51 protein-coding genes and 2 pseudogenes (2 of these 53 cut by a window edge) are annotated in these 57,671 nt (G+C 52.4%); 39 read left to right on the top strand and 14 right to left on the bottom strand.

All coding sequences use genetic code 11. The features are described from left to right. A protein-coding gene (gene queG / locus BZG72_RS09270; RefSeq protein ID WP_158010030.1) for a tRNA epoxyqueuosine(34) reductase QueG crosses the window boundary here: on the bottom strand, positions 1–73 show its 5' portion. 1,055 nt of this gene lie to the left of the window's left edge; the window shows 73 of its 1,128 coding nt (coding positions 1–73); the start codon lies at positions 71–73; the stop codon falls past the left edge of the window. Between the two features lie 80 nt (positions 74–153). Here queG and BZG72_RS09265 point away from each other — a divergent pair, with 80 nt between their 5' ends. The 14 genes from BZG72_RS09265 (at position 154) to rlmB (ending at position 16,572) form a co-directional block, all read left to right on the top strand. Continuing rightward, positions 154–1,626 carry a bifunctional ADP-dependent NAD(P)H-hydrate dehydratase/NAD(P)H-hydrate epimerase gene (locus BZG72_RS09265; protein ID WP_077666613.1) on the top strand — a complete coding sequence of 491 codons (1,473 nt, stop codon included), beginning with the start codon at positions 154–156 and terminating at the stop codon, positions 1,624–1,626. Positions 1,627–1,693: 67 nt separating this feature from the next. Next, complete coding sequence (gene tsaE / locus BZG72_RS09260) at positions 1,694–2,164, top strand: tRNA (adenosine(37)-N6)-threonylcarbamoyltransferase complex ATPase subunit type 1 TsaE (protein ID WP_077666612.1); 471 nt, start codon at positions 1,694–1,696, stop codon at positions 2,162–2,164. A 1-nt stretch (position 2,165) separates the two neighbouring features. Then, positions 2,166–3,854, top strand: coding sequence for a LysM peptidoglycan-binding domain-containing protein (locus tag BZG72_RS09255; protein WP_077666611.1), 1,689 nt, complete (start codon positions 2,166–2,168; stop codon positions 3,852–3,854). A gap of 1 nt (position 3,855) precedes the next feature. Further along, entirely contained in the window at positions 3,856–5,874 is a 2,019-nt protein-coding gene (gene mutL, locus BZG72_RS09250) for a DNA mismatch repair endonuclease MutL (RefSeq protein ID WP_077666610.1), read from the top strand. After that, positions 5,867–6,808 (top strand): tRNA (adenosine(37)-N6)-dimethylallyltransferase MiaA, encoded by a 942-nt coding sequence (gene miaA / locus BZG72_RS09245; protein ID WP_077666609.1) that lies wholly within the window; start codon positions 5,867–5,869, stop codon positions 6,806–6,808. The genes mutL and miaA overlap by 8 nt, the downstream gene beginning before the upstream one ends. 77 nt (positions 6,809–6,885) lie before the next feature. Beyond that, positions 6,886–7,164, top strand: coding sequence for an RNA chaperone Hfq (hfq, locus tag BZG72_RS09240; RefSeq protein WP_077666608.1), 279 nt, complete (start codon positions 6,886–6,888; stop codon positions 7,162–7,164). Positions 7,165–7,192: 28 nt separating this feature from the next. Continuing rightward, positions 7,193–8,485, top strand: coding sequence for a ribosome rescue GTPase HflX (hflX, locus tag BZG72_RS09235; RefSeq protein WP_077666607.1), 1,293 nt, complete (start codon positions 7,193–7,195; stop codon positions 8,483–8,485). Between the two features lie 49 nt (positions 8,486–8,534). Then, positions 8,535–9,695 (top strand): FtsH protease activity modulator HflK, encoded by a 1,161-nt coding sequence (gene hflK / locus BZG72_RS09230; RefSeq protein WP_046074379.1) that lies wholly within the window; start codon positions 8,535–8,537, stop codon positions 9,693–9,695. 2 nt (positions 9,696–9,697) lie between these two features. Then, a complete protein-coding gene (gene hflC, locus BZG72_RS09225; protein WP_046074378.1) occupies positions 9,698–10,588 on the top strand; it encodes a protease modulator HflC in 891 nt (296 codons plus the stop codon). A 92-nt stretch (positions 10,589–10,680) separates the two neighbouring features. Next, positions 10,681–10,866 carry a DUF2065 domain-containing protein gene (locus BZG72_RS09220; RefSeq protein WP_046074377.1) on the top strand — a complete coding sequence of 62 codons (186 nt, stop codon included), beginning with the start codon at positions 10,681–10,683 and terminating at the stop codon, positions 10,864–10,866. A 117-nt stretch (positions 10,867–10,983) separates the two neighbouring features. Continuing rightward, complete coding sequence (locus BZG72_RS09215; RefSeq protein ID WP_046074376.1) at positions 10,984–12,282, top strand: adenylosuccinate synthase; 1,299 nt, start codon at positions 10,984–10,986, stop codon at positions 12,280–12,282. Positions 12,283–12,485: 203 nt separating this feature from the next. Next, positions 12,486–13,121, top strand: a complete 636-nt coding sequence (motX, locus tag BZG72_RS09205) for a flagellar protein MotX (RefSeq protein WP_046074374.1) — start codon at positions 12,486–12,488, stop codon at positions 13,119–13,121. A gap of 217 nt (positions 13,122–13,338) precedes the next feature. Beyond that, positions 13,339–15,834 carry a ribonuclease R gene (gene rnr / locus BZG72_RS09200; RefSeq protein ID WP_077666606.1) on the top strand — a complete coding sequence of 832 codons (2,496 nt, stop codon included), beginning with the start codon at positions 13,339–13,341 and terminating at the stop codon, positions 15,832–15,834. A 3-nt stretch (positions 15,835–15,837) separates the two neighbouring features. Continuing rightward, positions 15,838–16,572 (top strand): 23S rRNA (guanosine(2251)-2'-O)-methyltransferase RlmB, encoded by a 735-nt coding sequence (rlmB, locus tag BZG72_RS09195; RefSeq protein ID WP_077606416.1) that lies wholly within the window; start codon positions 15,838–15,840, stop codon positions 16,570–16,572. A 79-nt stretch (positions 16,573–16,651) separates the two neighbouring features. On the opposite strand, the gene BZG72_RS16610 is transcribed toward rlmB, so the two are convergent. From BZG72_RS16610 to BZG72_RS09180, 5 genes and pseudogenes are all read right to left on the bottom strand, one after another. Beyond that, entirely contained in the window at positions 16,652–16,951 is a 300-nt protein-coding gene (locus tag BZG72_RS16610; RefSeq protein ID WP_443508083.1) for a carbohydrate-binding protein, read from the bottom strand. A gap of 9 nt (positions 16,952–16,960) precedes the next feature. Next, a pseudogene (locus tag BZG72_RS16605) lies at positions 16,961–17,197 on the bottom strand (Ig-like domain-containing protein); the annotation flags it as partial. 96 nt (positions 17,198–17,293) lie between these two features. After that, a pseudogene (locus tag BZG72_RS09190) lies at positions 17,294–19,273 on the bottom strand (glycosyl hydrolase family 18 protein); the annotation flags it as partial. A gap of 18 nt (positions 19,274–19,291) precedes the next feature. After that, positions 19,292–20,464 (bottom strand): lytic polysaccharide monooxygenase, encoded by a 1,173-nt coding sequence (locus BZG72_RS09185; protein ID WP_077606414.1) that lies wholly within the window; start codon positions 20,462–20,464, stop codon positions 19,292–19,294. Between the two features lie 52 nt (positions 20,465–20,516). Next, on the bottom strand, positions 20,517–23,342 hold the full coding sequence (locus BZG72_RS09180) for a glycosyl hydrolase family 18 protein (RefSeq protein ID WP_077666604.1): 2,826 nt from the start codon (positions 23,340–23,342) through the stop codon (positions 20,517–20,519). A 610-nt stretch (positions 23,343–23,952) separates the two neighbouring features. Here BZG72_RS09180 and rpsF point away from each other — a divergent pair. From rpsF to rplI, 4 genes are read left to right on the top strand one after another with little or no spacing between them, the layout of a single operon-like run. Then, positions 23,953–24,363, top strand: coding sequence for a 30S ribosomal protein S6 (rpsF, locus tag BZG72_RS09175; protein ID WP_046074370.1), 411 nt, complete (start codon positions 23,953–23,955; stop codon positions 24,361–24,363). An 8-nt stretch (positions 24,364–24,371) separates the two neighbouring features. Continuing rightward, positions 24,372–24,674 carry a primosomal replication protein N gene (priB, locus tag BZG72_RS09170; protein ID WP_046074369.1) on the top strand — a complete coding sequence of 101 codons (303 nt, stop codon included), beginning with the start codon at positions 24,372–24,374 and terminating at the stop codon, positions 24,672–24,674. 16 nt (positions 24,675–24,690) lie between these two features. Then, positions 24,691–24,918, top strand: coding sequence for a 30S ribosomal protein S18 (rpsR, locus tag BZG72_RS09165; protein ID WP_021023493.1), 228 nt, complete (start codon positions 24,691–24,693; stop codon positions 24,916–24,918). 32 nt (positions 24,919–24,950) lie between these two features. Next, complete coding sequence (gene rplI / locus BZG72_RS09160; RefSeq protein WP_046074368.1) at positions 24,951–25,400, top strand: 50S ribosomal protein L9; 450 nt, start codon at positions 24,951–24,953, stop codon at positions 25,398–25,400. Between the two features lie 48 nt (positions 25,401–25,448). Here rplI and BZG72_RS09155 read toward each other — a convergent pair whose 3' ends face one another. Then, a complete protein-coding gene (locus BZG72_RS09155; RefSeq protein ID WP_077578834.1) occupies positions 25,449–26,195 on the bottom strand; it encodes a DUF481 domain-containing protein in 747 nt (248 codons plus the stop codon). A gap of 177 nt (positions 26,196–26,372) precedes the next feature. On the opposite strand from BZG72_RS09155, the gene BZG72_RS09150 reads away from it, so the two are divergent. Both BZG72_RS09150 and alr (BZG72_RS09145) read left to right on the top strand, forming a co-directional pair. Beyond that, complete coding sequence (locus tag BZG72_RS09150; RefSeq protein ID WP_077578833.1) at positions 26,373–27,764, top strand: replicative DNA helicase; 1,392 nt, start codon at positions 26,373–26,375, stop codon at positions 27,762–27,764. Then, positions 27,754–28,884 (top strand): alanine racemase, encoded by a 1,131-nt coding sequence (gene alr, locus BZG72_RS09145; RefSeq protein WP_046074365.1) that lies wholly within the window; start codon positions 27,754–27,756, stop codon positions 28,882–28,884. The genes BZG72_RS09150 and alr (BZG72_RS09145) overlap by 11 nt, the downstream gene beginning before the upstream one ends. Positions 28,885–28,923: 39 nt before the next feature. Here the strand turns inward: alr (BZG72_RS09145) and BZG72_RS09140 are convergent, their stop codons facing one another. Beyond that, positions 28,924–29,358 (bottom strand): secondary thiamine-phosphate synthase enzyme YjbQ, encoded by a 435-nt coding sequence (locus BZG72_RS09140; protein ID WP_077638681.1) that lies wholly within the window; start codon positions 29,356–29,358, stop codon positions 28,924–28,926. A gap of 229 nt (positions 29,359–29,587) precedes the next feature. On the opposite strand from BZG72_RS09140, the gene pgi reads away from it, so the two are divergent. After that, positions 29,588–31,243, top strand: a complete 1,656-nt coding sequence (pgi, locus tag BZG72_RS09135) for a glucose-6-phosphate isomerase (RefSeq protein WP_077666603.1) — start codon at positions 29,588–29,590, stop codon at positions 31,241–31,243. Between the two features lie 143 nt (positions 31,244–31,386). Here pgi and BZG72_RS09130 read toward each other — a convergent pair whose 3' ends face one another. Both BZG72_RS09130 and zur read right to left on the bottom strand, forming a co-directional pair. Further along, the gene (locus BZG72_RS09130) at positions 31,387–31,851 is read right to left on the bottom strand and encodes a chemotaxis protein CheX (protein WP_046074362.1); all 465 of its coding nucleotides are present in this window, start codon (positions 31,849–31,851) and stop codon (positions 31,387–31,389) included. A 29-nt stretch (positions 31,852–31,880) separates the two neighbouring features. After that, entirely contained in the window at positions 31,881–32,324 is a 444-nt protein-coding gene (gene zur, locus BZG72_RS09125; protein ID WP_046074361.1) for a zinc uptake transcriptional repressor Zur, read from the bottom strand. A gap of 282 nt (positions 32,325–32,606) precedes the next feature. Here zur and azu point away from each other — a divergent pair, with 282 nt between their 5' ends. The 11 genes from azu to alr (BZG72_RS09070) all read left to right on the top strand — a co-directional run bounded on the left by azu (position 32,607) and on the right by alr (BZG72_RS09070) (position 44,502). Further along, positions 32,607–33,053 (top strand): azurin, encoded by a 447-nt coding sequence (gene azu / locus BZG72_RS09120; protein WP_046074360.1) that lies wholly within the window; start codon positions 32,607–32,609, stop codon positions 33,051–33,053. A gap of 104 nt (positions 33,054–33,157) precedes the next feature. Then, a complete protein-coding gene (locus BZG72_RS09115) occupies positions 33,158–34,090 on the top strand; it encodes a glycosyl transferase family 90 (protein WP_077666602.1) in 933 nt (310 codons plus the stop codon). Positions 34,091–34,270: 180 nt separating this feature from the next. Continuing rightward, entirely contained in the window at positions 34,271–35,299 is a 1,029-nt protein-coding gene (dusA, locus tag BZG72_RS09110) for a tRNA dihydrouridine(20/20a) synthase DusA (RefSeq protein ID WP_074214095.1), read from the top strand. Positions 35,300–35,457: 158 nt separating this feature from the next. Next, positions 35,458–35,721, top strand: a complete 264-nt coding sequence (gene pspG, locus BZG72_RS09105; protein WP_046074320.1) for an envelope stress response protein PspG — start codon at positions 35,458–35,460, stop codon at positions 35,719–35,721. 161 nt (positions 35,722–35,882) lie between these two features. Beyond that, positions 35,883–36,527, top strand: a complete 645-nt coding sequence (locus tag BZG72_RS09100) for a TIGR04219 family outer membrane beta-barrel protein (RefSeq protein ID WP_046074319.1) — start codon at positions 35,883–35,885, stop codon at positions 36,525–36,527. Between the two features lie 216 nt (positions 36,528–36,743). After that, positions 36,744–38,252, top strand: coding sequence for an acetaldehyde dehydrogenase ExaC (gene exaC / locus BZG72_RS09095; protein WP_077666601.1), 1,509 nt, complete (start codon positions 36,744–36,746; stop codon positions 38,250–38,252). A 123-nt stretch (positions 38,253–38,375) separates the two neighbouring features. Beyond that, positions 38,376–38,603, top strand: a complete 228-nt coding sequence (locus tag BZG72_RS09090; protein ID WP_046074318.1) for a hypothetical protein — start codon at positions 38,376–38,378, stop codon at positions 38,601–38,603. Positions 38,604–38,743: 140 nt separating this feature from the next. Then, on the top strand, positions 38,744–40,552 hold the full coding sequence (locus tag BZG72_RS09085; protein ID WP_077578824.1) for an assimilatory sulfite reductase (NADPH) flavoprotein subunit: 1,809 nt from the start codon (positions 38,744–38,746) through the stop codon (positions 40,550–40,552). Beyond that, entirely contained in the window at positions 40,552–42,267 is a 1,716-nt protein-coding gene (cysI, locus tag BZG72_RS09080) for an assimilatory sulfite reductase (NADPH) hemoprotein subunit (protein WP_077666600.1), read from the top strand. The genes BZG72_RS09085 and cysI overlap by 1 nt, the downstream gene beginning before the upstream one ends. Next, positions 42,260–43,039 carry a phosphoadenylyl-sulfate reductase gene (locus BZG72_RS09075; RefSeq protein ID WP_077666599.1) on the top strand — a complete coding sequence of 260 codons (780 nt, stop codon included), beginning with the start codon at positions 42,260–42,262 and terminating at the stop codon, positions 43,037–43,039. Before cysI ends, BZG72_RS09075 begins: the two co-directional genes overlap by 8 nt. A gap of 227 nt (positions 43,040–43,266) precedes the next feature. Next, on the top strand, positions 43,267–44,502 hold the full coding sequence (gene alr, locus BZG72_RS09070) for an alanine racemase (protein WP_077606405.1): 1,236 nt from the start codon (positions 43,267–43,269) through the stop codon (positions 44,500–44,502). A 78-nt stretch (positions 44,503–44,580) separates the two neighbouring features. Here alr (BZG72_RS09070) and BZG72_RS09065 read toward each other — a convergent pair whose 3' ends face one another. Then, entirely contained in the window at positions 44,581–45,201 is a 621-nt protein-coding gene (locus tag BZG72_RS09065; protein WP_077606404.1) for an FKBP-type peptidyl-prolyl cis-trans isomerase, read from the bottom strand. Between the two features lie 125 nt (positions 45,202–45,326). On the opposite strand from BZG72_RS09065, the gene BZG72_RS09060 reads away from it, so the two are divergent. Continuing rightward, positions 45,327–45,947: a LysM-like peptidoglycan-binding domain-containing protein gene (locus BZG72_RS09060; RefSeq protein ID WP_158075458.1), complete on the top strand. Its 621-nt coding sequence runs from the start codon at positions 45,327–45,329 to the stop codon at positions 45,945–45,947. Between the two features lie 407 nt (positions 45,948–46,354). Continuing rightward, positions 46,355–47,986, top strand: a complete 1,632-nt coding sequence (locus BZG72_RS09055) for a methyl-accepting chemotaxis protein (RefSeq protein WP_077638675.1) — start codon at positions 46,355–46,357, stop codon at positions 47,984–47,986. Positions 47,987–48,050: 64 nt separating this feature from the next. Here BZG72_RS09055 and BZG72_RS09050 read toward each other — a convergent pair whose 3' ends face one another. Both BZG72_RS09050 and BZG72_RS09045 read right to left on the bottom strand, forming a co-directional pair. Beyond that, positions 48,051–48,518, bottom strand: coding sequence for a GNAT family N-acetyltransferase (locus BZG72_RS09050; protein ID WP_077666598.1), 468 nt, complete (start codon positions 48,516–48,518; stop codon positions 48,051–48,053). 79 nt (positions 48,519–48,597) lie between these two features. Next, entirely contained in the window at positions 48,598–50,553 is a 1,956-nt protein-coding gene (locus tag BZG72_RS09045) for a bifunctional 2',3'-cyclic-nucleotide 2'-phosphodiesterase/3'-nucleotidase (protein WP_443508082.1), read from the bottom strand. 291 nt (positions 50,554–50,844) lie between these two features. Between BZG72_RS09045 and cysG the strand changes: the two genes are divergently transcribed. From cysG to cysC, 5 genes are read left to right on the top strand one after another with little or no spacing between them, the layout of a single operon-like run. Next, the gene (gene cysG / locus BZG72_RS09040) at positions 50,845–52,272 is read left to right on the top strand and encodes a siroheme synthase CysG (RefSeq protein ID WP_077606400.1); all 1,428 of its coding nucleotides are present in this window, start codon (positions 50,845–50,847) and stop codon (positions 52,270–52,272) included. A 12-nt stretch (positions 52,273–52,284) separates the two neighbouring features. Beyond that, the gene (gene cysD, locus BZG72_RS09035; RefSeq protein ID WP_046074308.1) at positions 52,285–53,193 is read left to right on the top strand and encodes a sulfate adenylyltransferase subunit CysD; all 909 of its coding nucleotides are present in this window, start codon (positions 52,285–52,287) and stop codon (positions 53,191–53,193) included. Between the two features lie 9 nt (positions 53,194–53,202). Continuing rightward, a complete protein-coding gene (gene cysN / locus BZG72_RS09030) occupies positions 53,203–54,627 on the top strand; it encodes a sulfate adenylyltransferase subunit CysN (RefSeq protein WP_077606399.1) in 1,425 nt (474 codons plus the stop codon). Positions 54,628–54,630: 3 nt separating this feature from the next. Further along, positions 54,631–56,373, top strand: a complete 1,743-nt coding sequence (locus BZG72_RS09025) for an SLC13 family permease (RefSeq protein ID WP_077666596.1) — start codon at positions 54,631–54,633, stop codon at positions 56,371–56,373. Positions 56,374–56,407: 34 nt separating this feature from the next. After that, complete coding sequence (gene cysC, locus BZG72_RS09020; RefSeq protein WP_077666595.1) at positions 56,408–57,034, top strand: adenylyl-sulfate kinase; 627 nt, start codon at positions 56,408–56,410, stop codon at positions 57,032–57,034. Here the strand turns inward: cysC and BZG72_RS09015 are convergent. Next, a protein-coding gene (locus tag BZG72_RS09015; RefSeq protein WP_046074304.1) for a TIGR03899 family protein crosses the window boundary here: on the bottom strand, positions 57,031–57,671 show its 3' portion. It continues 262 nt past the right edge of the window; 641 of the gene's 903 nt are visible here — the last part of the coding sequence; its start codon lies off the right edge, out of view; it ends in the stop codon at positions 57,031–57,033. The genes cysC and BZG72_RS09015 overlap by 4 nt on opposite strands.

Genomic DNA, 57,671 nt, shown 5'->3' with positions numbered 1-57,671 from the left:
TGATCCCCACCTGCTGGAAGCCTAGCGCTTGCCCCCATTGCTTGATACGTTGGGCAAGTTGGTCGAAATCAATGGATGCATCGGGCTTGGGTTGCGACATAGCGGTAGATCCTGAGGCCTTGGGTGGTGCAGTACAATCAATGGAGGCACTTAATGGCGACAAGTTTACCACAGAGTTTCTATCGCGCAGAGCAAGTTCGTGAAGGCGAGCAAGCGGTCGCGCGTGCACTGTCGATTCCCATGTATCAGCTAATGCTACGTGCTGGGCAGTCAGTGTTTGACTGTATCAATCAACATTATCCCAATGCGGCTCGACTATTAATCGTATGTGGTGCCGGTAATAATGCGGGTGATGGTTATGTGATTGCGCGGCTTGCCAAATCCTCGGGGTTAAGCGTTACCGTGTGGTCGCTAGTGACACCAAGCAAACTGGAGGGTGATGCGGCGACCGCTTGGCAAGAGTGGCAAGATTGTGGTGGTAGCTATGTTGAACACCCACCAACGATCAGCCAGTTCGATGTGGTGGTCGATGCTATCTTGGGTACCGGATTATCGCGTGCCGTGGAGGGGGAGTTTGCTCAGGCGATCAGCGCCATCAACCTCGCGGCGGTACCTGTGGTTGCGGTAGATATTCCCTCTGGGCTTTGTGCCAATAGTGGCTGTGTGAAAGGCGTGGCTATTGACGCCGATGTGACCGTCACCTTGATTGCGTTAAAGCAAGGATTGCTCACCGGCCAAGCGGTTGCCCATCGCGGTGAGTTAATGTTTGCAGGCCTGAATGTCGCGACAGCATTCTCGCGTCAGTCCACCCCTGCGGGTTACCTTGTTCGTGATGACTGGGTCGAGCCGCATTTACCTAAACGCTCGCGTAGCGCACACAAGGGACAATTCGGTCGCGTCCTGTGTTTAGGGGGCGACCAGGGCATGGGGGGCGCAGTGGCCTTGTCAGCGCAAGCGGCGTTAAGAACCGGTGCCGGGCTTGTCAAAGTGGTGACGCAAAAAGCGCATACCCTGATGCTGGTAACACGTCAGCCAGAACTGATGACGCAAGGGTGGGAGCCCGGCCAATCACTCAGTGAGACGTTGGCATGGGCAACACATTTGGTCATTGGCCCGGGACTCGGCCAGAGTGCGTGGTCGGATGCGTTGTGGACGATCGCCATGAGTGCCCGGACGCCCAAGGTGATTGATGCGGATGGTCTCAATAAGTTAGCGCGGCAGCCACAACATCGCGATGACTGGATCCTCACCCCACATCCCGGTGAGGCCGCGCGCTTATTAGGTTGTGAAACCAAAGAAGTGGAACTTGACCGCTTTGCTGCCGTCAAAGCGATACACACGCGTTATGGTGGCGTTGTCGTACTTAAAGGAGCGGGAACAATCGTATATGATGGCACAAATTATGCTGTTGCTAATGTCGGTAACCCTGGCATGGCGTCTGGGGGAATGGGCGATGTGTTGTCGGGTGTCATAGGCAGTCTTCTGGCGCAAGGCGTAGACTTATTTCCTGCCGCGGCTCTGGGGTGCTATCTTCATGGCAAAGCGGGTGATAAGGCGGCCGAGGCAGGTGAACGGGGGTTATTGGCCAGCGATCTATTCCCCTATTTGCAACAATTAGTAGATTAGCGCACGGGTGGCGGTAGCCATGCAAGGTGCGACGAATACCCATATAAAGATGAGATCCCTTTGTAGTATGACCCAGACTTTTACCACCTCATTGACTGATGCCGATCGCACTGTGGCGTTTGGTGCCGCGTTGGCGCGTGCATGTACGCAAAATACCACTTGTTACTTGCACGGTGATCTTGGCGCCGGCAAAACCACCTTCTGCCGCGGTTTTGTGCAAGCAATGGGACATACCGGGAATGTGAAAAGCCCCACCTATACGCTCGTGGAACCTTACCTATTGCCACCCTGGCACATATACCATTTTGACCTTTATCGGTTGGGCGATCCGGAAGAGCTGGAGTTTATGGGGATCCGTGATTATTTTAATGATCAGGCGCTTTGCTTGATTGAATGGCCGGAAAAAGGCCAAGGCTGGTTACCGCGCGCCGATCTAGACATTACTCTGCGCTATGACGGTGAGCAACGTGAACTGGTTATTGACGCGAATACCCGCGTTGGGACCGCAATTATCGACCGTCTAGAATGGGAAGACTAGCATGATGTGGCAGCGGCTTTGCATCTTGATGATCGCCAGTTTGTTGAGTGCAACAAGTTGGGCCAATAAGATTGAAAATATTCGGGTATGGCCCGCCCCCAATGAGACACGGGTGGTGGTAGATCTTGAAGATAAACCGGATTTTAGCTATTTCTCACTGTCACGTCCCGATCGGCTGGTGGTTGATTTAAAGCAGAGCCAGCTGGCTACGCGCTTACCTAAGCCGGTCAAAGGCAGTGATATCTTGCGTAAAATCCGTAAGAGCAGTCCGCCCGAGGCATCGACGTATCGGTTAGTTTTTGAGTTAAAAGACGGTGCCAAGCCGCATATCTTCTCGCTCGCCCCCGGGGGAGAATATGGCCACCGGCTGGTGGTTGATTTACCCCATTCTAAGAAAGTAGATAAAAATAAACCCGCGTTGTCTGTTGCTGAAAAGAAGCGACGTGAGACGGTGGCTGCATTGCCTTTTGGCACCGAGGATATCGTGGTGGCAATTGATGCCGGGCATGGCGGTAATGATCCCGGTGCGGTGGGGCCTAGCCGTAAATTTGAAAAATATGTCACGCTCTCTATCGCTAAGCAAACGGCGGCACGCATTAACGCTGTTCCTGGCATGCGTGCGGTTTTAACGCGGACGGGGGATTACTTTGTCGATTTGAACCGTCGGTCTGAAATTGCGCGTCAACACAAAGCCCACTTATTGGTCTCGGTGCACGCAGATGGTTTCCATAAACCACAACCTCGTGGCGCATCGGTATGGGTCCTTTCTCGTCGCCGTGCGAACAGTGAAATTGGTCGTTGGATAGAAAAACATGAAGAGCAATCTAACTTGTTGGGTGGGGGCTCTTTGCTGGCACAGAATAATGAGGACGAATACTTAAGTCGTGCGGTATTGGACTTGCAGTTTAGTAACTCGCAAAAGGAAGGCTTTAATGTTGCGAAACGCGTACTAAAGGAGCTCGGCAAAGTCACCAAATTACATAAATCGAGTCCAGAGCACGCCAGCCTCGCGGTATTAAAGTCACCAGACATACCGTCTTTGCTCGTCGAAGTTGGCTTTATCTCTAATCCACAAGAAGAACGCCTGCTATTTCAGCGGGATCATCAGCGCCGGCTCGCGGATGCGGTCTATCATGGTATTCGCAATTATTTTGAGCGCTTCCCGCCGGATGGCACCTTGTTTGCTGCGCGCAAAAACGGGGTAAAACACAAAGTCAGTGCCGGCCAGTCACTGTCGGTCATTGCCAAAAAATATAAGAGTTCCGTCGCCGCGATAAAATCGGCGAATGGATTAAACTCCAATACCTTGCGGGTTGGCCAAGTGTTATCGATCCCCAATGTTGATGTCGCTAAATTAGCAGGCAAGACCAGCAAAACGACGTCAACGCGTACGCTGACGCACACCGTGAATCGCGGAGAGTTTCTTGGCAAAATTGCCGAGCATTATCAGGTCTCGGTGGCGACCCTGCGCCGCGCGAATAACTTGAAGTCTGACACGCTCTGGGTGGGGCAAAAGCTAAGCGTGCCGGGCGCGACATCGCCAGCGGTCAAACACAAAGTCAAACGCGGTGAATACCTTGGCAAAATTGCCAGCAATTACGGAGTGACCATTGAGAGCCTCCGCCGCGCCAATGAATTACGCTCTGATACGCTGGCGGTCGGGCAAACCTTGATCATCCCAGGAAGCTGATATGGCGATTGAGATTTTACCCGCGCGCCTTGCTAACCAGATTGCTGCTGGGGAGGTGGTCGAACGTCCCGCCTCGGTGGTGAAAGAGCTGGTAGAAAACAGCATTGATGCGGGGGCAACCCGTATTGATGTGGATATTGAAAAAGGGGGAAGCAAGCTGATCCGCGTGCGTGATAATGGGTGTGGGATCAGCAAAGCGGATCTGCAACTTGCCCTCAGTCGACACGCCACGTCTAAGATCCACAGCTTGGATGATCTTGAGGCGATCATGAGCCTCGGATTTCGCGGTGAGGCGCTAGCGAGTGTAAGCTCGGTATCACGTCTTACTATCACCTCGCGTCCTGCTGACCAGCAAGAAGCATGGTCGGCGTTTGCTGAGGGGCGAGAGATGGCGGTGAATGTAAAGCCCGCCGCCCACCCGGTTGGCTGTACCGTTGAAGTGGTGGACTTATTCTTTAACACCCCAGCGCGGCGCAAATTTTTACGCACTGAGAAAACCGAGTTTGGCCACATTGATGAGTTACTGCGGCGCATTGCATTGAGCCGGTTTGATATCACCATCAACCTGCGCCATAACGGTACCCAAGTGCGCCAGTATCGACGTGTGCCAGAAAACGGCGATCCATTACGCCGCGTGAAAGCGATTTGTGGGCAAAAGTTTGTTGAGCATGCGTTGCGGATTGACCTGCATCATCACGACATGGCACTGACAGGCTGGATTTGCACACCAGAAGGTGCTCGTCAGCAAAATGATATGCAGCATTGCTTTGTTAATCAGCGCATGATGAAAGATAAGCTGATTAATCACGCGATTCGCCAAGGTTATGAACAAAGCCTTACACGGGATCAATACGCCGCTTTCGTACTGTATATTGATGTCGATCCGCATCAAGTGGATGTCAATGTGCACCCAGCGAAACATGAAGTCCGTTTTCATCAGGCGCGCTTGGTGCATGATTTTATCTATCAAGCCATTTATGACGGCTTACAACAAGCGTCGTTACCTGAAGACCACAGTGTGAACCCTGAGACGGGCGAAGTGAGAGAAGCGGTCACTTATCAGCCGCGTGCCTCTGCGACCGCCAACCCCACCCCCAACCCTTACCAACAAGCGGTTGACGCGTTCCCTGATTACCCTGGTAAACGGCAGGAAGACGGGGCATCACCGGCTTCCTGGTCGCGTGATACAGCGTATAAGCACCACGCCGATGATGGCCCAACGCGTGGCCGACCTTCTCACGGTTCAGACTGGCCGGGGAGAGCGGATGCTCCTTCTCGTTCACCCTCAAAGCAAGCGACGCAAGCGTATCAAGCATTGATGACCCCCCAACCGGATGCCGGGACTGACCTAGGTGGTGCCACGCCAACGCGTGCGACGAATTTGTCGCCATTCGACAGCGTCCCGGCAGCGCTTGATACCGTTTCAACAACCACGAGCACGGGTCAGCCTGGATTAGGGAAGGTGCTTTCGGTGGTTGAGCAGCACTATGTGCTGATGGCATGGGGTGAGGGGTTATGGCTGGCCGATCATCACCGGTTAGAATGCTGGCGCCATCAAGGTGCGCTACAACCCGCTCTGGGTGAGGGGCTAGTCACGCAACCTCTATTGATCCCACAACGGTTATCTGCCTCTACAGAAGAGTGCCAGTGCGTGATCCAGTATCAGGCGTTACTTGGCCAGTTTGGTATTCATATTCGCCCTAAAGGGCAGCAATTAATGGTGATGTCAGTCTGTCAGCCACTAAGACAGCATAACTTACAGGCTTTTATCCCCGCGTTATTGGCGTTTTTAGCGCAATTAGATCCTGAGCAATCCCACATGGATCACAGCGCGAGTATGTGCTGTTGGCTGGCAAAGCAGTTGACAGTAGCATCGGATCCAGTCAGCCTTGCGCAAGCGGTACAAACCGTATCGGACGTTGAACAATATTGGCAGGGGGACGCGTTAGAAAAGGGCCGCCAGCGCTACTTTAAACGCATCGACCTGACCTCAGTGATAGAAGCACTACAGCATGACTAATCCGCTGCCTAAAGCGATTTTTTTGATGGGACCGACCGCGTCCGGGAAAACGGATCTGGCCATTGCGCTGCGCCAGACCTTGCCGGTAGAAATCATTAGTGTCGACTCGGCACTGATTTATCGCGGGATGGATATTGGCACCGCCAAGCCGACAGCGGAGGAATTAGCGCAAGCGCCGCATCGTTTGATCGACATTCGTGATCCGTCTCAAGCCTACTCGGCGGCAGATTTTCGTGAAGATGCGCTCACAGAAATGGCGACGATTGTCGCCGATGGTAAGATCCCACTGTTGGTGGGAGGCACCATGCTGTATTTTAAAGCATTGTTAGAAGGGCTATCGCCGTTGCCGAGTGCGGATCCTGATATCCGTGAGGGGTTAGAAAGCGAGGCGCAACAGCATGGTTGGGAAGCATTACATGCTCAGTTATGCGAGGTTGATCCCGTGTCGGGCGCTCGGATCCACCCTAACGATCCGCAAAGAATCATGCGGGCGTTAGAAGTCTATCGGATCAGTGGGCAGACCCTAACAGCATTAACAGAAAAAAAAGGTGAACCTTTGCCGTATCAGGTACACCAATTTGCAATAGCGCCTCAGGATCGAGGCGAATTGCATCGCCGCATCGAGCTTCGTTTCGATAAAATGATCGACGCGGGGTTTGAAAAAGAGGTACGCACATTATACGAACGCGATGATCTGCATGTCGATCTGCCATCGATTCGTTGTGTCGGGTACCGTCAGATGTGGGACTATTTGGCCGGACGTTGCACCCATGATGAAGCCGTTTACCGTGGGATTTGCGCGACGCGCCAGTTAGCCAAGCGTCAAATAACCTGGCTAAGAGGCTGGGATAATGTGACTTGGCTTGATAGCGACACGCCGTCGCTGTCTTTACAAACGGTGACAAAAGCGTTGACGGCAGGGACGGAAACTTGATGTATACTGTCACTGACAAGGACGCTGCTTAACCGCGACAATTGACTACAATTACAAACAAATAAGGAAAAGAAATAATGGCTAAGGGGCAATCATTACAAGACCCATTCCTGAACGCGTTACGTCGTGAGCGCATTCCTGTTTCCATTTACCTAGTAAATGGTATTAAGTTGCAAGGCCAAATCGAATCGTTTGATCAGTTCGTGATCCTGCTAAAAAATACGGTTAATCAAATGGTGTACAAGCACGCGATTTCAACCGTTGTGCCGGCACGTGCTGTGAGCCACCACAACAATAATCAAGGGTCTGGTGAGCGTCCACAGGGCGAACGTCAGCAAGAAAAACCTGAGGAATAAAGCATTCTATTGCTAAGGAGTCTATCGCTTGTTTGACCGTTACGAGGCCGGTGAACAGGCTGTACTCGTTCATATAAACTTTACCCATGATGGCGAGTGGGATGATCTCAGCGAATTTCAAATGCTGGTGTCATCCTCGGGTGTCGATGCCTTGCAAGTTGTTGTCGGCAGCCGTCAGTCCCCTCATCCCAAATATTTTGTTGGCGAGGGAAAAGCCCAAGAAATAGCAGATACTGTGCAACAAGTCGGCGCGGACATTGTGATTTTTAATCACACTTTATCCGCGGCCCAAGAGCGCAATCTAGAGCAGCGATTTAAATGCCGAGTGTTAGACCGAACCGGATTGATCCTCGATATTTTTGCCCAGCGTGCGCGTACCCATGAGGGTAAGTTGCAAGTTGAGCTGGCTCAGTTACGCCACTTATCTACCCGGCTTGTGCGAGGCTGGACTCACCTTGAGCGTCAAAAAGGCGGGATTGGCTTGCGTGGCCCGGGTGAAACACAGTTAGAAACAGACCGTCGCTTAGTGCGTGATCGGGTGAAAGCGATTTTAAAGCGACTGGATAAGGTTGCGAAGCAGCGTGAGCAAGGGCGACGTGCGCGCGCGCGGGCGGAAGTGCCGACTGTGTCATTGGTCGGGTATACCAATGCGGGCAAATCGACCTTGTTTAATCGGATCACCGAAGCGGGGGTGTATTCGGCCGATCAGCTGTTTGCCACCTTGGATCCGACATTGCGCCGTATTGAAGTGGACGACGTGGGTACCGCGATATTGGCGGATACCGTCGGCTTTATTCGTCACTTACCGCATGACTTAGTCGCGGCATTTAAAGCAACGCTTCAAGAAACGCAAGAAGCGAGCTTGCTACTACACGTGGTCGATGCCAGTGATGAACGCTTTGGTGACAACATTGAAGCGGTCAACAGTGTGTTGGATGAAATCGATGCGGCGGATGTGCCTCATCTTATCATTATGAACAAAATAGATAGTCTGGATCAGGCTGAGCCTCGTATTGAACGGGACGAAGAGGGCGTTCCGAAAGCAGTATGGGTGTCAGCGTTGTCTGGTCAAGGTATCGCGCTCATATTTGAAGCCCTTACCGAGCGTTTATCTGGCACCATGGTGCGGCATCAATTACGGCTGCCACCAAATATGGCTGGGCGAATGCAAAGTAAATTTCACCAGATGCGATGCGTTATCAGTGAAGAGTACCAAGATGATGGGCATCTACTCGTCGATGTCAGGCTGCCGCAAACGGACTGGTATCGGTTAGAAAAAAGAGAAGGCAACCAACTCGGCGACTTTATCGTCAGTGATTAGGCTGCTAGAGTAAAAAATTATCGTCAGATCAATTTGATGGAGTGCGCGAATGGCGTGGAATGAGCCAGGAAACAATGGCGGTCCCGACAAAGACCCCTGGGGGAATCGTGGAGGCCGTAATCAAGGGCCACCGGATCTTGATGAATTGTTTAACAAACTAAGCCGCAAATTGGGCGGCTTAGGTGGCCGCAAAGGTAAAGGACCATCGTTCGGCGGTGGAATGGCAGGGCTAGGCGTTCTCGCGCTGGTAGGTATCATTGTCTGGGGTATTTCCGGGTTCTATACCATCGGGGAAGCTCAGCGTGGTGTGGTTCTGCGGTTTGGTCAGTATGATCGTATCGTTCAACCGGGCCTGAACTGGAAGCCAACCTTTGTGGATACGGTCAGCACGGTAGATGTAGAGTCGATTCGTTCGCTCAATAGCTCTGGCCTGATGCTGACCAAAGATGAAAACGTGGTCAACGTGGAGATGGACGTCCAGTACCGCGTGATGGATCCACAGCAATATCTTTATAGCGTGACCAATGCAGATGACAGCTTGCGTCAAGCAACCGATTCAGCATTGCGTGCGGTCGTCGGTGACTCTTTGATGGATGACATCATCACTCGTGGTCGTCAAGAAGTGCGTGAGCGCACTCAGGTTGAGCTGAACGAAATCATCGACAAGTACGACATGGGCTTGTTGGTGGTGGATGTCAACTTCCAGTATGCGCGCCCACCGGAGCAGGTCAAAGACGCCTTTGATGATGCGATTGCAGCGCGAGAGGATGAGGCCCGCTTTATCCGTGAAGCCGAAGCGTATCGTAATGATGTGTTGCCGAAAGCAACGGGTCGTGCTGAAACGCTGAAAAAAGCGGCATTGGGTTACAAAGAGCGTACCGTTAACGAGGCAGAGGGTGAAGTCTCTCAATTTGAGAAACTCTTGCCTGAGTATCGTGATGCACCTCGTGTGACGCGTAACCGGCTATACATCCAGACCATGGAAGAAGTGTACAGCAATACGAGTAAGGTGATGGTGGATTCGCAAAGCGGAAACAGCAACCTCATGTATCTCCCACTGGATAAGCTAATGGGAGGCGCAGCCGTTGGCGCTAACCAGCGTAAAGAAACGTCGAGCAGCCAATATGGTATTGAGCTTGAGCAAAGCTCTCAGCCTCAACAGCAAGAGTCGGCGCCGCGTTCTGGTTCATCACGAGAAGGGAGATACTAAGCATGCGTAAGATGATGATCCCAGTTGTCGTCCTAGCGGCAGTGGTCTTTTTGATGTCGATCTTCGTGGTGAGTGAAGGTGAGCGTAGCATTGTGATCCGTTTTGGACGTGTACTTAAAGCGGATAACGACGTGGCGAAAATCTACCAGCCCGGTCTGCACTTCAAACTGCCGTTGTTTGATCGCGTTAAGACCTTGGATGCGCGTATTCAAACCATGGATGATCGCGCTGACCGCTTCGTTACCGCGGAGAAAAAAGACGTTATTATCGACTCTTACGTCAAATGGCGTATTAAAGACTTTGGCCAGTACTATCTGTCCACAGGGGGCGGTAATAAATTGACGGCTGAATCTCTGTTGCAACGTCGTGTTGCCGATGGCCTGCGTGCCGAAATTGGTAACAAGACCATCAAAGAGATTGTGTCTGAAAAACGTGATCAAGTGATGAAAAGTGTCCTTGAGCGGGCGGCCAGCGAGGGCTCGCGTGATTTAGGGATTGAGTTGATTGACTTGCGTATCAAGCGTATCAACCTACCGAGTGAAATCAGTGAGTCGATTTATGCGCGTATGCGTGCTGAGCGTGAGGCGGTTGCCCGTCGCCATCGTGCACAAGGTCGCGAGCAAGCGGAAATTATTCGAGCGCAAGCGGAGCTCGAAGTGGCGACAATTCTGTCCAAAGCAGAACGTCAAGCGCGGATCACTCGTGGTGAAGCTGACGCAGAAGTGGCGAAGCTATTTGCCAGCGCTTTCAAAAAAGAGCCTGAGTTCTATAGCTTTGTTCGCTCGCTACAAGCGTATCGTAAGAGCTTTAACAGCAAGAGCGATATGCTCGTCGTGGATCCGAAGAGTGATTTCTTCAAATACATGAAGCAACCTGAAGCGATAGAAAAGTAAATCGTTAGATGGGTAGCGACGCATAAAAGACAAGGCTCTGGCCTTGTCTTTTTTTATGTCGTCATCCCCTATTTTCGACGTAGGAGGTAAGAATGACTAGCTTGTGGGGCGCGCTAGCGCTGGTATTAGTGGTTGAGGGGTTAGGGCCGATGTTACTGCCGAAACAGTGGCGACAAATGGTCATGGCTTTAGGTGAACAATCTGACACCCAGTTGCGGCGTATTGGTGGTTGCTTAGTGGTGATTGGGAGTGTGCTGGCTTACCAGCTTTTAACCTAGCATTCAGCCACCTGGCACCGAGCAGACAAGTGAAAATGTCAATACGGTTAAAAAATGACTGCAACCGAGTTTTTAAGGTGCTAGAATCCATTTTTAACTAGCTGCATATCGAAGAAGATGGGTAATAACGTAGTCGTTCTCGGCACCCAATGGGGTGACGAAGGTAAGGGAAAGATCGTTGATCTTTTGACTGAAGATGCAAAATACGTGGTTCGCTACCAAGGCGGTCACAACGCAGGTCATACTCTTGTCATTGACGGTGAAAAGACCGTCCTACACTTGATTCCTTCTGGTATCCTCCGCAACAACGTTAAATGCATTATCGGCAATGGTGTGGTGCTGTCCCCGGACGCCTTGCTGAAAGAAATGGGTGAGCTGGAAGCACGTGGCGTGCCTGTGCGTGAGCGCCTATTCCTGTCAGAAGCGTGTCCACTGATCCTGCCTTATCACATTGCGCTTGACGCAGCACGTGAGCAAGCACGCGGTAAGAAAGCTATCGGTACCACAGGCCGTGGTATTGGTCCTGCGTACGAAGACAAGGTCGCCCGTCGTGGCCTACGCGTTGGCGATTTGTTCGACAAAGAAGCCTTTGCTGAAAAGCTTAAAGAAGTGATGGAGTTCCATAACTTCCAGCTTGAGCATTTCTACAAAACCGAGCCAGTAAGCTACGAAGAGACCTTGGCGAAAGTCATGGAGCAAGCGGACATCCTCACCGGCATGGTGATGGACGTGACTCAAGAGCTGGATGATGCCCGCAAGCGTGGTGACAAAATCATGTTTGAAGGCGCGCAAGGCACTTTGCTTGATATCGACCACGGCACCTATCCGTATGTGACTTCATCGAACACTACCGCTGGCGGTGTAGCAGCGGGCTCAGGTTTTGGTCCTCGTCATCTTGGCTATGTGTTGGGGATTGCTAAAGCTTACTGCACCCGTGTAGGGGCAGGCCCATTCCCAACTGAGCTGGATGATGAGATTGGCATGCACCTCGGTACCAAGGGCGCTGAATTCGGTGCCACCACTGGCCGTAAGCGTCGTTGTGGTTGGTTTGATGCGGTGGCCATGCGTCGTGCGGTACAGATTAACTCGGTATCAGGCTTCTGTTTAACCAAGCTTGACGTGATGGACGGCTTGGAAGAAATCAAAATCTGTACCGGTTACAAGATGGCAGACGGTTCAACCGTTGAGGTGTCTCCACTAGCAGCTGACGCGTATGAGAACATTGAGCCTATCTATGAAAGCATGCCGGGGTGGAGTGAAAACACCTTTGGGGTGAAGTCTCTGGATGAGCTTCCACAAGCTGCACTGAACTACATCAAGCGTATCGAAGAGCTGACTGGTGTGCCTATCGATGTGGTCTCGACCGGTCCAGACCGTAACGAAACCATTATCAAAGTGCATCCTTTTAATAGTTAAGCACGTAAGACGGTTCGATACCAAAAGCCAGCGTTGATCGCTGGCTTTTTTCATATTTTAGTGTGGCGTAGGAAGCCAAATCGCGTGAAAGCGGAAAAAACTTGCCGCCTTTGCTAAAGTCAGTATGCAAGGTGCCGATACAAAAAAGCACACGGCGAGCGTGCGCGTTGCTGTTGGGTTTCTTGGTTGAATAGCGAGTAGGCATGAAGTTTCGAACGCTGATTTTTTCACTTTCTTTGACGACAGCGACGCTGACGACAGCAACGGCCCATGCGGACGTCGGGGCGGCTGTGCCTTTATACGAAGAAAGTGAGCTTATCACGCTGTTTGAAACCAACTCTCACCTTGAGCGCGTCAAACAAGACGAATGCCAGCTCGTACAAGATATTGAAGCCCGTGCCACCCGTGTGGGATCCCCTGCCTATGAATTTTTATATGGCGATATGCTGGCGTGGGGGGTGTGTGTTGAGCAAGACGCGGATCTCGGTGTTTACTACATGAAGCAAGCGGCTCAGCAAGGGCTACCCGCCGCATTGGAGCAAATTGGCCGTTACTACGCCAATGGCACACTGGTGCAGCAAGATCAGCACCGTGCGATCCCTTATTTACGTGAAGCTGCCTCGTTGGGGGATACGCGTGCCCGGATCCAGCTGGCAGAGTTGTTGGTGGACGATGTCGGTTCGCCGCTTGATTATGAAGACGCTTACCGCTGGTTATATCAAACCATCACCGCGGATTCTCGCACCCGTAATCGTATCGCACAGTTACGTTCAGCACTTGAGGCGCGGATGCCGCAAAACATTATCGCCCGTGCTAAACGGCGCACCAGCTACTGGTAGCCGTCGGTCTTGTCAGTAGGCGACTTTGCGCGCAAAATCCGTTACACTCTCTATACACATCTGTTCCCAATCTGATTTGATATGGCCAATGCGCCATGCTCCTCTCGTTGCCTGCAAGCAAGGCGCTGAAACAAAACGTCAAACTGCGATCATCGCGGCGCAATAGCGACAGTTTACAGATATAATGAAATCAACATACGCCAATAGGAAAAGGTCTATGTCGCAAGACACAGGTTCGACAAATAATACCCCGAGCAGCCTCGCAGCCGATCCTCATCAGGCACGCGAAGCGGAGAAATACGAGAATCCGGTCCCCAGCCGCGAGCATTTGCTGGAAGTTATCCGCAGCTTCAAGGCACCAGTGAGTCGCGATAATCTGTTTTCACATCTGGGCCTAGCTGGTGATGAGCAGTATGAAGGGCTACGTCGACGCCTGCGCGCCATGGAGCGTGATGGACAATTGGTGTTCACCCGTCGCCAATGCTATGCCTTACCCGAGCGGTTGGACTTGGTCAAAGGGACCGTGATTGGTCATCGTGACGGTTTTGGTTTTCTGCGTCCAGAAGGCAAAGGCAACCACGATGATTGGATGCTGCCGCATCATCAAATGCGGAGCGTGATGCATGGTGACGTGATTTTAGCCCAGGGTGTTGGCACCGATAAGCGTGGGCGCAAAGAAGCCCGTGTGGTTCGCGTGCTCGAAGCGCGCCAAGGCCAGATTGTAGGCCGTTACTTTGTGGAAGACGGTATGGGCTTTGTGGTGCCCGATGATAGCCGTCTTGGTCAAGATATTGTGATCGACAAAGAACAAACCCAAGGTGCGCGTATGGGCAATGTGGTGGTGGTCGAGATCATGCAGCGCCCAACCCGCCAAACCAATCCTGTCGGTAAGATTGTCGAAGTGCTGGGCGAGAACATGGCGCCGGGCATGGAAATCGAGATTGCACTGCGCACCCATGATATTCCCCATCAATGGCCGGATGCCGTGCTCAAGCAAGTCAAAAACTTGAGTGAAGAGGTGCCAGAAAAAGCCAAAGAGGGGCGTGTCGATCTGCGTGATTTACCACTGGTGACCATCGATGGTGAAGATGCCCGCGACTTTGATGATGCGGTGTATTGTGAGCGTAAACGCTCTGGCGGCTGGCGCTTATGGGTGGCGATTGCCGATGTCAGTTACTATGTGCGTCCTGACTCGGCGCTGGATAAAGAAGCGCAAAACCGCGGCAACTCGGTGTATTTCCCTAACCAAGTCGTGCCTATGTTGCCGGAAGTGCTTTCTAATGGCTTATGCTCGCTGAATCCGCAAGTCGACCGCCTGTGTATGGTGTGTGAGATGACGATTTCAGAATCAGGGGCGTTATCTGGTTACAAACATTACGAAGCGGTGATGAACTCCCACGCGCGTCTGACCTATACCAAGGTGTCCCATATCTTGGAAGGCGACGAGGAGCTGCGTGAGCGCTACCGTTCTCTGGTCCCGCACTTAGAAACCTTACACGATATGTATAAGGTGCTGAGCGATGCACGTCAGCAACGTGGGGCGATTGAATTCGAGACGGTGGAAACCCAGTTTATTTTCAACGCACAGCGTAAAATCGACCGCATTGTGCCGGTGGAGCGTAATGATGCACACAAGATCATCGAAGAGTGTATGATCCTGGCCAACGTCGCGTCTGCCCGTTTTGTGGAAAAACATAAAGAGCCGGCGCTCTATCGTGTCCACGAAGCGCCGGGCGAAGAGCGCCTCAGCGGCTTTAAAGATTTCTTAGGCGAGTTAGGCTTGAGTCTCAGCGGCGGCCTTGAGCCGACGCCGAAAGATTACGCGGCGCTGATGCATGTGGTGCATGGTCGTGCTGACAGTGAACTGATTCAAACCATGCTGCTACGCTCGATGAAGCAAGCGGTGTATCAAGCGGATAACCAAGGCCACTTTGGTTTGGCGCTCAAGCAATACGCGCACTTTACCTCGCCTATTCGTCGTTATCCGGATTTGCTGTTGCACCGTGCACTCAAATACTTGATTGCCAAGCAAGCGGGTAAAAACCAAGACCGTTGGACACCCACTGGCGGCTATCACTACTCGTTTGATGATATGGATGTGCTGGGTGAGCAATGCTCGAAAACAGAGCGACGTGCCGATGATGCCACCCGAGATGTATCGGACTGGCTCAAATGTGAGTACATGCAAGATCACGTTGGTGATGAGCTGGAAGGCGTGATTGCTAATGTCACTGGTTTTGGCTTCTTTGTTCGCCTTAATGAGCTACATATCGATGGTTTAGTCCATATTTCCAACCTCGATAATGATTACTATCGCTTTGATATGGTAGGGCAACGCTTGGTGGGCGAAGGGTCTGGCCGTGTGTTCCGACTCGGCGATCAGGTGACAGTGAAAGTCTTGGCGGTGAACTTGGATGAGCGACAAATCGACTTTGAGCTGGTAGGCTCTGAACGCAAAGCTCGTCGCCCGGGTAAAACGGCTCGTGACAAACGTAAAAAAGGCCGAGCGGAGTCGAATAAAGACCCGCAAGCCCGTCGTGAGCGAACCTCGGTTCGCCAACAGCTTAAACGTGGTGCGGTGCCAAGTGTTGAAGAAGACAAGGCGCCTGCAGATAAAAACGGCAAAAAGCGTAAAGTGAAATCGCCTGCGGAAAAAGCGCGTAAGAAAAAGGCGAAGAAACAAAAAGCCAAAGCGGGTCAGAAAAAGAAGTAAATCATGAGTAATGAAGTAATTTACGGTATTCATGCCGTTAAAGCGATTTTAGCGACCGACCCTTCCCGCTTTATCGAAGTGATGGTGTTAAAAGGGCGCCAGGATGAACGTCTGGTACCTGTGCTAAATGAGATTGCGATGTTGGGGGTCAGCATCCAACAAGTGGGTCGCAAGGCCTTAGACGACAAAACCCAAGGTGCGTCGCACCAAGGGATAGTGGCACGTGTCAAAGCGGGCCGTCAGTACAACGAAAATGACTTGGAGGCGATCCTCGCCAATACCGAGAACCCTTTGTTGCTGGTTCTTGATGGTGTCACCGACCCCCACAATTTGGGGGCGTGCTTACGTACCGCGGATGCGGCGGGAGTCAGTGCGGTGATTGTCCCGAAAGACAAGTCCGCTCAGCTCAATGCCACGGCGCGAAAAGTGGCCTGTGGCGCCGCTGAAGTGGTGCCTTTGGTGCGCGTGACCAACTTAGCGCGAACCATGCGTGCGCTCAAAGAGCAGGGCGTGTGGTTTGTGGGCACGGCGGGTGAAGCCGATCATGATGTTTACGACACCAAATTAGTGGGGCCGCTCGCCTTAGTGATGGGCGCAGAAGGAGATGGTATGCGCCGTTTGACCCGTGAAACCTGTGATGAGCTGATCCGGATCCCGATGGCGGGTAGCGTGTCGAGCTTGAACGTGTCCGTGGCGACCGGCGTCTGTTTGTATGAAGCAGTGCGTCAGCGTCGTTAAGCACAGCGCCTCTTGCTCAACGTTGAAGAAAAACGCCCCAGCTTGGGGCGTTTTTTTATTTGGGAGGAAAAGCAGTTCGTTACAGCAATTGCCAGACTGCGGCGCTGCCCGGCTTGTCGCCTTGCGTCCACCACTTGGCTTGGTAGCGTTGGTTGTTATATTCAACTTCAGCGCCGCCCGAATAAGCGACGGTTGCTTGCCATTCACTGCTTTGGTTGGCTTGGCTATCCCCGACGCGCTCCCATGGGCCGCCTTGGTCTGGGCGCTGGCCTTTGGTCCACCACTTGGCGCGATACTCAACCCCTTGATACAGGACACGATCGCCGCCCACATACACAGTGTTTTCATCCCACGTTGGTAAGCCACTGGCCGGCGTCACGGTTACCGTGAATTGCGCTTGCGTGGTGTTGTCGCCATCGCTGACCTCGACCGTGACCACATAGTCACGATTCTCCGTCACGGTGGGCGCGGTCAGGGTCACCTGATCACCGGAGCCAGAAACGGCCAGATCGCCGGATGCACGGTAGGTGTAGCTAAGTGGATCGCCATCTGGATCGTTTGCCTCAATCGTCACGCGGGTTTGCTCACCGCTTTTCAGGCTAACTGGGGCGATAGGCGCCACGGTGGGGGCTTGGTTTTCACCCGGTACCACCACCTTAATGATGGCGCTGGCCTCGGCATTGGCTTGGCCGTCCGATACCGTCACCGACAGGGAATAGTCGGTGCTGGTGCTCACATCGGGAGCGGTCACTGTGACCGAATCCGTGTCGCTATTGGTCAGAGCCAACGCCGCATCGCCTTGCCAGCGATAGGTCAGTGGATCGCCATCCCGATCACGCCCATTGGCGGCAATGGTTAACGACGCTCCGGGCGCCAGCGTATAGCTTTGCTGCGCAAGGGTAACGGTTGGAGCACTATTGACTGGCGGCTGACTATCCTGTGCTAGGCCTTCGTGCATCGCATTAAGGATATCGCCATTGTCGGCATCGATTTCCCAAGCAAACAAACCGGCAAAGTTATGATTACGCACATACTGGCCTTTGGCTTTGACCGAGCGCTGGTTGTCATAAGTGACGAGCTTACCGTTGTCTGGGTTCCAAACATAAGCCGCTTCGGCTTGCTCATCATAACCGGGTTGGAAGCCATTGATACCGTTCCCAGCACTGCCGAGCATGGATTTGACGATGCCTTTGTAGTCAATCACACCGGCTTCCCAAATACCGTCTGCGGTGCTGCCTTTGATCGGGCCATTTCCGGGTGCGGTCATCGGGTTGCTAGGATCGGTCGCATTGGCAGGGAAAACGCCTTCCCAACCACGGCCGTACATCGCGGTACCAATCACCATTTTTTCCGGTGGTACGCCGCTTTCTAGCAGTAATTGCACGCCATTATCGAGCGTGTAGGCCGGGCCTTTGCGGGGCTCGCCGTTATCATCGACGCCAGTACCATCACACTCATCGGCGCTCATATGGCTGCCGCAGTAAATGGCGGTTTGGTGACCGGTGACATTATTCCACGCGCCGAAAAAGTCGTAGGTCATGGCAAAGATGTAATCCATGTACGGCGCGCTGGCGCTGTAATCGACGTTGGCGATTTTGTCATAACCGGCACCGACGGCCGAGGTGAGTTGGTACTCACGGCCTGTATCGGCCTCGAGCTCATCCAACATCGCGCGCAGCTCACGCATTAAGGCCGCGTAGGCTTGGCTGTCTTTATCTGGGTTGCCTAGATCTGGGTTGGCACCGCCACCGCCTGGGTATTCCCAGTCAATGTCGACCCCATCATAGAATTTCCAGGTTTGTAGGAACTCTTTCATCGACGCAACAAAGACGTCACGGTTGGCTTTGTCGGTGAAATCATAGAAGGGGTCTGACAGGGTCCAGCCGCCAACAGATGGGAGAATTTTCAGATCCGGGTAGCGCTGCTTGAGCGCCATCATTTGCGCGTAAGTGCCACCAATCGGATCTTTAGCTGGTGTGCCGGGCAGTTTTTTCTGAATCGCCGCCCAAGGATCGTGGATCACCACTTCATAGTCGTTTGAGCCTTGGCAGGCGAGCTCAAGCGCGCGCAAGCTGTTGCCATTTTCGATGTCGCCCAATGACTCATTGGGGCCACAAATGGGGATAAAGCCATATAAGATGTGGGTGAGATTCCCCGCGGGCACCTGACTGACATCGAAGTTACGGCCATAAATGCCCCATTCGACAAAGTATGCCCCCACCACGGTATCAGGCTGTTTGGGGTAGTCATTGTTATTGGGGTCGACATTCATCGGCAGTGGGTCAAGGTGCACGCCGTCGGTGTCTGCGATCACGATGGGTTTGGCGGCACTGGTCGCACACTGGCCATCCACGCCACCTTCACACAAGGCGAGTTTAAGCTGGTGGCGGCCTCCTTTGTCATAGGGGAAAGTGACAACGCCAGATTTGGTTCCTGCCGGTAAGGTGCCTTGATTAACGACTTGATCGTCAAAGTACACCTTGTAGCTATCACCGCCATCACCGGACCAAGCATTCCATTTAATCTCAATTTGGACTTCGTCCACGCGTTGCACCAGATCTTTGTACGATCCGCGGCCATATTCGTCGACTTCAACAAAAGAATAGTTTTGTGGCTTCCAGTCCAAACTTGGGGTTGAGGGGGCCGCCACGGCGTGGCTGGCACCCAGTGCCCCAGCAATCGCCAGAGAGAGTAGGGTCATTGGCTTCATGTTTGCTCCTTATTGTGTCACGCGTTGCCAAACAAGGGCAGCGCCGGGTTGCTCGTTTCGTGTCCACCATTTTGCTTGGTAGATGTTATCGCCGTAGCGCACGCGATCCTTGGCCACATAGACCTCAGAAGCGCGCCACGCGGGCAGGTCGCTGGTGGGTTCGTCGGTAGCCGGGATCACCGACAGGTTGAAGCTATAGCTATCGTGATGGCTAAAGACTTGGTTTTGCACCACGTCATCGGCATTAAACTGGATCTCATCGTTGCGCATCACCCCGATACGTAAGGGCTCGTTAGCTTGTTGTTCGATAAGGCTGGCCAGCGCGTGTGGCCAATCCGCCACATTTTGGTCCGTCAGAGTGAGTGTGACATCTACCACTTCTTGGCCTTGGCGGTTGTGCAAGCGGGCACGCACGCGATCGCCCAAAGCTGCCATTTGTGGATGTGGGACAAAGTAGCCCAGCTCGTGCCATTGGGCTGGCGCTGTCTGACTGGGGGTGATGGTGATGTCGGCACAGTTGTAGAAGCCTTCACCGGCCGGATCAATGCGTTGCCAACGGCTATAGAGAATGGCGTCACCTTGACGATCGGCGGGTAGGGTCACGGTCATCTCGTAATACCGGTTACCGTCATCGCCGATCACAATGGGCAGGTCGCCAAAGGTGTCGATCTTCTCGAGATCATCCCACGTCAGCGCATCGGTCGCGCCGTTGTAATCTGGCTTGGTGAGATAAATTTCCCAAAAGCTTGGGTTATGAGGCGTGGTGGCGCGAAAGCGTACATCAATTTGGCCGTTGCCATCTGGGGTGACCTCGGTGCGTTGCCAATCCGGTGAGGGCAAACTGATCCCGGCTTTATTGGGATCGCCGGCACCACATAAGTTGCCATCGGTAACGGCCGCTTTCACCGCATCCATATTGCGATAATCCGCCACCAATTGCGCTGATTCGTGGTGTTGTACAAACGGGTAGTGCCCCGACTCTAAGAACGCAGCGCGACAGGCGGCATTGGGAATACGTGACCCATCTGAAGGCCACCAGTAGCCCCCTTGCTCATGGCAAATCGCTTGGCGCGCTTTGGGGCTGTCTAAATAGCCATGTGCCATCACCTGTGAACTGCTTGCGACCAACGCAAGGGCCACGGCGGTACGGCAGGAAAACTGTGTGAACGAAGACTTGAACATAACGACTCCTTAACGGGGGCACGCAGCCCCCGCATTCAAGACCAGAAATGGATTAGAGGCTGCAGACTTGGCGCCAAGCTTGACCACCGGGTGCCGCTTGGGTCCACCACTTGGCTTCCCATACCGCCTCTTGGTAGATAAGTTGGTCGCCACCGCTGGCATGGTTGCCCCCGTTAGGCCAGTTGGGATAGGTACTCAGGCTGGCAACATCGACGCCGGGACACTGAGACTCTCCGCCACTTTGGCTGGTGCTACCGGGTAGCGCAGGCGGAAGGCTTGGATACTCCTGCTTCACCGCATAGCGCTGGCCATCTTTTTCGATGGTGATATTGGTCGGGTTGGTGATCGGCATGTAGTACATCACCTGAGCATCCAAGGTTTCACCGGGCTTAAAGCTTTGCTCAATGCCGCCCCATTCGTTAATCAGGGTGATGGCAAAGCGATGATGCGTAGCATCAAACCCGCCGATGTTGTTGCCACTGGCGTTGCTGCTATCACGAACCACTTCCATGCGTAGCTTTTTCTGAGCGTTCCAGTCAGATTTAAAAATGGCCGAGGTGGAAACTGGCACATCAAAGCTGATGGTGGCGCCCGATAAGTCCAGATCGGAGTGGTTGGTAAAGCGGAACGTGGGGCGAATAGGATAGTTGTCATCGCCCACTGGGAAGTTCAGCGCGTCAAAGGTGACATCCACTTGCTCGCTTGGCACTTGGAAGTTGGCATCGCCACGTTGCAGTGAGTAGTCGCTGCCAGCTTGCTTAAAGGTTTGGTACGCCAGCGAAGTCAGGGTATCGCCCATAAAGTAGGCTTGACGCTGATCATCATAGCGATAATCCCCCGCCAGCTCCCAGAACATCACCCCGCCTAGACCTTTATTGATCACGTAGTCGACCTTTTCGGCCATTGAGGTTTCGTCTTCCATCGACAGGAATACGCCTTTTTCCTCGTTCCAAACCCATGGCGCTTTGGCGATATCATCGTAATAACGTTGATAATTACCGGTGAGGCGATCGCTAGGATCTTGCTCTGGGTCGAGCCCGTACTTCGCGGCATAGGCCGGTAGTTTGCCGTCGAGCACGTTTTTCACATGCCACAAAGGGTTAGAGCCAGCAGGCACTTCGTTGCCGAGCTCGTCCACATCATGCCAAAGGTTATCTATCCCGATTGCACCGTTGCCGCATTTGTTTTTCTCACCGACACCAGTGCCGGCTGGGCACTCGCTTTGGTTTGGCAGTGGTGCGCGTCCCCAAAGGCCTTTATCGCCGCCTTGTACGTCTTTAAAGCCGCGGGTGTAATACGGGATACCGATATTGATACGGCCGGGTGACATACCGCCCATAAAATAGGTTGCTGCCCAGTCGGTATTTAAATAACCAATCCCCTCAAATTCAGGCGTTTGGTAGACATTCCACTGTTTAAGCTCTGAGTCTTCGCCGGTGTCATACAGTGGCGCTTGATGGCCAACATGATCATTCCATGCCCCATGTAGGTCATAGCTCATGATGTTGACGTAATCTAAGTATTGGGTGGTTTGGAAGGTTTCCATCCCGCGCAATAAGTAACCCGATGACGGTGCGGCGATGGTCAGCATATAGTGCTTGTCATCTTGCGCACTGGCTTTATCGAGCGCTTCACGTAGCGATTTCATCAGCACTTGGTAGGATTTATTCAAGTGCGCCCGACGTGGGTTAGAGTATTCGAAATCGTCCGGATGTCCCGAGTCTTTCATTGACGATGGGTATTCATAATCAATGTCTAGACCATCAAAGCCATACTGGCGCAAGAAGGCGACGGCACTGTCGGTGAAAGCTTTAATGCCTGCTTGGTTGACACTGCCATCGGCATTGGTGGTCATGGTGTAGAAACCGCCACTGTCGATACGCTCGCCGTTTTCACCGAAGTAGCCCCCAGTTTCGGCCCAACCACCCACGGAGATCAGTGTTTTCACGTCGGGGTGCTGCTTTTTATACTTGTTGAGCAAGTTAAAGTGGCCTTTGTACGGCAGGGTTGGATCCATCTCTGCGCCGGCCACGCCCGGCCAGGTCATCTGGGTCGCTGGATTATCGGGTGCATTGGGATCGCCGATAGACAATTGGTTGTCCGCGTTGACGTGAGCAAAGGCGTAGTTAATGTGGGTAATCTTTTCCCAAGGAATATCGCTGACTAAATAAGCGGGCTGGCCGTTAGCACCGTTTCGCCAGCTGGTGAAATAGCCGATAACACGGCGAGGGTGATCGGCGCCCATGTCTTCAAGGCCGTTCTCGTCATACACCGAACAATATGGCACGTCGACATCTGGGGTGGTGTATAAACCAGCCGGACGACAGGCATACTCATCGCCGCCGGTTTGGTCATCCCTCACTACCTGTTGCAATGTTAGGGTATCGGTCGCGCCTTTGTCGTCGGTCACGGTGAGAGTAAAGGTAAAACGACCCGTTTGTTCGGCTTGCCAGTCAATGGTGGTCGCTTCTGCACCTTCATATAAGACAGTGTCGCCTTGTGAGAGCACTAATGAGGTCACTGTGCCATCCGTATCGGCCCCGGCGAGGGTGAAGGTGAGTGTGTCGCCAACCTCAACGGGTCCAGACGGTGACACGGTTAAGGTTGCGGTAGGGGCTTGGTTAACGCTGCCCGCGCACTGGCCGAGGATTTTCCATGCTTTCCACTCGCCAGACTGAGTGGCAGGATCGGCTTGCGTCCACCACCTTGCCTCATAGGCGGTATTGTCCGCTTTAACTTGATCCCCTTTGGTGTAGGTATTGCCATTCTGCCAACCAGGCAGGGGCTGGCAATCAACCGCAGCGTGCACACTGGGGCTACTTAACGCGAGCCCCGCCAAACCTAGCGCGACGGCACGTGATGGCGTCATTAGTTTCATATTTTGCTCCCAAAATTTTTGAAGCGAATTTCATCAATGCAGTCAGTGATTGATGCGTCCTTCCCTACGCTTTTTGCACTAAAAAACCGACTTCCAGGTCAAGTCTAGGCAACAATGTGGTTATATTGGGCAATGAATGCCAAGAAATGGAGGCGAAGGTGTAATAATTTGAGCGCGGGTTCAGAAATTAATTATCGATAAAAAAGAAGTGCATCAATAGCGTGATGTCGGTTGAAAATTAAACAAACTTGACAGTTTGCAGGCTTGATTTCTTGATTTTTTTGCGATTTGTCATGCTTTTTCGGTCTATGTCACGGAGAATGTTATCAGTATGTTGTTGTTTTGAGCGAGTTAAGTGGTGCGCACATTCTATGTTGTAAAGGGGGAGGATAAGGCGCGTGTTCCGATAAGTAACGCAGAGAGGGCCTTTTGACGTTGTGGTGACACGGTGACAGAAAGATAAGCGGATAAAGAGAAAATCTGTTTGCTTATGGCGCTGCAATTCTGTACTATCTCGCGCCTGATTCTCGGTCTTTTACTTTTCGTTCCTTGCTTCCGCTGGACGACCGAGCCAATTGTGGAAGCTGATTAATCCGTAAGGAGCAACTCAATGCGTCATTACGAAATCGTATTCATGGTGCACCCTGATCAAAGCGAGCAAGTTGCTGGCATGATCGAGCGTTACACTGCGTCTATCAAAGATGCAGGCGGTCAAATCCACCGTCTAGAAGACTGGGGCCGTCGTCAACTGGCTTACCCAATCAACAAGCTGCACAAAGCACACTATGTTCTGATGAACGTAGAAGCTGAGCAGGCTGTGATTGACGAGCTGGAAAGCATGTTCCGCTTCAACGACGCGGTGATCCGTAACATGATCATGCGTACCAAAGACGCTATCACTGAGCCATCTGTCATGATGAAGGCTAAAGAAGAGCGTACCGCTAAGCGTGAAGAGCGCCCAGAAGCGAAACCAGAAGCAAAAGCTGAAGCGCAAGCTGAAGGCGAAAACGCAGCTGAGTAATTGCTGTGATGACCAATCGGTTGGAGCTTGCTGGTGTTATCAGTAAAGGTCCGGTCCGTCGCCAAAGTCCTGCAGGAATTCCGCACTGTCACTTTGTGTTAGAGCACCGTTCCACGCAGGTTGAAGCTGACCTACCTCGACAAGTGTTTTGTCGCTTATCTGTGGTAGCCAGTGGGCAAGTGTCAACACAACAAACGCAAAATTTAGTTTTAGGCAGCCATATCAAGGTAAGCGGGTTTCTCGCCTACCAAACCAGCCGACAAGGCGAGGGTAAATGGGTATTGCATGCCGACAACATCATAGACATTTAGATCAGGAGATAAGCCCATGGCACGTTTCTTCCGTCGTCGTAAATTCTGCCGTTTCACTGCAGAAGGCGTTACAGAGATCGACTACAAAGATGTAGCGACTCTAAAAAATTACATTACCGAATCAGGTAAAATCGTACCTAGCCGTATCACTGGTACTCGTGCTAAGTATCAGCGTCAACTGGCTCGTGCTATTAAGCGCGCTCGTTACCTGGCCCTGCTGCCGTACACTGACAAGCATCAGTAATCGGAACTGTCCAAGTTAGAGAGGATTGAAGAATGCAAGTTATTCTACTTGATAAAATCGGTAACCTGGGTGGCCTAGGTGATCAGGTAACTGTTAAATCTGGTTATGCGCGTAACTTCCTTATCCCTCAGGGTAAAGCAGTTATGGCAACCAAAGCCAACATCGAACACTTTGAAGCACGTCGTGCTGAGCTAGAAGCGAAAGTTGCTGAGCAACTGGCAGCCGCTCAAGCGCGTGCAGAAAAAGTTGAAGCACTAGAAGCGGTTGAAATCGCCTCTAAAGCGGGTGATGAAGGTAAACTATTTGGTTCTATCGGTACCCGTGACATCGCTGATGCTGTGACTGCAGCAGGCGTTGAAATTGCGAAAAACGAAGTGCGTCTACCAGAGGGCGCATTGCGTCACACTGGTGAGTACGAAATCAGCGTACAGCTGCACTATGACGTGTTCGCAACCGTAAAAGTAAACGTTGTTGCTGCTTAATCGCGCATCAAAACGTTGATAAAAAGCCAGCCCTCGGGCTGGTTTTTTTTATAGCCACTGATAGCGGAGGCCGACGGTTAGCACGCTGTCGTGGTGCTTCAATCCTGGTGGCACATCCGTCATATAGTTGTGTTTGCTGGTTATTTTTATCGAAAGCTTTTCGGTAATGGTAGAAGCCAGAGTGACGGCAGCTTCCACGCTGGTATTACTGGCGCCCGAGATTACAATGCTTCTCCCCTCTAAGCTGACACTGTCGACCAGTTGCCACTCTCCTTTAGCCTGTGCACGAATCACCGGCTCGCGAACCGAGTAAGGCATGATGAGATCGTCATCGTCGATTTCATCAAGATTGGGACGCTGGTAGCGATACCCTGGCCCCACTTCCGTGCTGAGTTGGAAGGTGTCACTTTGCCACCATTGGTGGCCAAGCCCTGTGGCCAACATAAAGTCATCGTAATAGGGACCGTAGCGGTCAGCGACATAGGTAGCGTTCAGTAAGACATAGCTGCGCGCGCTAATACCACGGTTTGCTTGGGCTTCTAATTCTGTTTTACGTTTATCTTCCTCGCCATCTTTTTCCACTTGTAGCACGCTCGCGCTGGCTTGATAACGTGTTTGTTCGCCATCATATTGGCCATTCACTTCCCCGTTGACTGTTTGTGAATCGGCATTGCCGCTTAACTGTTGCAGTCCTAACGACAAATCACTTTGCCAAGGGGATGACGTGGTCTCCGTGGCGTGGCTAAAAGGGATATATAATGTGGACATCACAAGGAAGAGGGACGGCACTTTCATCGTGAATCACCTGTTGACAATATCGCGCCTTATCCTAGGTGTCCTGGCCTCCTAGGCGGTCAAATTTAAGTTAAAATCTCGGGGACTTATTCAGCGTTTGGAAAAAAATGCTGTATGGGGCAGCGTCCTGCGAGGACAGCGGGTATAATGACCCCCAGTAGCAATAGGTGAGTTTTTATGGCAGACAATCGTAAACCCGCAAAAGATCAGCAAGTCGCTAACCTCAAAGTGCCTCCACACTCTATCGAAGCCGAGCAGTCTGTGTTGGGTGGTTTGATGTTGGATAACGAACGTTGGGACGCGGTTGCGGAAAAAGTGGTCGGCCATGACTTTTATAGTCGTCCGCACCGATTGATTTATGAGTCCACCAAGTCTTTGCTTGATGAAGGCAAGCCGCTTGACTTAATCACCTTATCTGAACACCTAGAAAAAACCGGTCATTTGGATGATGTGGGCGGTTTTGCCTATCTGGCTGAGTTGGCTAAAAATACGCCAAGTGCGGCGAATATTGTCGCTTATGCGGATATTGTCCGCGAACGAGCCATGGTTCGTAACCTGATCGGGGTAGCCAATGAAATTGCGGATGCCGGCTATGACACCCAAGGACGCACGTCAGAAGATCTGCTCGATATGGCGGAGAGCAAGGTGTTTGCGATTGCTGAGTCACGTACCAGTGAGACCGAAGGGCCGCAACATATCGACTCGGTGCTCAGTAAAACCCTTGAGCGTATCGAAGAGCTTTTCAAAACCCCACAAGATGGGGTCACGGGCGTATCGACCGGCTTTACTGATCTGAACAAGAAAACGGCAGGTTTGCAGCCTTCTGATCTTGTGATCGTGGCGGCTCGTCCTTCAATGGGTAAAACCACCTTTGCGATGAACCTGTGTGAAAACGCGGCGATGGATCAAGAAAAGCCGGTACTCATTTTCTCGCTCGAGATGCCAGCTGAACAGCTGATGATGCGTATGTTGGCCTCGCTCTCACGGGTTGACCAAACCAAGATCCGTACCGGTCAGCTTGATGATGAAGACTGGGCGCGTATCTCGTCATCGATGGGGATCTTAATGCAGAAAAAGAACATGTACATCGATGACAGCTCCGGCCTGACGCCGACGGATGTGCGTTCACGCGCGCGCCGTGTTGCCCGTGAGCATGGTGGGGTGAGCATGATCATGGTCGACTATCTGCAGCTAATGCGTGTTCCTGGCTTGCAAGAGAATCGAACCCTTGAGATTGCCGAGATCTCCCGCTCCCTCAAAGCGCTCGCGAAAGAGCTGAATGTGCCTGTGGTGGCGCTATCACAGCTTAACCGTTCGTTGGAGCAACGGGCCGATAAACGCCCGGTTAACTCGGATTTGCGTGAATCGGGTGCCATTGAGCAGGATGCTGACTTGATCATGTTTATTTACCGCGACGAAGTCTATAACCCGGAAAGTGCGATGAAAGGGATTGCAGAAATCCTGATTGGTAAACAGCGTAACGGCCCGATTGGCTCGGTACGACTGACTTTCCAAGGGCAGTATTCGCGATTTGATAATTATGCAGGGCCGGCGTTTGATGACGAGTAATCCTTTTATCATGACGAATGCGGCCAAAGCCGTTATCGATCCGGAGGCGATGATACACAACATCCAGGTGATGCGTCGCCAAGCGCCCAATAGCAAAGTGATGACAGTGGTTAAATCGGATGGTTACGGCCATGGTTTGGTCTCAGTGGCCTCCACACTTGCGCCTTATAGCGATGCTTTTGGGGTGGCACGGATTGAAGAAGCACTGACGTTACGACAGGCCGGTATACGCTTGCCTATTGTTTTGTTGGAAGGTTTTTATGAAGCCGACGAGCTGCCGCTATTGGTTGAACACCAACTGACCGCCACGGTGCACTGTGATGAGCAAGTCACCATGCTGACTAACGCGGCACTGAGTGAGCCTTTACCCGTGTGGTTAAAGGTCGACTCAGGGATGCATCGCTTAGGCTTCGAGCCGGACCAAGTACCAGACGCGCTCTCTGCCTTGACAGCGTGTGACAATGTGGCGCCTGACATCGGCTTTCTCAGTCATTTTGGTTGTGCCGATGAAATGGATAACCCCATTACGCAAGCGCAAGTAGACACCTTCACACAGGTGACAGAAGGACTGCCGGGTGAACGCTCACTGGCGGCGTCGTCGGGAACCTTGTTTTGGCCGCAAAGTCACTTTGATTGGGTGCGACCCGGCATTTGCCTATATGGTATTTCGTCGCGGATTGAACTGACGGGTGAACAGCTGGGCTTAAAACCGGCGATGCGCTTAACCTCAAGGGTGATGGCCGTTCGCAAGCTAAAAGCCGGTGAGCCGGTAGGGTATGGCGCGCGCTGGCGTAGCGAGCGCGATACGCTGATTGGTGTGATAGCCATCGGTTATGGCGATGGCTACCCACGACTGGCGCCCGATGGCACCCCTGTTTGGTTGAATGGCCGCGAAGTGCCACTTGCTGGGCGGGTATCGATGGATATGATCACGGTCGATTTAGGGCCAGATGCCACTGACAAAGTGGGGGATGAGGCGGTGTTATGGGGGCCCGAGCTTCCCGTCGAGCGCATTGCCCGCTTGGTCGATACCATCGGCTATGAGCTCGTGTGCCAAGTGACCGGCCGAGTGCCGCGCCAATACCTGACCACCACCTCTGAGCGGCGGGCGGCGGGTTAGGCCCCGCCCCCTTATCGAAACGCATGCTGGCCAGCGAGACTAGACGTTGGCTTGTGGTGCGCCTTGCAGGGTCACTACCAAGGTACGCATGCCGCCCTCATCGCGATGCTCGCCCAGATAAATCCCTTGCCACGTGCCTAAATTCAGCCGACCTTGGCTGATGGGCACCGTGACGCTTGCGCCTAACAATGACGCTTTGATATGCGCTGGCATGTCATCGTCCCCTTCGTAGGTGTGGCGATAATAAGGCGCTCGCTCAGGTACTGAGTGATTAAAGTGCGCCTCCATATCTTGGCGCACGGTCGGGTCGGCGTTTTCATTGAGGGTTAAGCTCGCCGAGGTGTGCTTGATAAACACTTGCACTATACCCACATCCATGTCGCCCAACATGGGGAGCGCGTGCACGATCTCGTCGGTGATCAGGTGAAACCCGCGCGGCCGAGCACGCAGACGAATCTCAGTTTGATACCACATAAGCAATCCTTGTTGTGATCTTTATCGTATGCTGTTGGCTCACAGGCGATCCAACTATTCTATGATTGATCGCAACCTACTCACAGCGATTAGATGTGAGAATCGAGCCATGATTATGTAATATTACACCAGTGACCGCTGCGTACAGCGTGGTGGTGCTGACGTTATACAGGATCCTTGCCTGCTGTGATACCCACAGCAGCACTCACAACGCGATTTGGATGACATGATGCTAAAGACAACGAATCCCACTCAGACCGTGGCGTGGCAATCACTGACCGCCCATTTTGAAGAAGCGCAGGACTACACACTGGCTGATCTGTTTGCTGATAACCCAGAGCGATTTGCCCACTTCTCAACGCAATTCGAAGACAGCATTCTGTTGGATTATTCCAAAAACTTGATCAGCGAAGAAACGCTGACCAAGTTATTGGCACTCGCCGACGAAACCGGGGTGGCTGAAGCGATTGAGTCAATGTTTAGCGGTGAGAAAATCAACCGTACAGAAGATCGCGCGGTTCTCCACACAGCACTACGTAATCGTAGCAACACGCCTGTGATGGTTGACGGCGAAGATGTGATGCCTAAGGTTAATGCGGTACTGACGCAGATGCAGTCTTTTTCCGAGCGCGTGATCAGTGGCGAATGGAAAGGTTATACTGGTAAAGCGATCACCGATGTGGTGAATATTGGTATCGGTGGATCAGACTTGGGTCCTTATATGGTCACTGAAGCGTTGGCGCCGTATAAGAATCACCTTAACCTGCACTTTGTCTCTAATGTCGACGGCACCCATATGGCTGAGACGTTAAAAGATCTTAACCCGGAAACCACCTTGTTCTTGGTGGCGTCAAAAACCTTTACCACCCAAGAAACCATGACCAACGCACACACGGCGCGTGACTGGTTTATGAATGCAGCAGGGGATGAGAGCCAGGTGGCGAAGCATTTTGCCGCGCTATCAACCAATGCCGATGCCGTGGCGAATTTTGGTATTGATACCGCCAACATGTTCGAGTTCTGGGATTGGGTTGGCGGCCGCTACTCACTGTGGTCGGCGATTGGTCTGTCTATCTGCTTGGGGGTAGGTTACGACAACTTTGTCGCGCTGCTTGATGGTGCGCACCAAATGGATAACCACTTCAAAACCGCGCCGATGGCACAGAACATGCCGGTTTTATTGGCACTGATTGGTCTTTGGTACAACAATTTTCACGGGGCGGAATCAGAAGCGATTTTACCGTATGACCAATACATGCACCGTTTTGCGGCTTACTTCCAGCAAGGCAATATGGAATCAAACGGTAAGTATGTCGACCGCAATGGTCGCCCGGTTGACTACCAAACAGGGCCTATCATCTGGGGCGAGCCAGGCACGAATGGTCAGCACGCTTTCTACCAGCTGATCCACCAAGGCACCAAGTTGATCCCATGTGACTTCATTGCTCCTGTGCACAGTCATAATGCGATTGGCGACCATCACGCCAAATTGATGGCGAACTTCTTCGCCCAGACGGAAGCGCTAGCCTTTGGTAAGAGCCGTGAGCAAGTCGAAGCTGAGTTGACGCAAGCGGGCAAATCAGCCGAAGACGTGGCTGCGATTGCGCCATTTAAAGTGTTTGAAGGCAACCGTCCAACCAACTCGATTTTGGTGGAGAAAATTACCCCTTATACACTCGGCGCGCTGATTGCCATGTATGAGCACAAGATTTTCACCCAAGGGGTGATTTGGAATATCTTCAGCTTTGATCAGTGGGGCGTTGAGCTCGGTAAACAGCTGGCGAGTAACATTCTGCCTGAGCTCGGTGATGCGCAGCAGGTCGAAAGCCACGATAGCTCAACCAATGGCCTGATCAACGCGTTTAAACAGTGGCGCCAAGCCTAAACTGAGCGGAACCGTGATTGAGAAAGTCAAACGCCGCGATGGTTATCGCGGCGTTTTTATATTTTTTGGGGCCAACCATTGGAGGCCACCTAGTGAGCTATCGCCTTTGGCACAACGCGTGACCGTCTGCGACGTATGTCCGTTTAGTGATCGAAGCAGATCTCAATAAAGGCAGTGCCGTGCGGGGATTTAAATGGCATGATGATCACAGGCCCATCGCTTTTGTGGTTGATGGTATGGCCTTTGCCGGATACGACCACAGGGGTCGCCATCTCAAATTCGAAGCCCTTTTCTGACAAAATACGCTTCGCACCACCTGTCACCATATTGGTGATCTCACCGACCATATCCGTCACTTCTTCATCAATCGACTCGGACCGCTCTCCAAGCATACGCTGCATGATTTCAAGCGCCATATCTTCATCAAAGGTGACGGAAAAGGAGCCCTTAGTCTGTGGGCCGACCATGCCAATTAACCCAGAAACGTCCCCTTTGGCGATCTCTGACTTTTTCAAGTGAGGCTTCTCTGGCTGGATTTCCAGCTGTGCCATCGTCTGTAGCACATTGATCAGTGAAGTAAGAAACGGGTTGACGAATTGTGCTTCCATAAAGAATGTCCGTCCTAATCAATTCAGTATTAGTGAGCTAGGCATTGTGCGCAGGTACCATGGGTTTCAATCACGTGATGTTGGACCTCAAACCCCATTGTTTGCGCCTTTTCACGCAACGCCTCAGAAAGCTCCTCAGTGTGACACTCTTCCACGGTGCCGCATTGATCACAGATGAGCAGTTGGGAGCAGTGCCCCTGGTGGCCAAGATGACAACAAGCGATATAGCTATTGGTTGACTCCACCTTATGCACAAACCCCTGCGCTAACAGAAAGTCTAGCGCACGATAAACCGTTGGTGGTTTGGCTTGTGGCTCTGTTTCACGCAGCTCGTCTAGCAGCTCATAGGCGGTGATCGCACGTGAATAGTTGGCGATAATCTCGTAAACGCGCGTCCGCTGCGGCGTTAATCGCACGCCGCGTTGCTCGCAAAGCTGCTGTGCGCGGTGCAGTAACCCAGTGGTGTTGGTCATAGCGCCTCAAAGTGCTAACAGTCAGTCAGTTATCTTACCATAGCTGTATAACATCGCACCCCACCTATCGTCATCCTATGCGCTTTGCCACAAGTGTAAATAGGTAGTCCAATATCACTTGATCGCGATCAGTTACCCTACAGTAATGATAGAAGTAAAAATAAAAACCAATCAGTCGATTTTTGAATCGGCTAACTGTTTTGCGCTGTCATGTCAGTATGATGACAGCGTGCCACAGGCATTAAAAACATACCTTTACATCCATAATAGGAGTATGTACCGATGAAAAAACTGTTAGCCCTCGCCGCCCTGGCGTTCGCGTCTGTTTCAACGCAAGCGGCTGCCAATGAGTGTGAGTTAACTGTCACCACCGGCGATAAAATGGCCTACGACCAGTCATCGTTGTCCGTACCAGCAAGCTGCAGCGAAGTTACGCTAACGCTGGAGCATCAAGGCTCAATGCCTGTGACCTCTATGGGCCACAACTGGGTGCTGTCGGAAACGTCTAACCTGCAAGATATCGCCATGAAAGGCGCCGGTGCCGGCGCAGATAACGACTATCTGCCACAAGGCGACGATCGCATCTTGGCACACACTAAGCTGATTGGCGGCGGCGAAAGCACCACCATCACCTTCTCAACCGAAGGTTTGCAAGGCAAAGACTTAACCTATTTCTGCTCATTCCCAGGCCACTGGACTGTGATGAAAGGCAAATTCACCATCGAATAAGTCTTGTCGCGAGAGAGCACATCGTTCGGCTCTCTCGCCCATTTCATACCCTCGTCATCTTGCTCAACTAGGCTTTCCTGCATATGGATTGACGGAGCAAGGCCGTGAATAAACTCCGCTACTATAGTTATAACTTGGCACTCAATGCGATCCCTAATGATTGGTATCGCACTTGGATGCGCAGGCAACTTTTCCCCACTTATCAGCAACATCAATCCGATATCGACCAGCGCGTCAGCTACTATAACCGTTTGAATGCGCCATTTTGTTTGTCTGAGCAATATTGCGATCATCAGACGGGCCGTGTGAGACAAGATCAAGGCTCGGTATATTTTCTCGATATATTGCGGGTAATGCGCTGGTTCCCAAATGGTTTGTTTCTGCATTACTTAGGCGGCGATGTGACACAACCGCCGCCCACGCCAGCATTCGTGAAAAGCCGACCGATTCATGGCGACAATCAAAACGCCGTCCTGCTCAAGCTCAACGCGGTGCGTCACTTCCAATTTATTAATGATCCTGTGCCGTTTGGGCAAAAACGCGATAGCGCGGTATGGCGTGGGCGCTGCTTCAATCACAAGCGCCGCCAGCTTCTTCAGCGCTTTTACACGCATCCAACTATTGATGTCGGGGATACACGCCCCGCGAATGATACTGACCAAGCCTATCGAAAAGCCCCGCTGACACCGCAAGCGCAGCTACAGCATAAGTTTATTCTCAGTGTGGAAGGGAAAGACGTTGCCACCAACTTAAAATGGATCATGTCCTCTAACTCGCTTTGCTTGTCACCCCCAATGGAATATGAAACTTGGTTTATGGAGGGCCAATTAATCCCTGGAGTCCACTATGCCGAGGTCAACGCCGATTTTTCCAACCTAGAGGCAGTCATTGACTACTACCTCACCCATCCGCATGAAGCACAAGCGATCATCAACAGTGCTCATCAATGGGTAAACCAATTCCGCGACCGACAAAAAGAGGCGGTGATCAGCTACTTAGTGGCAGAAAAATACTTTCGGCTTTCGCAGCAGCGCTAGGAGAAAAGGGTCGCCATCTACTTTAGGTCATTACAGCCGCGTTCGTATTCTCACCCGTTTCTATTTCAAACCCTTCACGTTCACCTGTTCTGCTTAAATCTTACCGGTGCAATGTGTATAATCCGCGTCCGCCTGTCGAAAACGACCGTCGTTCAACGTAATTTGCAGAGATTCGAGACCATGACTAACCCCAGCAAAACCGCCGCCAGCCCTGATGTGACGCCAAAAACGGTGATGCAGCGTTTCTCTGTTGCGCCCATGTTGGATTGGACCGATCGCCACTGCCGGTATTTTCATCGCTTACTATCAGAACACACTTTGCTGTTTACTGAGATGGTCACCACAGGCGCGATCATTCATGGTAAGGCCGATTACCTTGCCTACAACGAACAGGAGCATCCGGTGGCGTTGCAGCTGGGGGGATCGGATCCGGCGGACTTGGCAACATGCGCCAAGCTGGCGGCTGAGCGTGGTTATGATGAAATTAACCTCAACGTTGGTTGCCCGTCGGATCGGGTGCAAAACGGGCGTTTTGGGGCGTGCTTAATGGCTGAGCCTGAGCTGGTGGCGCAGTGTGTGGCTGCCATGCGCGAAGTGACCGATGTGCCTATTACGGTGAAAACCCGCATTGGTATTGATGAGCAAGACAGCTACGAATTTTTGACTGACTTTGTGGGTACCGTCAGTGAAAAGAGTGGTTGTGATATGTTTACCGTGCATGCACGTAAGGCGTGGCTAAAAGGGCTGAGTCCTAAAGAAAATCGGGAGATCCCGCCGCTGGATTACCCGCGTGTTTATCAGCTTAAAAAAGATTTTCCGCACCTCACACTTGCCATCAATGGCGGGGTGAAAAGCCTTGAGGAAGCGGAACAGCACCTAGCGCATCTTGATGGCGTGATGGTCGGCCGCCAAGCTTATCAGAGCCCGTTTATGCTGGCCGAGGTCGATCAGCGTTTATTTGGCAAGACAACCCCTCGCATTACACGTCGCCAAGCAGTCGAGGCGATGTTCCCATACATTGAACAGCAGCTCACTCAAGGGGCGCAACTCAACCATATTAGCCGCCATATGTTAGGTCTGTTCCAAAATATGCCAGGCGCGCGGCAATGGCGCCGCTATATCAGCGAGAATGCGCACAAGCCGGGTGCGGGTGTTGAGGTACTGACCACCGCAATGAGCCATATCCCTGAGCAATGGCTTGATGCCTGAACCGGTGAAAAGCACCAATTATTGGTGAAAATATAACCGCACCTTCATGGAGACCTGAAGGCAACGCTGTAATCTATTGAATTAATGAGAAAATATAGAGTGACAAATTGGCCTGAAACCTGCAAAGTCTGTCTCGCTATCAAGACAAGGAGATCGCAATGATCGAAATACTCTTTCTGATTGGCTTTGCTGTTGTATTGTTTATGACAGGCGTAAGCATCATGGGCATGGTGTTGGCCATGTTGGCCGGCTTTGCCGTGATGATGTTGGCCGGGATGATAGGTACGCTGCTTAAGCTACTACCATGGCTTTTGGTGATCGCCTTGGTTGTGTGGCTTGTTAAACGCCAGCGTCGCAGCCGCAAAGGTGAGCCTGAAGTGATTATCAACGAAAAGCGCTGGGCACGATTCCGTCGCCGTTAAGCGCACAAAATTTGCGCGTCGACACAGCAAACACACGCCGTTGCGGGTTTTTCTCTTCACCTCGGCACAAAGCTTGCTATTATTCTAAGCAATCGGCGACAAGGCATGGCTTTGCCGCCTCCGCGTGACGACCTTTTTTAATCGACAATGTGGAGAGTTTCATGAAAACCACTTCAATGACGCTTGCCGCCGCAGCGCTCACTGCGTTTTTGGCCATGCCCGCTCAGGCAGATACCTTGGCAGGCGGTAAAGTAGGGGCGGATGCCTGGTTTATGGATGCTGACGTCAATAATGTAGAAGCCGATGATGCGAGCACTGCTGGCTCTTATTACGCGGCGATTGAGCATCCGTTACCATTGATCCCCAATGCGAAAATCCGCCAAACCTCGGTGAGCGTGGATAACCCTGATGTTGATTTTGACCAAATTGACTTTGTTGCCTATTACGAGTTTCTCGATAACGATCTCGTGTCGGTCGATGCGGGCATTAATATGCAGCGTTTCCAATCCGGCAAGTTTCAAGGGCAAAGCTTTGACGAGTGGCAACCGAACATTTATGCCGATGCACGTGTAGGTCTAGTCGGCACGCCTTTATTTGTATTTGCCACCGTGAGCAAAGGCGAGTTTGATGGCACCAGCACCTTGGATGCCGAAGCGGGCTTGCAATATCAGTTAGGTTTAGTGGCCGCTGATTTGAACGTGCGAGGCGGTTATCGCATGATCGACCATGACTTCGACTACTTTGACAATAATGACGGAGAGCTTGATGTGACTGGCTTCTTTGTCGGTGCAGAGCTCGACTTTTAATCGGTTGAGCGTCAAGGCAACGAGTAAAAGCCGCGCACATGCGCGGTTTTTTTATACCTGAAGATTCTGCCTATTCGCTTCTGTTGCCCATGTCTCACTGCGACTTTCGCCTAATACCCAGCCATTAAAATCTCTGCCACGCTTTTTGAGCAATAACGGCAAGGAGAGAGCAGTACGTGCTCCGCCATCTACTCAAACACGGAATAAGGAAAGAGTATGATCTACGCAAAACCAGGAACAGATGGGTCAGTGGTTAGCTTTAAGTCGCGTTATCAAAACTTTATCGGTGGTGAATGGGTGCCGCCGGTGAAAGGGCAGTATTTTGCCAATACGTCACCGTGCACTGGCGAAACCCTTGCTGAAGTGCCGCGCTCAAGTAGCGACGATGTGGATCTGGCACTGGATGCGGCTCATGGCGCCAAAAACGCATGGGGCAAAACCTCTGTCACTGATCGGGCCAATATTTTGTTAAAAATAGCGGATCGGATTGAAGCGAACCTCGAAATGCTCGCCGTGGCGGAAACCTGGGAAAACGGTAAAGCGATACGTGAAACCTTGGCGGCGGATATTCCTCTCTGCGCCGATCATTTCCGCTACTTTGCCGGTTGTATTCGCGCCCAAGAAGGTACTGCGGCGGAGCTGGATGCAGGCACGGTGGCGTATCATATTTACGAGCCTTTAGGTGTTGTGGGGCAGATCATTCCGTGGAACTTCCCCTTACTGATGGCGTCATGGAAGCTTGCGCCGGCTTTGGCGGCGGGCAACTGCGTGGTACTCAAGCCGGCGGAGCAAACCCCGACGACCATCTTGCTATTGATGGAGTTGATTGGCGATCTGCTGCCTGCTGGTGTGGTTAACGTGGTCAATGGTTATGGCGCAGAGGCGGGCCAAGCGCTTGCGACGTCGTCTCGGATTGCCAAACTGGCGTTCACAGGCTCTACGCCAGTGGGTCATCACATTCTACGTTGCGCGGCAGAAAACCTCATTCCTTCAACCGTTGAGCTGGGCGGAAAATCCCCCAACATCTATTTTGAAGATGTGATGCAGCAAGAAGAAGCATATATCAATAAAGCGGTAGAAGGCTTGTTGCTTGGCTTTTTCAACCAAGGCGAAGTGTGCACCTGTCCGTCGCGCGCGCTGATCCAGGAAAGTATCTATGACGACTTTATCGCACGCGTGATTGAGCGCGCAGGCACGATAAAACAGGGTAACCCGCTCGACACCGAGACCCAGGTCGGGGCGCAAGCATCAGACGAACAGTTTGATAAGATCATGAGCTATTTGAAGGTCGGGCAAGAAGAGGGCGCGAAGGTATTAATTGGCGGTAGTCACCAGGATTTGGGCGGCGGCTATTATGTGCAGCCGACCCTACTGGAAGGTCATAATAATATGCGGGTGTTCCAAGAAGAGATCTTTGGGCCGGTGATTGGGGTGACCACCTTTAAAGATGAGGCGGAAGCTTTAGCGATTGCTAACCACACCGAGTACGGGTTGGGTGCAGGGCTTTGGACCCGTGATATGAACCGTGCCTATCGTGTCGGACGTGCGATTGAAGCAGGGCGGGTCTGGACAAACTGCTATCACCTTTATCCTGCACACGCGGCGTTTGGCGGCTACAAAAAGTCAGGGATCGGGCGGGAGACACACAAAATGATGCTGGGTCACTATCAACAAACGAAGAACTTACTCGTTAGCTACGACATTGATCCATTGGGTTTCTTTTAATAGAGACCACCTCAATGCGGAGGCGGTGACAACATCGCCTCTGCTCATCAAGCCTCCTGCATGGCAGCTTTGCTTATCTGAGACTAAACTCAATAAGTGATCCAATTCAGTGGGCAAAGCATCATGACAGCCGAACAGCTACGTGCTTTATACCGTCAGCAGCTTTTGATTGAGGCGGTTGTTGAGCCTTCGTTAGATAGCGAGGGGTGGGTTGTTGAGTGTCGCCACACCGGTGGTGGTTTAATGGCGCTTACCAATGCTGAAGGGATTGAACAATGCTTTACCGATATTGACCAAGCGACGTTGAATGCGCTTGAGATTGGTTTTCAGCAAGTTCGTATTGCTGACTAACGTTATGTTCCCGCTCAATGACACACCGCTGCGCACCTACCTTACAAAAAGTTATAAAACATTCACATCTATTCTTTATTGTTATTAATTGGTGAGGGTACGCTAGCATTCACGCAATGTTAGCAAGGAATGTCGTCACCATGTTACTCAAGGATCTCTCCGGGTTAACCAGCCCGCTCAATGATCAGCAGATAGGCCAGTTGCAACAAGCAGTGGCGGAGTTGTCACCGCAGCAACTGGCCTGGATCAGTGGTTATTTTTGGGGGTTAAGCCAAACACCTGCTGGTGAAGCGGCGGCACCCAATGCTATGCCACAAGCCAGTTCTGCCCCCAACCATACCCTAACCATTTTGTATGCGTCACAAACCGGCAATGCTAAAGGCGTGGCGGAGGCGCTGCATCAGGAAGCGGAAGCGGCTGGGATCCCGGCCAAATTGGTTGCAGCAGATAACTACAAAGGCAAGCAACTGGGCAAAGAAACCCATCTTGTGATTGTTGCTTCCACCAATGGTGAAGGCGAGCCGCCCGATAACGCCATTGAGTTACATGAATTTTTGCAATCGAAAAAAGCCCCCAAACTGGATCATCTTCATTATGCCGTCTTGAGCTTGGGAGACTCGAGTTATGAGTACTTCTGCCAGACGGGGAAAGACTTTGATGCCTTTTTGCAAAAGCTTGGCGCCAAGCCGATGGTCGCCCGCCTTGATTGCGATGTGGATTATGAAGCCACGGCCAGTGCTTGGCGAGAGCAAACTTTAGCCGAGGTGAAGCAACAGTTTAAGGCCAGTGGCGATGCGCAGGTAGTGCCGCTTCATCAAGCCACCGCGCAAGCAAAATATACCAAACAGTCGCCTTATACCGCTGAACTACTCACCTGCCAGCGCATTACCGGACGAGGCTCAGATAAAGCGGTTTATCATGTTGAGCTGGATCTGGATGAATCCGGCATTGAATATCAGCCAGGCGATGCTTTGGGGGTGTGGTATCAAAATGATCCCGAACTGGTGGACAGCATCGTCGCCAAGGTGGGTCTGCGTGGCGATGAAACCGTCGATATCGACGGTGACAGCCTCTCGTTGCGAGACGCGCTAATTGCCCACTATGAGATCACCGCCTCTAACCCACAGCAGGTCAGTGCGCTGGCAGCGTTATCTGAGAGCGATACACTCACCGCATTGACGGAAGACAAAGCTGCATTGCGCGAGTTTGCTAATCGCACTCAGCTGATTGATGTGCTGGCACTGGCGGACGTCAACCTGAATGTCGAGCAGTTTCAATCGATATTGCGCCGACTCACGCCGCGTTTGTACTCGATCGCCTCTAGCCAAGCGGAAGTGGAGGACGAAGTGCACCTTACCGTCGGGCTGGTGGATTATCAGCATGAGAGCGGAGAATCACGCCAAGGCGGCGCTTCGAGCTTTCTCGCCCACCGCGCTGAAGTGGCCGAGACGGTCAAGGTGTTTGTTGAGCACAACGATAACTTCAAACTGCCAACCAGTGATGACACCCCCATTATTATGATTGGCCCCGGTACTGGCATTGCGCCATTTCGTGCTTTCTTGCAAGAGCGAGAGCAACGAGAGGCAAAGGGTGATAACTGGCTGTTCTTTGGCGATCGCACCTTTACTGACGATTTTCTTTATCAGGTTGAATGGCAGCAATACCTTAAATCTGGCCTGCTGACGCGGATGGATGTGGCCTTTAGCCGCGATCAGGCTGAGAAAGTGTATGTCCAGCACCGGTTACTCGCGCGTGCTGAGGCGGTATGGCAATGGCTATCGAACGGCGCTTACATCTATGTGTGTGGTGATGCCAATCAAATGGCGAAAGATGTTCATGAAGCCTTAATCGAGATAGCCCAAACACAGGGCCAGCAAAGCCGTGAGCAAGCGGAAGCCTTTATTAATGAATTGCGCAAAGATAAGCGCTATCAAAGGGATGTGTACTAATGAGTGAGCAGAAATTTGCGGGCGATACACTGGGCCCACTAGCTGATAACGAGCGTTTGAAAGAGCAAAGTGATTACTTGCGTGGCACCATTGATCAAGACTTGGATGATCCGATCACTGGCGGATTCACGGATGATAATTTCCAGCTGATCCGCTTCCATGGTATGTATCAGCAAGATGATCGCGATATCCGTGCCGAGCGACAAAAACAAAAACTGGAGCCTTTGCACAATGTGATGTTGCGTGCGCGGATGCCGGGCGGGATCATTACGCCCCAGCAATGGCTGGCGATTGATAAGTTTGCCCGTGAAAGCTCGCTCTATGGCAGTATTCGCCTGACCACCCGACAAACCTTTCAATTTCATGGTGTCCTTAAGCCTAACATCAAGCTCATGCACCAGACCTTGAATGAATATGGCATTGACTCGATTGCCACCGCTGGGGATGTGAACCGCAACGTATTGTGTACGTCCAACCCGGTGGAGTCAGAGCTCCATCAGCAAGCTTATGATTGGGCAAAGCGGATAAGCGAGCACTTGCTGCCTAAAACCCGCGCTTACGCAGAGATTTGGCTCGACGGTGAAAAAGTCGAAGGCAGCCAAGACAAAGAGCCGATTTTGGGTGAGCGTTATCTGCCACGTAAGTTCAAAACCACGGTGGTGATCCCGCCACAAAACGACGTGGATGTGCACGCCAACGATCTCAACTTTGTCGCCATTGCTGAGAACGGACAGCTTGTCGGCTTTAACGTCCTCGTTGGTGGTGGGCTGGCGATGACCCATGGTGATACCAACACCTACCCGCGTCGCGCGGATGACTTTGGCTTTATTCCGCTTGAGCATACACTGAAGATCGCGGAAGCCGTGGTCACCACCCAACGTGATTGGGGAAACCGCTCAAACCGTAAAAATGCGAAAACCAAGTACACACTTGATCGCGTTGGTGCGGATGTGTTCAAAGCGGAGGTGGAAAAGCGCGCCGGGGTGAGTTTTGCGCCAAGCCGCCCGTATACCTTTACCGGACGCGGCGATCGCTTAGGCTGGACCAAAGGCATTGACGGTAAATACCACCTCGCCCTGTTTATCGAAAATGGTCGTTTGCGTGATACGCCAGAAAAACCACTCAAAACCGGCATGGCGGAGATAGCTAAAGTTCATCAGGGCGATTTCCGCATGACCGCGAATCAAAACCTGATCATCGCGGGGATCCCGGAAGCGCAAAAAGACGAGATTGAGGCGTTAGCGCGCCGTTACCGTCTAATTGATGACGAACACAGTGTGCAGCGCACCAACTCGATGGCGTGTGTCTCCTTCCCAACGTGTCCACTGGCGATGGCTGAAGCCGAACGCTTCTTGCCGGACTTTGTCACGGAAGTGGAGAAAATTCAGCAAAAACATCAGGTGCAAGATGATCCGATTGTACTGCGTGTAACCGGTTGCCCGAACGGCTGTGGCCGCGCCATGTTGGCAGAAGTGGGTTTGGTGGGTAAAGCGCCGGGTCGTTATAACTTGCATTTAGGTGGGAATTGGGAAGGTACCCGCATCCCCAAAATGTACAAAGAGAACATCACCGATCGTCAGATCCTTGAAGAATTGGATCAGTTGATTGGTCGCTGGGCGACAGAGCGCGAAGCGGGTGAGCACTTTGGTGATTTCTTGATCCGCCGCGAGGTGATTGCCCCCGTGCATGTATCTAAGAGGGATTTTTATGCCTGAAACCGTTCAACCTAACGCGACGTTAGCCTTAGCTGACATTGCCGCGATGAATAAAAGCCAGCAAGCCTTGGCATTGGCGGAGGTGAATGCCACCTTGGAGGCACTCTCGGCATCTGAGCGTGTCGCCTGGGCGTTAGAGCACCTTGAAGGGCAGTTTGTCCTCTCGTCGAGCTTTGGGGTGCAAGCGGCATTGATGCTGCACTTGGTCAGCCAGGTGAAGTCGGATATTCCAGTGATTTTAACCGACACGGGTTACTTGTTTGCAGAGACCTATCGGTTTATCGATACCTTAACCACAAGGCTGGATTTGGACTTACGGGTGTATCGCGCCGCACTTAGCCCCGCTTGGCAGGAAGCGCGTTATGGCCAACTGTGGGAGCAAGGGGTGGAGGGGATCACCCAATACAATCACATCAACAAAGTCGAGCCGATGAAGCGCGCGTTGCGAGAGCTTAACGCCGGCACCTGGTTGTCGGGATTGCGCCGGGGTCAATCAGACTCTCGCGCCAATCTGCCGATACTCAGTGTCCAGCATGGAGTATTTAAGTTCTTGCCCGTGATTGATTGGTCGAACCAAGCGGTGGATGACTACTTGCGCGAGCATGATTTGCCGTATCATCCCTTGCGAGACCAAGGCTATGTGTCAGTGGGTGATGTGCATACTACCCAGCGCTTGGAGCCAGGTATGCGAGATGAACAAACACGCTTTTTTGGCTTAAAACGCGAATGTGGATTGCACGAAGATGACTTGAATGATGGCGCTGGCATATAGCATGTTGAGTCTTGTATGCGACAACGCTTCTCTCAAACGTCACCCTAGGGTGGCGTTTTTTTGTTCAAACACTCGGAACTTGTCTATCTTTTTTATTGAGTGACTCGTCAGCCGTGAAGTGTTCTGTGATATAAACAGCGCGCATTGCCAGGAGGCATAAATAAAAGCGGTCAGCTTTTATTTAACACGTCACGGATGCTCCATTTATGTGACCAACAGTGAAGCTTATGAACAAAAAATTCTCTTTAGTGGCGCTTGCCGTCGCCGGTGTCGTTGCCCTTGGGGCACCCGCCGTCATGGATTACTCCTCGCCTACGCCGTCGACGCCTGATACCGGCAATCGTTATATGGGGCATGGCAACGGCTGGCTAGAAGTGAGCACCTCCACCTTTGGCGACAATATTCAACGTGTGCAGCAGAAAGTCAGCGAAGGCACCAAGATTTGTGTGGTCATGAAAGCCGATGCCTATGGCAATGGTATTGCTGGTCTTTTACCTACTGTGATTGCCAGTGGCATTGATTGTGTTGGCATTGCTAGCAATGAAGAAGCGCGGACCTTGCGTGAAGGCGGTTTTACCGGCGAGATCATGCGTGTGCGCACCGCGACCTTACAGGAAATGGAGAGCGCATTAGCATTGAATATGCAAGAGCTGATTGGGTCGGCAGAGCAAGCCGAACAAATGCGTCAGCTTGCCGAGAAACATGATATTACCATTCCAGTCCATATGGCGTTTAATGCCGGTGGAATGGGCCGCAATGGCATCGAGATGAACGAGGAAGCGGGTAAGCAAGTCGCGTTGGATATTGCCACTGACCCGCGTTTTAACGTGGTCGGTATCATGACGCACTTTCCTAACTACGAAGCCGATTATGTGCGCAGCAAGTTAGGACAATTTAAAACCAACAGTGAGTGGTTGATTGAACAGGCAGACTTGAAGCGTGAAGATGTCTTGCTGCATGCCGCGAACTCGTTTGTCACTTTAAACGTGCCAGAGGGTCATTTTGATATGGTTCGCCCTGGTGGGGCGCTGTATGGCGATCAGCCAACCAACCGAGAGTTTCCGCCCATCATGAGCTTTAAGACCAAGGTGGCTTCTGTGCATCATTTACCCGCGGGCAGCACGGTTGGTTATGACAGCACTTATACCTTGGAGCGCGATTCTATTCTGGCCAATTTACCGGTCGGCTATTCGGATGGTTTCCCCCGTAAAATGGGTAATGATGCTGATGTGCTCATTCAGGGGCATCGCGTGCCTGTTGTCGGCGTTGCGTCAATGAACACTATAATGGTTGATATTACTGATATTGCGGATCAAGTGGCCCCCAACGATGAGGTGGTGCTATTCGGTCAGCAAGGGGATAAAACCATTGGTGCGGTAGAGTATGAGACCAATGCGGATGTGATTTTCCCAGAAATCTATAGCTGGTGGGGCGCGGTGAACCCACGTGAATACGTGCAATAACGCTGGATGAAAAGACAAAAAGCGATGCCGAGGCATCGCTTTTTCATTCCTGATTTGGCGCTTGTATTCAGTCAGCGATTACAGGATGTCGAGTAGCTCAACTTCAAAGACAAGGGCGGCAAACGGAGGAATGGCTGCGCCCGCACCACGCTCGCCATAGGCGAGATCTTGTGGCACATACAACTTCCACTTAGAGCCTACCGGCATCATTTGCAGGGCTTCAATCCAACCTTTAATCACGCCAGTCACCGGGAATTCAACCGGCTCACCACGTGTGACTGAGCTATCAAATACACTGCCGTCAATCAATTGACCATGGTAGTGAACACGCACCTGCTTATCGCTGGTTGGAATTTCACCGTCACCTTGTACCAGTACTTCGTACTGCAAACCTGAATCTGTCACGGTGACGCCTTCGCGCTTGGCATTGTCTGCCAAGAAGGCATCGCCTTCTGCTGCTTGTGCTTTTGCAGCCTCTTGACGAACTTCTTCCGCTTTTGTGTGAAGCTCACGCAATGCGTTATTGATGTCGTCAATTTCAATCTCTGGCATTTCGCCAGCCAGCGCGGTGCTGATGCCTTTTGCAATGGCATCAACATGTAAGCCTTCTAGGCCGCTACCGGCAAGCTGTTGGCCCATTTGTAGGCCGATGCCATAGCTCGCCTTCTGCTCGACAGTTTCCAGTTGTACGTCAGACATAACGTCTCTCTTTTTTGCGTCAATAAAGTGTGAAAGGATAACAGGTGATGGTTTCGTGGGTAAACTTTTGTGCCAATAAGGCGTCCAAGATGAGGACAAAACAACAAAACATGCGCGGAGTGGCAATGAAGTTAACAGCAATGCGTTCATACTGGAACAAACTGCGTGCTGGATGGCGAGAGAAACTCACAGCGGGATGGGAAAACCGTCCTAGCGTAAAAAGCCTACATGGTTTGACGGGGCTAAAGCAGGGTTGGCAACGCCTACCGGCTTTACACCGACGCCTATTGATGGTGCTTATCCCGACTGTATTGGTGTTGGCTGTGCTTCCTAGTCCCTCGCCCAAAGCCCCCTCGCCCCAAACTCGTCAACCCGTCGCCCTGAATACAGGGGCGAATGTATCGTCAGCGTCGCAAAGTGATTCGTCAGTCGCGGCGTCAACTGCTGAGCCTGCGACTCAACAAGCTGAAAAAAAAGAAAATAGCCCTTGGGTGAGCCATCAAATTGAGCCCGGTGACACGCTGGCCAAAGTCTTTCGTCGCTACGATCTAGCGTTAACCGATCTGTATGCGATTGCCAATATTGAAGGTGAGGGAAAGCCGATTAGTCGCATCCAGCCAGGGCAGTGGATCCGCTTTAAACGTACACAGAGTGGTGCGTTAGATATTCTGCAAATCGAAACCGAGAAAGGGCAATCGGTACTCTATTTCCGTTTGTCTGATGGCGGTTTTGCTCGCCAACGCTAGTCTTTTGACGCCACGAGCCCAACCGAAAGCACTGGTAACAGGGTGCTTTCGGTAGTCAACCTCTCTTTATCTCAGCCTTGTTCTGTCTTTTTTCTACTCGATGTGTGATTAAAGTCGCTGCCGGACGATTTTTGATCTACTTTTTATAAATCGGTCAATAGAGCCGAATACGCTACACCATTGGGGCGGAAAAGGGATAAGTTGCTGTTCAGGGCAAGAATGCTTACACAATCAGCCATCATTGTATGACAGACTTTTTGCAAAAATAATGAGTCTTTCATCACACTTTGGTTATTTTTTGTGCTAGTATTCGTGCCGCTGTGTAGGACAGACACGCAAGCCCGCCTCAACATGGATGTCTAGGCATTAACACGCTAATCACTAATTTGTTGAGGACTCGCTTTTCCATGTTGAAAAATCTATCTATTGGTAAAAAGTTTACGGCGGCTTTTTCCCTGATTGGTATCGCTGTGGTGATCTTTGGGTTTTATATCTATACCCAAGTCAGCGGCATGCGCGATAATATGCTGAACTTTACGGACGATACCCTCCCCGCAGTGCTTGAGATCGAGCGACTCAATGAAGAGATAATACGTATTCGTCAAGATCAGTATGCGGTTCTCACCTTTAGTGATCCGGCAGAACGACGTGAAATCTTGGGTGAAATCGATGTCATGAAGCGCGATTATAGCCGCGCGCTTGATGCCTATGAAGAAAGCCTTTGGTACGACAACGAGCGTGCTATTTTTACTCGTATTCAAAATCACTGGGACCAATACAATCAAGAGCTCAGTGCCTTTCCTGACAGGGTCGAAGCGGGACAACTGACCGCGGCGCAAAAAATCCTGTCGAACTCGTTCGGCACCTTTGGCCAGTTGGATAAATCGCTTAAAGAAATGTCTGAGCTGACCCAAGGGTTTATTACCTCAAACCGCACCTCCATGCTGAATCAAGTGTCGACGGTGAGCATGACCATTATCGGGGTATTGTTTGCGGTGATTGCCTTTATGATTGTGGTCGCGATTATCTTCACCCGCGCGATTATCAATCCGCTACGCTTGGTGATGGAGCAGTCGTCTGCGATTGCCAAGGGCGACCTGACTTACCAGTTGGATCGTAGCCAGATTGGTAATGATGAAATGGGTAAATTGGCCGACTCCAGTATCGCCATGCAAGATAGCTTGCGTAGCTTGATTGAAGAAGTGATTGCCGCGGTCACTCAATTGAGCAGTGCGGTAGAAGAAGTGAGTGCGGTTTCTAGCCAAACCTCCAGCGGTATGCAAAATCAGCAGCATGAAGTATCACAAGTCGCGACCGCGATGGCGCAAATGAAAGCCACCGTGGCGGATGTGGCGCAGAACACCGAGAGCTCATCCACCGCGGCCAATGAAGCGAGTGAACAGTCGCGCATGGGCGCACAAGACATTGACGGTATGGTGGCCTCGATTCGCAAAGTCGCCGAGGACATGCGTCAAACCGGCGATACTGTGAATGAATTGGATCAGCAGTCGAAACAAATCAACATGGTGGTGGATGTGATTCGTGATATCGCTGAGCAAACCAACTTGTTGGCCTTGAACGCAGCGATTGAAGCGGCACGTGCCGGAGAGTCGGGCCGTGGCTTTGCGGTGGTTGCCGATGAAGTGCGTACCCTCGCGGGCCGAACGCAAGATTCGACCGGTGAAATCACCACTATCATTGAGAAACTGCAGCAGTTTGCAACCCAAGCGCGCAACGCCACCACCCAAAGCTGTGAAAGCATTGAGCAATGTGTGGAGCAGGGCGATCAGGCGCAGCAATTGGTGCGTGGGATTGAAACCTCGGTTGAGAACATTGCTGATATGGGCATGCAGATCGCCAGTGCCTGTGGTGAGCAAGACTCAGTGGCGGATGAGCTCAGTCGCAATATCGAGCGCATCAATGATTCAGCACAAGAAGTGGCGGGTGGCGCCGATCAAACTGCGCAAGCCTGTAGCGAATTGAGCCAATTGGCGCAATCACTGCAAAGCACTATGCAGCGTTTCCGCCTGACAAAATAATCGCGAAACGATCGCGCACGCTTCATGACAATGAATCCCGCTCCTTGAGCGGGATTTTTTTTGCTTAAATGGCAGACGTCTCACTGACTGATAAGCGCATATCGATATGTGGGATACCGTCTTCTAAGTAAACGTCGGAAAACGCGACAAAATCGTGCTTTTGGTAAAAGCGCTGTAGGTGTGCTTGAGCGCCTATTTCGATGTTTTGCGCGGGCCATTGCTGTTGGCATACTTGAATGGCTTGGCGGATCAGCTGATGACCCCATTGCCCATTGCGATGAGTGGGTGCAATGATCACGCGGCCAATACTGCTCCCTGGGTAACTTGCCCCGGGGGCGAGAATACGGGCATAGGCGGCGAGCTCTCCGTTCAGCCAGCCCATTAAATGCACGGTATCTGGCGCCGTATCGTGCGTGTCCAGCTCTGGATAGGCGCAGGCTTGCTCAACCACAAACACATCGACACGCAATTTCATCAGTGTGAATAAAGTGCGCGTATCCAGCGCGTCAAAGGTTGCCTGTTGCCATTCCATGTCATTTCCTCTTGATTGAACATAAAAAATACCGCAGACAGGCTGCGGTATTCAAAGGCTATTTATCTTTCTGTGTTAATTACTGGCGAGGTTGGCCTAAATCAACATGATAAACGGCAAAGCCGACCTCATCTTTTCCTTCTCGCGTCATCGACCAGCGGCCTTTTTGCTCAATAAACTGCGCCGCTTGCTCACTCGGGGAGGTTTCAAAGCTCACCACGGCATCTCCCTTAATCGGGGCAATCGACCAGTTATTGTCAGCGCTAACGGTCACCTCACCTTCCTCTTCACTCACGCGACTGATGTAGTTGGCGACCACGGTGCGGTTTTCATCCGGCGCGGCAAAGGCAATATGATCGCTGCCGGTGCCCGGGAACTTCGCGCCATACGCACGGTAGTTATTGGTCGCCACCAAGAAGGTTTGCTCGGGATCAACCGACTCGCCTTGATAGGTGAGGTTGACGATCCGTGATGCCTCTGGGTTCACTTCATTACAATCGCCGTCGTAACGCGCGGGCTGGGTGACATCAATTTGGTATTCCACCCCATCAATCACATCAAAGTTATAGGTGCGGAAACCGTCCCAGTTGATTAGCGATTGCGGCTGCGCTGCGTTTGGATCGATTTGATTAAACTGGCCGGCGCTGCACTCCAGCCATTGGGTGAGTTCGGCGCCAGAGACTTTCAGCGCCACCAAGGTATTCGGATATAGGTAAAGATCGGCGGCGTTGCGGAAGGTCAGTTGACCGGCTTCCACTTCCGTAAAGTTGCTCGGATCGTTTTTGCGTCCACCGGCCTTAAAGGGCGCAGCGGCAGAGACAACCGGAAGGTCGGCCAAATCTGGGTCGCCTTGGATCATGCGCTCGACATAATCTTGTTGAGCGAGATTGACGATTTGTACGGTTGGGTCATCTTGTAGCAATGCCAAATAAGAGTACATCACATCATTGGCTTTGCCGATTGGTTGATTCACAAAATCTTGTGTGGCTTTATGATCGGCTTCTACCGCATCAAGCATCGCCTTATCGGCTTCAACCAATGCCTTATTGTTGGCGCGGTCAAAAATGGGTCGCGCATGCGCGTTGCTATCAGTGACTTGCCATTGACCGTCCACTTGCTCGAGGGCGAGATCAATCACCCCGACGTGGCTGCCCCAGCGGCCAGCCATCACACTGGCCACGCCATTGATGGTGCCTTTTTCGATATCCGCGCCGGGAATATTGGCAAAGTCCTCGCCGGGGAACACCGCGTGTGAGTGACCAAAGGCAATGGCATCAATGCCGTCGACATCGGTGAGGTAATACACGGAATCTTCAGCCATCGCTTTATACGGCGCTTGGGAGATCCCAGAGTGTGGGATTGCCACCACCACGTCTGCACCCTTGGCTTTCATCTCTGGGACGAGCTTTTCAGCGGTTTGTTTAATGTCTTTGGCGATCACTTTGCCTTCAAGGTTGGCTTTATCCCAAGTCATGATCTGCGGTGGCACAAAGCCGATGTAGCCGACTTTGATGGTATGGCTGTCACCGTCTTCATCTTTGAGTTGGTATTCTTTAATCAAATACGGGTCAAAGTAATGCTCGCCAGTCTCTGCATCGAACACGTTGGCGTTGATATACGGGAAGTTGGCGTCGTTAATCGACTCTTTTAAGAATGCTAGACCGTAGTTGAATTCATGGTTACCGATGTTACCCACTTCATAATTGAGCAAGTTCATCGCTTTATATACCGGATGTACTTCACCGGGTTTAATGCCTTTGCTGGCCATGTAGTCGCCCATCGGGCTGCCTTGAATCAGGTCACCGTTATCCACCAATAGTGCGTTTTGTGCTTCATCACGCGCTTGCTTAACCACAGTGGCGGCGCGAACCAAGCCGATTTTTTGTGACGGTTTGTTTTTGTAGTAGTCATAATCCATCACGTTGGTGTGAATGTCGGTGGTTTCAATCACACGTAGGTTAATGGTGTCGGCAAAGGCACTGCCAGAGGCGGCAAATAAGCCGGCTACTACAGCAGTGGCGACAGCAGATGGCATCAAACGCATAACAAAGTCTCCAGTGAAAAATGTGCGTTAGTTATCAGGCAGATGAATTATGCCGTTTCTCATACCTAGAAAGCTGTGCGATTGATCGGCTTATTATCTTCGGCTGTCGCTCAACACCGATATCTTGCACGCTTTGCGATCTCAGTCATCGTTAATCCTTTCAGGCAAAGGCACTTCAGATCTTTTAATCACAAAAAAGAATAAAAAATGAATTTATAGAATTTCAGGTAATAGATGTGGGGCGATATAGTGGCGGTATTGTCATCAAGGGAATGCGCGATCATGGATTATCTCCCCCTCTTTGCTCAGCTCAAAAACCGTCCTTGCCTCGTGGTAGGGGGCGGTGAAGTCGCATGGCGCAAAACGCGCATGTTGCTTAAGGTGGGCGCGGCCGTCACTGTGGTTGCCCCTGACGTCGACCGTGAAATTGCGGAGGCGCAAGCGCAAGGGAAATTGACCGTCTTGCGCGAGGCGTTTCGTCCCGAGCATCTGGATGGAAAGATACTGGCGATTGCGGCGACTGACAACGCCCTCGTCAATGAGCTGGTCTCCACCGCTGCTGACAGCCGCAATATCTTGGTCAATGTCGTTGATGATACCCCTAAGTGCAGCTTTATTGTCCCTTCTTTGGTTGATCGCTCCCCCATCATTATTGCCATCTCATCGGGCGGCAAAGCGCCAGTATTGGCGCGGATGTTACGAGAAAAAATTGAAACCCTGGTGCCGCAACATATCGGCAAGATGGCGGCAATGGCGGGTGCGTTTCGCGACAAACTGAAAGCGCGTATTCCGACCTTAACGGGCCGGCGCAAATTCTGGGAGGCCGCTTTTAGTGGGCGGTTTGCCGATTTAGTCGCGGCGGGCAAACACCAGCAAGCCGAGCAAGCGCTGGAACAGCTTAGTGGACAAATCACCACCCAAGGCGAAGTGGCGTTGATTGGTGCCGGGCCGGGGGATCCTGGGCTATTGACCTTGCGCGCGTTGCAATTGATGCAGCAAGCCGATGTGGTGCTTTACGACTACTTGGTGGCTGAACCGATTATGGAGCTGTGCCGCCGAGATGCAGAGCTGATCTGTGTGGGCAAACGGGCGAGCTACCACAGTGTGAGCCAAGACGACATCAATCGCCTGTTGGTCGAGCATGCTCGAGCCGGAAAGCGGGTAGTGCGCTTAAAAGGGGGCGATCCTTTCATGTTTGGCCGTGGTGGTGAGGAATTACAAACCCTTGCCAACGCCGGTGTCTCGTTTCAAGTGGTGCCCGGGATCACTGCAGCGGCGGGGGCGACGGCCTATGCCGGTATTCCGCTCACCCATCGCGATCATGCCCAGACCGCACTGTTTATTACCGGTCATTTGAAAAAAGAACAAGACACCTTGGAGTGGGCGACGTTAGCGCGCCCGCGTCAGACCTTGGTGATTTATATGGGATTGATGAAGTCGGCCCATATTCAAAGCCAACTGATGGCTCACGGCCGATCGCCGGACACCCCTGTGGCGGTGATTGAAAACGGCACGCGTCCGGAGCAGAAAGTCTTTACCGGTCAACTCAACAACTTACCGTCGCTGGCGGAGCAAGCTGCGTCGCCCGCGCTTATCGTGGTGGGCGAAGTGGCGGCACTCGCCGGTCAGCTGACATGGTTTGGCGAGGGGCGCGCGGTAAGCGATGCCGACCCCACGCAAGCCCCCACCGCTGTGGTTAACTTCGCTTAAAGGATAGTTAGGATGGATGCAAAAACACTCACTCACCTCCAGCAGTTAGAAGCCGAGAGCATTCATATACTGCGGGAAGTCGCGGCGGAGTTTGATAACCCCGTGATGCTGTATTCGATTGGCAAAGACTCATCAGTGATGCTGCATTTGGCGCGCAAAGCTTTTTACCCCGGGAAGATCCCGTTTCCGCTGCTGCATGTCGATACCGACTGGAAGTTTCGCGACATGATTGCCTTTCGCGATCGTACTGCCAAGGAGCTCGGGCTAGATCTGATTGTGCACAAAAACCCAGAAGGGATGGCTCAGGGGATCAATCCTTTTGATCACGGATCCGACAAGCACACCGATATCATGAAAACCCAAGCGCTAAAGCAGGCGCTGGATCAGCATAAGTTTGATGCGGCATTTGGCGGCGCGCGTCGGGACGAAGAAAAATCCCGCGCCAAAGAGCGTGTCTATTCGTTCCGTGATAAGAACCATCGCTGGGATCCGAAGAACCAACGGCCAGAGCTGTGGCGCAACTATAACGGTCAAGTGAACCCGGGCGAGAGCATTCGCGTGTTTCCGCTCTCTAACTGGACTGAGCTCGATATCTGGCAATACATCTATCTAGAAAATATCGACATTGTTCCGCTTTATTTAGCAGCCGAGCGCCCAGTGGTAGAGCGTGATGGCACCTTGTACATGGTGGATGATGCGCGGATGCCGATTGGGCCCGACGAAACCGTGACCCATAAATCGGTGCGTTTTCGCACCCTGGGCTGCTACCCATTGACCGGGGCAGTCGAGTCACACGCCAATACCTTGCCAGAGATCATCGAAGAGATGTTGGTCGCTACCTCGAGTGAGCGTCAAGGGCGGGCGATCGACCACGATCAGTCCGGGTCCATGGAGCGCAAGAAGCGTCAGGGTTATTTCTAAGGAGCAGTCATGAATCCAGCAATTCAACAACAGGTGGCCGATCTGGGTATTGAGGGTTACTTGCAACAGCACCAACACAAAAGTTTATTGCGCTTTCTGACCTGTGGCTCGGTCGATGACGGTAAATCGACCTTGATTGGCCGTTTGCTGCACGACTCGCAGCAGATCTATGAAGATCAGCTGGCTGCGGTCCATGCCGATAGCCAGCGTGTCGGCACAACGGGCGAGAAACCCGATCTGGCGCTACTGGTAGACGGCCTGCAAGCCGAGCGTGAGCAGGGGATCACCATTGATGTGGCGTACCGGTATTTCTCCACCTCCAAACGTAAGTTTATCATTGCCGATACCCCCGGCCATGAGCAGTACACCCGTAATATGGCTACCGGCGCGTCGACCTGTGATGTGGCGGTGATCTTAATCGACGCGCGTCACGGCATCTTAGATCAGACCCGCCGCCATTCATACATCGCTAACTTACTGGGTATTCAGCATTTTGTGGTAGCGGTGAACAAGATGGATTTGGTGGAATATAGCCAAGCCCGATTTAATGAAATCCAAGAGCAATATTTGGCGTTTGCCGATCAGCTCAACCCCGGCTTGTCGGTGTCTATGGTGCCCTTGTCGGCACTGGAAGGCGACAATGTGGTCAATGCCAGTGACGCGATGGCGTGGTATCAAGGCGAGCCGCTGCTCAGCCAGCTAGAAGCCATCGACATTGAAAAATCGCGCGGGACGGGCGCATTCCGTTTTCCGGTGCAGTATGTCAATCGACCAGATCTGAACTTTCGCGGTTACGCGGGCACCCTTGCCAGTGGCGAGTTGCATGTGGGCGATGAGGTTAAGGTACTCCCCTCTGGGCTTACCGCGAAGGTCGCGCGCATCGTCACCTTTGACGGTGATCGTGAATTTGCCTTTAGCGGTCAGGCGGTTACCCTCACTTTGGATAGAGAAATTGATATTTCGCGTGGCGATCTCTTGGTGCGAGCGGACGATGACGTGGCGGTGGGGCAACGATTTGACGCCGACGTAGTGTGGATGACGCAAACCCCACTGGCTCCGGGGCGCGAATACGAGATTAAGTTGGCCAGCAAGAAAACCTCGGCGCAGGTTGAGTCGCTGTCCTATGGGGTCGATGTGAATACGCTTAACACCCATGACGCAGACACCTTGCCGCTCAATGGCATTGGTCGTTGCACCTTGACCCTGAGCGAAGCGGTGCCGCTGGATACCTATCACGATAGCCCGAATACCGGTGGCTTTATCCTGATTGATCGCCTCACCAATGTGACGGTCGGCGCGGGCATGATCCGTCATGTGGCGGAGACGCAGCCGCAAACCACCTCGTCGTTCTCAGCGTTTGAGCTTGAGTTAAACCAGCTGATCCGCAAGCACTTTCCGCATTGGCAAGCGCGGGATCTGCGTCAACTGGGATAAACGATGAGTTGGCAGGAAACCACGGTACTCACCTTGCTGGTGGCGATTGTCGCCGGCTTGGTGCTCACCCGCATAAAGCCTGTACTCTTGTTTGCGGGGGCCGCGTTTGTGGCGTTCCAAACCGGGCTCACCTCGGTTGAAGCGCTGACGGCGAACTTTACCGCGCCATCACTGCTGACCTTGGTATTGCTGATTTTGGTTTCTTGTGCGTTGGAGAAAACCCATCTGACCAGCTGGGTCGCCCGACAGGCGTCGCACGGCGCGCTACCCACCGTGATTGCCAAATTAGGCATATCGAGCGCGCTGCTATCGGCGCTGGTCAATAACACAGCGGTGGTGGTGTCGATGATTGGCGCGATCAAGCGTAACCGACGTCACTCGCCCTCGCAGCTTTTGATCCCATTGTCATACAGCGCCATTCTCGGCGGCACCCTGACGCTGATTGGCACGTCCACCAATCTCATTGTGAACAGCTTTGTTGAGCGGGCGGGTTTACCCAGTTTGGGCTTTTTCACCCCAACGTTCATCGGTGCCGCGGCACTGGTGGCGGGGCTGTTGGTGTTAATTCCGTTCAGCTACCGGTTGCCACGCCAGGATGGTGAACAAGAAGAGAGCTTGCCGTATGTGCTTGAAGCACGGTTGGCCGCCGACTCACCCTTATGCGGTCGCAGTGTGGCAGACAATGGCTTGCGGGCACTACGCCGTTTGTACTTGGCCGAAATTCATCGTCAAGACGGCGTCATTGCGCCTGTGTGTCCGGATACGCCGTTATTGGCCGGTGACAAGTTGCAGTTTGCTGGCGATGTAGAAAGTGTCGCGACGTTACAAGAGATCCCGGGCCTGACCTTGTTCGGCCAGCATCACATTGATGGGCAAAATTTGATTGAGGTGGTGGTGAGCCACAGCGCCAGTATTTGTGGCAAAACCCTCAAAGCCGCCCGTTTTCGCGAGACCTTTGATGCCGTGGTGGTCGCCATTCGACGCGGCCATGAAAAACTCGACGGGGGACTGGGCAATATTCCTTTGCATGCCGGCGATACGCTGGTGTTGGTGCCGGGCAAAACCTTTCGCCAAGACAGCCAAGCGTTGCGGCGTGAATTCGTGCTCTTTAATGGCTTGGAAGCCAGTACCCGTCTTTCCGAGCGTAAAAGCGTTGCGGTATTGGCGGGATTTGTGGCGGTGATCGGCGCTGCCTTGCTGACCCCGATGCCACTGCTTAATGGCTTAGCCGCTTATTTGGTGGTGTTGCTGGTCAGCGGCATTATCTCCTTGCACGATTTACAACGCCGATTTCCGGTTGAAGTGGTGGTGATTGTCGGCGCGGCGCTGACATTGGCACAACTAATGTTGGCGTCAGGGCTGTCGGCGCGCTTTAGTGATTGGTTTATGGCGACCTTTAGCGCAGGGGGCGCGATAGGCGCGCTGGTGGCGGTGTACTTGCTGACTTTGTTGCTGACCGAGCTTATCACTAACAATGCCGCGGCGGCGCTGGCTTTTCCGCTGGGCTATAGCTTGGCGCTAGGGTATGGGGTGGATCCCATGCCCTTTGTGATGGCGGTGCTGTTTGGCGCCAGTGCCAGTTTTATTTCCCCTTACGGGTATCAAACCAATTTATTGGTATACAGCGTGGGCAATTACCAGCTACGTGATTATTTGCGTCTGGGACTGCCATTATCTGTGGTGTATTCCGCGGTGGTGCTCACCCTGTTACCGATTGTTTTTCCTTTAACGCCGGTGGCCTCTTAATCATGGCGTGGCCAACGAAATTGCGGAGACTTTCATGACTGACACTGTATCTGCGCCAACCGATCCCAATGTGATTTGGCATCAGCATCATGTTGATCAAGCCCAGCGCAGCGAACAAAAACAGCAGCAACCCGTGGTGCTTTGGTTTACCGGCTTGTCTGGCTCGGGCAAATCGACCATCGCGGGCGCGCTAGAGGCGGCCTTGGTGGCCGAAGGGCACCATACCTATTTGCTGGATGGTGATAATATTCGTCATGGCTTATGTCGCGATCTGGGGTTTTCCGATCAAGACAGGCGCGAGAATATTCGCCGGATTGGTGAAGTGGCCAAGTTGATGACCGATGCGGGCCTTATTGTCTTGAGTGCTTTTATCTCACCGTTTCGTGCGGAGCGAGAGATGGTGCGCGAGCGTTTGCCAGAGGGGCAGTTTATCGAAGTCTTTGTCGATACGCCGCTGACAGTGTGTGAGCAGCGCGACCCCAAAGGGCTGTACAAAAAAGCGCGTGCCGGCGAGATCCCCGCCTTTACTGGCATATCGTCAGACTATGAGCCACCGCAAACACCGGCGGTCCATTTGACCGGTGATCACAGCGTCGCTGAGCATGTGGCGACCTGCCTTCGCATACTGCGTGAGCGCGGAGTGTTGCGCTCGTCGGATTAAGCGTGGGTGTTGACCGTATCGCCCACATCGCTGTGCATCTCAAAGCCTTCGGCGAGCAACTCACAAATGGCGTGGTGGTAATCGGGATGCACGCGTTTACCGACCAGTTTTGCGAGCTCATGGCCGGTAGGACTAAAGCGGTAATAATAAAGACGCATCCCTTTGTGTAATGGGGTGAGCATGTATTGGGTGTCTTGCAGTTTAAACGGCATCGCTGGCTGCATTTCAATCACGCCGGATTCGAGCTCAGTGCGCAGGATCAGCCCCAAGTCCATCAACAGCATTAAGTCGGTGTAAGACAATTGATAGTGACCCAGCGAGAGTTTATGAGGCGGCTCTGGGCGCAGCAGTTGCACCAAGCCTTGGCGGCGGCGAAAACCGGTGACTAGCTTTTTGGTGCTGTCTTGACCAAAGGTGCTGGACAATGCACAGGCGCGTTGCAGTGCTTGCGCTTCGCGCTGGGTCATGGTCTCGAGAATGGTCAGTGCTTTAATTGAGGTGCTGCCGGGGCGGAGCATTTCTTGTTTGAGAATCTTCGCCCACAACTGCTGCATCGCATGGCCGTGAATATTGCGTGCTAAATCGAAAAAACGCACTAGCCAATCTGGGTCTGGGGTCTGAGCGGTTTCGCTATGAC

Origin of the sequence: Salinivibrio sp. PR6, assembly GCF_001995955.1 — a bacterium.
In the GTDB taxonomy this organism is placed as follows: Bacteria; Pseudomonadota; Gammaproteobacteria; order Enterobacterales; family Vibrionaceae; genus Salinivibrio; species Salinivibrio siamensis.
The sequence above is the reverse complement of the archived record's forward strand: the minus strand, read 5'-3'. Positions and strand labels throughout refer to the sequence as shown.

Coding starts and splice junctions, on each gene's coding strand:
- BZG72_RS09265 (WP_077666613.1), top strand. CDS start 154: ATGGCGACAAGTTTACCACAGAGTTTCTATCGCGCAGAGCAAGTTCGT.
- tsaE (WP_077666612.1), top strand. CDS start 1,694: ATGACCCAGACTTTTACCACCTCATTGACTGATGCCGATCGCACTGTG.
- BZG72_RS09255 (WP_077666611.1), top strand. CDS start 2,166: ATGATGTGGCAGCGGCTTTGCATCTTGATGATCGCCAGTTTGTTGAGT.
- mutL (WP_077666610.1), top strand. CDS start 3,856: ATGGCGATTGAGATTTTACCCGCGCGCCTTGCTAACCAGATTGCTGCT.
- miaA (WP_077666609.1), top strand. CDS start 5,867: ATGACTAATCCGCTGCCTAAAGCGATTTTTTTGATGGGACCGACCGCG.
- hfq (WP_077666608.1), top strand. CDS start 6,886: ATGGCTAAGGGGCAATCATTACAAGACCCATTCCTGAACGCGTTACGT.
- hflK (WP_046074379.1), top strand. CDS start 8,535: ATGGCGTGGAATGAGCCAGGAAACAATGGCGGTCCCGACAAAGACCCC.
- hflC (WP_046074378.1), top strand. CDS start 9,698: ATGCGTAAGATGATGATCCCAGTTGTCGTCCTAGCGGCAGTGGTCTTT.
- BZG72_RS09220 (WP_046074377.1), top strand. CDS start 10,681: ATGACTAGCTTGTGGGGCGCGCTAGCGCTGGTATTAGTGGTTGAGGGG.
- BZG72_RS09215 (WP_046074376.1), top strand. CDS start 10,984: ATGGGTAATAACGTAGTCGTTCTCGGCACCCAATGGGGTGACGAAGGT.
- motX (WP_046074374.1), top strand. CDS start 12,486: ATGAAGTTTCGAACGCTGATTTTTTCACTTTCTTTGACGACAGCGACG.
- rnr (WP_077666606.1), top strand. CDS start 13,339: ATGTCGCAAGACACAGGTTCGACAAATAATACCCCGAGCAGCCTCGCA.
- rlmB (WP_077606416.1), top strand. CDS start 15,838: ATGAGTAATGAAGTAATTTACGGTATTCATGCCGTTAAAGCGATTTTA.
- BZG72_RS09185 (WP_077606414.1), bottom strand. CDS start 20,464: ATGTTCAAGTCTTCGTTCACACAGTTTTCCTGCCGTACCGCCGTGGCC.
- BZG72_RS09180 (WP_077666604.1), bottom strand. CDS start 23,342: ATGAAACTAATGACGCCATCACGTGCCGTCGCGCTAGGTTTGGCGGGG.
- rpsF (WP_046074370.1), top strand. CDS start 23,953: ATGCGTCATTACGAAATCGTATTCATGGTGCACCCTGATCAAAGCGAG.
- priB (WP_046074369.1), top strand. CDS start 24,372: ATGACCAATCGGTTGGAGCTTGCTGGTGTTATCAGTAAAGGTCCGGTC.
- rpsR (WP_021023493.1), top strand. CDS start 24,691: ATGGCACGTTTCTTCCGTCGTCGTAAATTCTGCCGTTTCACTGCAGAA.
- rplI (WP_046074368.1), top strand. CDS start 24,951: ATGCAAGTTATTCTACTTGATAAAATCGGTAACCTGGGTGGCCTAGGT.
- BZG72_RS09155 (WP_077578834.1), bottom strand. CDS start 26,195: ATGAAAGTGCCGTCCCTCTTCCTTGTGATGTCCACATTATATATCCCT.
- BZG72_RS09150 (WP_077578833.1), top strand. CDS start 26,373: ATGGCAGACAATCGTAAACCCGCAAAAGATCAGCAAGTCGCTAACCTC.
- alr (WP_046074365.1), top strand. CDS start 27,754: ATGACGAGTAATCCTTTTATCATGACGAATGCGGCCAAAGCCGTTATC.
- BZG72_RS09140 (WP_077638681.1), bottom strand. CDS start 29,358: ATGTGGTATCAAACTGAGATTCGTCTGCGTGCTCGGCCGCGCGGGTTT.
- pgi (WP_077666603.1), top strand. CDS start 29,588: ATGCTAAAGACAACGAATCCCACTCAGACCGTGGCGTGGCAATCACTG.
- BZG72_RS09130 (WP_046074362.1), bottom strand. CDS start 31,851: ATGGAAGCACAATTCGTCAACCCGTTTCTTACTTCACTGATCAATGTG.
- zur (WP_046074361.1), bottom strand. CDS start 32,324: ATGACCAACACCACTGGGTTACTGCACCGCGCACAGCAGCTTTGCGAG.
- azu (WP_046074360.1), top strand. CDS start 32,607: ATGAAAAAACTGTTAGCCCTCGCCGCCCTGGCGTTCGCGTCTGTTTCA.
- dusA (WP_074214095.1), top strand. CDS start 34,271: ATGACTAACCCCAGCAAAACCGCCGCCAGCCCTGATGTGACGCCAAAA.
- pspG (WP_046074320.1), top strand. CDS start 35,458: ATGATCGAAATACTCTTTCTGATTGGCTTTGCTGTTGTATTGTTTATG.
- BZG72_RS09100 (WP_046074319.1), top strand. CDS start 35,883: ATGAAAACCACTTCAATGACGCTTGCCGCCGCAGCGCTCACTGCGTTT.
- exaC (WP_077666601.1), top strand. CDS start 36,744: ATGATCTACGCAAAACCAGGAACAGATGGGTCAGTGGTTAGCTTTAAG.
- BZG72_RS09090 (WP_046074318.1), top strand. CDS start 38,376: ATGACAGCCGAACAGCTACGTGCTTTATACCGTCAGCAGCTTTTGATT.
- BZG72_RS09085 (WP_077578824.1), top strand. CDS start 38,744: ATGTTACTCAAGGATCTCTCCGGGTTAACCAGCCCGCTCAATGATCAG.
- cysI (WP_077666600.1), top strand. CDS start 40,552: ATGAGTGAGCAGAAATTTGCGGGCGATACACTGGGCCCACTAGCTGAT.
- BZG72_RS09075 (WP_077666599.1), top strand. CDS start 42,260: ATGCCTGAAACCGTTCAACCTAACGCGACGTTAGCCTTAGCTGACATT.
- alr (WP_077606405.1), top strand. CDS start 43,267: ATGAACAAAAAATTCTCTTTAGTGGCGCTTGCCGTCGCCGGTGTCGTT.
- BZG72_RS09065 (WP_077606404.1), bottom strand. CDS start 45,201: ATGTCTGACGTACAACTGGAAACTGTCGAGCAGAAGGCGAGCTATGGC.
- BZG72_RS09060 (WP_158075458.1), top strand. CDS start 45,327: ATGAAGTTAACAGCAATGCGTTCATACTGGAACAAACTGCGTGCTGGA.
- BZG72_RS09055 (WP_077638675.1), top strand. CDS start 46,355: ATGTTGAAAAATCTATCTATTGGTAAAAAGTTTACGGCGGCTTTTTCC.
- BZG72_RS09050 (WP_077666598.1), bottom strand. CDS start 48,518: ATGGAATGGCAACAGGCAACCTTTGACGCGCTGGATACGCGCACTTTA.
- BZG72_RS09045 (WP_443508082.1), bottom strand. CDS start 50,553: ATGCCATCTGCTGTCGCCACTGCTGTAGTAGCCGGCTTATTTGCCGCC.
- cysG (WP_077606400.1), top strand. CDS start 50,845: ATGGATTATCTCCCCCTCTTTGCTCAGCTCAAAAACCGTCCTTGCCTC.
- cysD (WP_046074308.1), top strand. CDS start 52,285: ATGGATGCAAAAACACTCACTCACCTCCAGCAGTTAGAAGCCGAGAGC.
- cysN (WP_077606399.1), top strand. CDS start 53,203: ATGAATCCAGCAATTCAACAACAGGTGGCCGATCTGGGTATTGAGGGT.
- BZG72_RS09025 (WP_077666596.1), top strand. CDS start 54,631: ATGAGTTGGCAGGAAACCACGGTACTCACCTTGCTGGTGGCGATTGTC.
- cysC (WP_077666595.1), top strand. CDS start 56,408: ATGACTGACACTGTATCTGCGCCAACCGATCCCAATGTGATTTGGCAT.